This window comes from Arthrobacter sp. TB 23, from assembly GCF_000294595.1.
Classification (GTDB): domain Bacteria; phylum Actinomycetota; class Actinomycetes; order Actinomycetales; family Micrococcaceae; genus Arthrobacter_D.
The window spans coordinates 89,298-141,017 of the sequence record NZ_ALPM01000021.1 but is presented as its reverse complement, the minus strand read 5'-3'; the positions used below and the strand labels follow the sequence as shown (position 1 = coordinate 141,017).

The following is a 51,720-nucleotide window of genomic DNA, read 5'->3' as shown; positions in this document are numbered from 1 at the left end:
CTCGGCTAGCCTGCCGATGGCATCCTCAAGGTCGTCCACGTTGGGCAGCGTGACCATTCTGAAATGGTCGGGATTGATCCAGTTGAAGGCGCGGCCGTGGGAGATCAGGATCTTCTGCTGCTTGAGCAGGTCGAGGGCGAACTGTTCGTCGTCCTTTATCGGATACATTTCGGGGTCCAGCCGTGGGAACAGGTACAACGCACCCTGCGCCAGTTCGCAACTCACGCCGGGGATCTCGTTCAACAGCTGATAGGCCTTATCGCGCTGCTGCTTCAGCCGTCCCCCGGGCAGGATGAGGTCATTGATGCTCTGGTGCCCGCCCAGCGCTGTCTGGATCGCGTGCTGGGCCGGAACATTGGCACAGAGTCTCATGTTGGCCAGCAGGTTGATCCCTTCAATGTAATCTGCAGCCCGATGCTTGGGCCCAGTAATCGCCATCCAGCCGCTTCGGAACCCGGCGATCCGGTATGCCTTCGAAAGACCGCTGTAGGTCAGGCACAGCACGTCGTCACCCGTGACGGTCGCCGCGTTGATGTGAACCGCATCGTCGTACAGGATCTTTTCGTAGATTTCATCGGCGAAGATGATGAGGTCGTGCTCGCGCGCCAACTTCACCATCCCCTCGATGATTGAGCGTGGGTAGACCGCCCCGGTGGGGTTGTTGGGGTTGATGAGTACTATTCCCTTGGTCCGGCTCGTGATCTTTGCTGCAAGATCCTCGAGATCGGGCCACCAATGGTTTTCCTCGTCGCAGAGGTAGTGCACGGCAGTGCCACCGGCCAGGGACACCGATGCGGTCCACAGTGGGTAGTCGGGGGTGGGCACGAGTACCTCGTCGCCGTTGTTCAGCAAGGCCTGCAACGACATGGTGATCAGTTCGCTGACACCGTTGCCCAGGTAGACGTCGTCGACGTCCATGTGGGTAAGGCCGCGACCCTGGTAGTACTGCACCACTGCCGTTCGTGCTGAAAAAATGCCGCGGGAGTCGCTGTAGCCCTGGGCTTTGGGGAGATGGCGGATCATGTCCACCAGGATGGCTTCCGGGGCTTCGAAACCAAACGGCGCTGGATTACCAATGTTCAGCTTCAGGATCCGGTGTCCTTCGGCCTCCATGAACTTGGCATGATCGAGCAGCGGCCCCCGGATGTCGTAGAGAACGTTCTGGAGCTTGTTTGACTGCTTGAATTCTGCCATTTACACAGGATGCCACAGCAGAGCGGTGGGATACGTGATTAGCACTCCGTAGCGCCTCTCGGCGCTGCCTTTCGTTACGGCTGACGGAACCTATTCCGATAGTCCTTGGCCTGGACCTCTTCCCTGGCGGCAGGCCGCTCAGATCTGCCTATACTGGTCCAGCCCTGAGGCTAACAACTCTCGACCCGCCCTCGACGCCGTAAGCCTCGAAGCTCTCCCGACGAGCGCGTTGGCCAGGCCTGATTCACCGGCGTACCAGGGAAGTGATTCGTGCAGTGGGCGCTAACCCGCTGGGTAAATCCGCACTGCTGCAGCATGTTCACTGATTGTCCTCACAGTAAATTCTCCATGCATAAGGCGACATCTACCAGCCCCACCCGGTCAAGGGTGGGCAGGTCGGAGAGGTTCACCCAGGCGGCCCGGTCGGTCGATCCATTAGCCTCATGGCGGAGCGATCCATCGATGGTGCGAGCTCGATAAACAATCCTGAGTGCGTGCATCGGCCTGTCAGAACCGTTGAGGCGGTCGGATGCTGCGATGTGGAGGCTGTCGACACCCAACAGGTGATCGAGCTCGGCCGTGTAGCCGGTCTCTTCATATATTTCGCGGACGGCAGCAGCCGGCGCGTCTTCGCCCAACTCCAAACCTCCGCCGGGAAGAGTCCAGCCAGCGGCCCCGGATTCGTTCCAATGCGCCAGAAGGATTTTGCCGTTGTCGATAATCAGCCCGTAAGCCCCAATCCTCGTATCCCATGCAGCACTCATGGCGGCAAGTCTAACCAGCGTGCGGTGTGAGTGGTCCTGCTCCCGGCAATGTATCGCTCGTCAGATGCTGGAACTTGACCCGCCGGGCAAAATGTTAACTACTTAACAGTATGGATCTCCGACAGTCGACCGTGTTCAAGCTGCACCGGGCAACAACACTGGTGACCCGGGTGTCCGACGAGTACCTCATCGCACGTCATGGCATCCACTACGCACCTTTCCTGGTCCTGTTGACCCTTCGCATCGCTGGCCCGTCTCCGCAGCGGGCAATAGCCCAGGGACTCGACGTGAGCAGGGCATCGGTCACTCAACGCGTCCACCAGCTCAGGGAGCAGGGCCTGGTCAGCGTGTCGATCAACGCCGCAGATCCGCGGGCGAACGTGGTCGACCTGACGCTCTCGGGTCGGCGGCTAACCGACGCCGCGTGGCACGGGCTCGAAGCGACGCTTAGCGCCGTCGACGACGGTGTGGACGACGGATTACTCCGACATCAGCTCGAAAAGCTGATTACTAACTGCACCACTGCCCTTTCAGTGGTCAACGCGACCGACCACAGGACTGAGTGATGTTCCCTTCCCCAATCATCGCGGCGCCCATGGCCGGCGGCGTATCGACCCCGGCCTTGGTGTCAGCTGTCGCGCGGGCCGGCGGCCTTGGCTTCCTCGCTGCGGGCTACAAATCAGTCACGGCTTTGCGCGCTGAGATTGCATCGGTCCGCTTGACCGGCCTGCCTTTCGGGGTGAACCTGTTCGTTCCCGGTGGTCCTGCGAAAAACCGGGAACCGCTGTTGGCCTACCGCGCGAAGCTGGCTTCCCTTGCTGACCGTTATGGCGTGGTACTGCCCGATCCCCAGTACGACGACGACGGCTGGGACTCCAAAGTCCGCACCCTGATGGACGAGCCAGTCCCCTTCGTAAGCCTGACTTTCGGGCTACCGGACCGGGCAATCATTGGCGCACTCCAGCAACGCGGCACCGTGGTCATCTCAACGGTGACATGCCAACGTGAGCTAGTCGTAGCCCAGGAGCACGGGGTCGACGCTGCTGTAGTCCAGCACAGTTCAGCGGGAGGCCACAGTGCTGTCTTCGATCCCAGCCATCCGGCCGAGAGGCCAACCACCGACATTGCAGCCCTGATTGCCTCGCTGATCCCGAACTCCACAGTCCCACTGATTGCAGCGGGGGGTCTCACCGGAGGACGGGACATCCGGCGGACGCTCGACACCGGGGCGACAGCCGTTCAGCTCGGAACACTGTTTGTGCGAACCCATGAAAGCGGTGCGCGCCAGATCCACAAAGACGCTCTCGCCTCCCTGGCATTTCCGGGGACTGCGGTGACCCAGGCATTCAGCGGAAGACCGGCAAGGGGGCTCGAGAATCAGTTCATGAGGGAACACCGCGATGCCCCGCTCGGATACCCGGAAGTGCATCATCTGACATCATCCCTGCGCGCGGCAGCCGCAGCTGCTGGCGATCCTGAGCTGCTGGCGTTGTGGGCCGGCACGGGGTACCGCGCCGCTCAGCCGATTGGGGCGACCGACCTGGTGGCACACCTAATAGCCGAGCTCGACCGCTAGGGTGGAACCCAACCGCAATCGTTCACGAGGAAGTGGCTTGCCCATGGCTGAAGACGCCGCACCTACCCTAGCCGCCCCCAACCGTGCGCGGGATACCCCGATGCTCGATCAGACAGACCAGCAGATCCTGAAGGAGCTGGTCGCCGACGCACGGATCACCAACGCGCAGCTCGCGGAGCGGATCGGGGTGGCGCCGTCGACGGCTCTCTTACGAACGAGACAACTCGTGGACCGCGGAGTGATCAGCGGGTATCACGCACAGCTCGATTTCGCGGCAATTGGCCGCGCCGTTCAGGCCATGGTCTCGGTCCAGCTCAAGGGTCATAATCGCGAGGAGATCGATCGGTTCACTGATCGGGTGCCGAATCTTCCGGAGGTAGTTTCCACCTTTCACGTCGCAGGATCGGTGGACTATTTGCTGCATCTGGCGGTGCCAAGCACGGAGGTCCTGCGGGACTGGGTACTGGACCATCTGACGACAGATCCGGTGGTAGGCCACACCGAGACGACCCTGGTGTTCAACCATTTACCGGGCAATACCGGGGTGTTGCCTTAGCCTCGACGACGGACGCTGCGGGGCCAGGTGCAGCTGGGCCCCTACAGCCGCAGGCCTGAGTGGTGCGCGGCCGCTAGATCCCGCCGTCGCTCGTCGTGAGCATGGATTGCTTCACTGTCGCGGGCCTGATCGAGTGCGAGTCGCTCGCCGATGGAGACCAGGCGGTGACCCACCAGGATGAGAAGGGCGTCGAAACCCGTGGGCCTGACGGACGGGGAATAGGTGGCAAAAGTGGTCATCACTGCTTCTTTTCTACGTCAAAGGTTCGGATGAAGCTGGCTTCCCCTGATGCTGTAGCGGAATGTCGAATTGTCCCTGCAGGATGGGGAAAGCGTTGAAGTGCAGCTGCACTGCGCGAGCGTCGGGATCGGTAGCGCCGCTGTCACGATATTTCGCCAGAAGGGCTCTGGCGTGGTTAAGCATCTCTTCAGTGATCTCGGCCAGCTGCCCGGCAGTCAGCCGGGCGTTCATGGTGGCGATAACCGACCCGTCAAACCAGTCCTGTGGGAGGTAGTCATAGCCTTGTTCCATGAAGTCCTGTAACAGAGCCGCCCGGTGATGCTCAATCTCACGGTTGAGTATTCGAGACGCGTGCAGGGCCGCAGGATCTTCGGCCAGATCACTGGAAAACAGGCTTAGCGCACCCGGTGGACGCTCCCACCAGCGCTCCCGGGCTGAGCCCTTACCCTCCACCTCTCGGACCAGTTGGTGCTTGGCGAGTTGGCGAAGGTGATAGCTGGTCGCACCACTCGATTCTCCAAGCCGGGCAGCAAGTGTGCTGGCGGTCTGGGGGCCGAGTTGAGATAGCTGCTCCAAAAGCTGGATTCTAAGCGGATGAGACAGCGCTTTGAGCCCGGCGAGATCCAGGGTGCGGTCGGCTGACTGGGCGTCGGATCCGTGGCGTGTACTCATAGACCCAAGATACAGTTACAAAACTTTCTTTGCAAGGGTTTCTTTGCATAGAAATCTTTGTAGTGGGGCCTCAGTAGCTGGGCGGTGAAAGCTACCCAGGGAGGTGGCCTCGAAGTGTGCTGCGCAGGCTTCGCATTGCCAGAGCAAAGCTTGCCAGAGCGATCAGTCCCGCGAAGCCCGCTACCGAACGGTCCAGTCCCCACGCTTGGGTGGCGGCACCAAGGCCGACCACCGGAAGGCTGCTTCCCAGGTAGGTGAGGACATAGAGGGTACTGATGATCTGGGCATGCTGGGATGGCTCCACCCGCAGGGACACCTCGTTGAACACCATCCGAAACGCCACCCCCTGTCCCGCCCCGGCAATAACACACGCCACAACCAAGAGCGGCACACTGTCGATAGACCCAGCCACAGGGATCAGTGCCACCCCCACCCCTAGTGCGGTCAGCCCGAGTCCGACGACATGCCTACCCCGCACCTTCATCAATTGGCTCAGCGCCGACGAGGCCAGGACCAGAGCTGCCAGGAGCCCGATCAGGGGCCGGGAGCTAGTGTCGGCGAGCGAGGCAAAGTACGTCGGCGCCAGGCTGAGGGTGAAACCGAAAACGGCAAAACTGAGGAATCCAACTGCTGATGCATTCCAGAAGGCCCTACCAGCGGCTTTCGACACAGCGGGACGACGCGGCTTCAGGGCACGGAGGGGCGACGCTGGGTCAGCCGTCCTGATGGCTGGCCGGGCCTTCAGGGTGAGCAGCGGAACCAGGAGCATCAGCAGGACCACAGAATAGATGGCGAACGGGGTCCTGCTGGGATCGGGCAGCAGGGATAGCAAGCCGCCGATGATTGGCCCGGCAGCAACTCCCCCGGCTGACGCCAGCAGCGTGAATCGTGAAGCCCAGTCTGGTCGGTGTGGCAATAGGTCCCGCAATGCAGCGGAACTGGCCCCGGTCGCCAGGGCGACCGCCGCACCCTGCAGGCAGCGCCCCAGAACCAGCATTGGAAGCGAGGTTGCTGCTCCGAATACCCCTGCCCCGGCAAAACCGATCAGGACGGCGAGCACCAGGGCCGCCCGCCGGCCAACATGGTCAGACCAATGGCCCACGAGCAGCAAGCCGACCACCAGCGACACCACATAGGCGGAGAAAGCCACTGTGACTTCGAGCGGCGAAATTCCAATCTTTGACTGCAGGAGTGGATAGATCGGCGTTGCCAGGTTGGCCCCGATAAGGAGGGTCGAGATGACCACCGCAGCCAGCACCAACCGACTTTTGACTGACGCGTCCCAGCCCCAGCGGACCTTGTCCGACGGCTTCATCCGCAGCTCGCTGAGAACACTCACTTCGACTCCATACAGTTAAACAAACAGCACATATCCCCCTTATTCTCCGGTTCTCAGGTGCAATCGGAGCATTTTGGATAGTAAACTTGAGCGTTATCACCAATTTTTGACAACGTTACTGACAGGAAGTGGGCGTCATGAGCAAATTGGACCTGGTCGACATCCGGCTCCTTCTGGAGCTGGTTCGGGATCCGCGGGCACAGATTGGCGAACTCAGCGATCAGCTGGGTGTTGCCCGCAACACAGCCCAGTCACGTATTCGACGGTTGCTCAGATCTGGGACTCTGCGATCCAGCGGTCGCGAACTGGATTTGGAAGCGCTCAACTACGATGTTGCGGCCTTCGTCACTATCGAGGTCTCCCACCGCGAGCTCGACGGCGTCATTGCTGGCCTTCGACGCCTCTATCAGGTACTGGAAGTCCATGAGATCTCGGGCCGTGGCGATATCTGGTGTCGTGTCACCGCAACCGACACGCATCACCTGCAATCTGCACTTCGATCGATCCTGCGGATCAAGGGAGTGATTCGCACCGAGACCGTCCTGGCCCTGCACGAACACATCCCGTACCGCACCGAACCGCTATTGCAGACCCTCGCCGAGGAGAACTGATTTTTCCCGGACTCTCATGTGGGTCTCATCTTGAGTGGTGATATTCAGGGATGAAGTCCCCACGGGCCCAGCAAGGCACCGCCGCCTTCGCCGATGGCACCGTCCCCCTCGTCGTCGCAGTCCGACACTGTGCAAATCCCCTCCCGGAACCTGTTGATACTGGAGCCAGGATCGGGAGGTACTTGGCTTCTGGTCGGTGGGGTCCTTTCGGGATCCTCAGCAGCTGGTTATATGACCACTGTGCACGGCGTTTGTGAGACGAGAAGGACTGATTATGAGACCTCTCACAATCAGTCAGCTTTCAAGCGTCAACGCTTCGTTGGCGAGGGTCTCCGCGATGGAGAGCCGCTTCAGTGCGTCGGCTCTCCAGGACGTCGGATCCGCGGTGGTCGCCCTGTGTTTGGCGCCGGCCACCAAAGTGAGCGCCACGCCTGCAGCACGGCCACGAAGCGCGGCCGGGTTCACTTCGCCGTCGAATACTGCCAGGAACCGGTTGAGAGCCGCGGGGACATGCTGGTAACGGCTGTCCAGGGCCGGTAAGACCGCAAGATGCCCGATGAAGCAGGCCAGGTCGTCCACCAGGTACCCGGGGCCCAGCGCGTCAACGTCCAATAGACCTGACACGTTGCCGCCCGAAACCAACAGATTCCCTTCATAGAAGTCGCCGTGCGACGGGACTTTGGGGCCGGCAGGGCTTGATGCAACGAGACTGTGCACCCGTTCGGCGAGTTCCGAGATTCGTGTCGCTTCGCCCGGTAGGACGGCGGTAGCTCCCTTGGCGTAGTCGCGGACCCGTGCCGACCAGGCTGGCCGCTCCGGCAGCTGCATCGCTTCGGCTGGCAGCCGGCGCAGCAACTCGACCAGGGTCTTCGGGCTCAGCGACTCCGCACCGTCGCGCATGAGTTGTTCAGCAAGCGGGGTGCCGGCAGCTGGGTGCATCGCCAGCACATCGGGTGCCGGAACGTCGATGAGTGACGGGGCGGGTATCGCCGCGGCCCTGAGCATTTGATGACGTGCGGCGAGTTGGGCTGCTTGACCGGCCCGGAGAACCTTCAGATAACGCCGCTGGCCGGCCAGGTCTGCGGTGAGGACTGCCCGTCTGAGGGGACGGTAGCTGACCGTCGCCAGCACCGGAACGCCCTCCGGTAACGACCCGGTTGATTGGCTGTCCAGGAACAACGCTTCGCCCACTTTTCGGGCATCGCACGCCCACGGCAGCCCGGGTAGCAGCGGATCGTTAGGGTGTAGCCACACCGTTAACGTGGTGTCGTCGGGTCCGCTGAGCTGCACCGTTGCGGGGATGTCGGCAGGTAGTGGCGCGGTGCTGACGCATAGAAAATCTGTGGTGAGTTCGCCGTTTTCGGCTTCCGCCTGCACCTGATATATTCCGGTTGCCCCGGCCCCGGGACGGTGGTGAACCTGTTCCAGTGACCAGTGAGTGGGTCGTCGTCCTAACGTCGCGAGTGCGAGACGAAGTGGCTCAGCCACGTCGTCTCCCTCAAGCAAACGCAGTTGGGCCGCCTCGGCCCCCTGCCTTGGGTGGGAAGAATCAGGCCCGACGACGCTGTAGGACGTCATCCAGGTTCATCCTGCCAGTGGTGGGGTTGGCGGTTGAGTTGCTTCCCGATGACGTGTCAGGACTGGCTACTGCGGGCGCAGCTGCTCCTTGTTTCAGGGTCGTTTTGGCCTGTGCCTTGGGAGCAGCAGGGAGCTCCAGTGGGGCTGGAGCCTGCCGCTGTGCCTTTGCGGCTGCAACATACATGGGCTTGGGCACCTCAACGGGCTGCCAGGGTGTTCCTGCGGATTCGGTAGTCGCCTCAGCGTCGGGTGAGACGGAACTGTGGGGATCAGCGCTGGCTGCTTCCGTAACGGTGGCACTGGCGGCGACGGCGAGGGCTGCCTGGCGCAGTTCGGTGGCAGTCAGGTTTGCGGTGCCGGTTGTGCCCGTCGTCGCCCCCTGCTCGTTAGGAGAGCTCTCTGCTGCGGGGCCCGTTGTTTCGGCGTCGAAGAGGTTGGTCTCCCGCCGCGGGGCGGGAACAGCCGGGGCGGCGAACGCTTGTGCCCGGGGAGGCAGGTCAGTCGTCCGGTGGGACATGGCGTCTGCGAATGCCGCCTCGAGCTTACGACGCCGATCGCGGACAGCGAGGACCCGGAGTCCTGCTACCGCAAGCAGGAACAGCACGAAGGCTCCAGCAGGTACCAGTGCTGGCACCAGGGAGAGGGCGGCGAGAGGTATGCAGACGACGGCCGCTAGAAGCGCTACAGCAGCGATGGCGGCAATGGAGCTGCGCCCGCGCCGGATGGTGAGCCGACCCTGGGGCGAGTAGGCCTTGGGGGCTGCTCCGCCGCCCATGGTGCCAGCGGCGTCGGTGGTGTGGCCGGACATTTCCATAATGCTCCCCTGAGAGACTTTGCTCTCGGCTGTTGCTGATGAAACTAGGGCGGAGGTGGCCACCGGCTCAACCAACAGGGCCGGGCGGCGGATACGAAGAACGTAGGGGGCAACCCAGATCAGCCAGAGGCCGACAATAGCGGCGAGCACCACCGAGCTGTTCATAGAGAAGTCCACGTCTAAAACCGTAGGTTGTTTACCCTGATCAGGTGAGTATTGCCGGCGGTGTGTCGTCCCCGGGTTGGTGAATTGCCGTGTCCCGGTGGCTACGGGCCACCTGGTTTTTCCAGCGTGCCAGTAGCCCGTCGGGGACCTCGTCGTGGGTCAGCGCGAAGCTGCGATGGTCGGCCCATTGACCGGCAATGTGCAGGTAACTCTCGCGCAGCCCTTCGTCCCGAAATCCCAGTTTTTCGACGACCCGTAGACTCGCCGAATTTTCCGGCCGGATGTTGATTTCCATCCGGTGGAGTCCCAGGCTCCGGAAGCAGTAGTCGGTCACCAGGGCAACTGCGGTGGGGGCGATGCCCTGGCCGGCGCGCTGCCGGTCCACCCAGTAGCCGAGAGTGGCGCTCATCGCCGACCCCCAAACGATCGTCGAAACCGTGAGTTGGCCGACAATGGCGGTCTCCCGGAGGTGAGAGCTGCGTTCAGTGATCAGAAAAGGTAACGCGGAGCCGCTCCGTGCCTGTTTCTTCAACGACCGGACCATCTCGGTGTAACTCGGCAGGTAGCCGCCCGGGGCGGGATTTGATGCCTCCCAAGGCGCCAACCAGTCAGCGTTGCGTTGCCTGACCGCTGACCATTCCCGCTTGTCTCGAAAACGAACGGGCCTGAGGACCAGATCGTCGGTCTCAAGGGTCACCGGCCAGGTGAATTGCCCGCTCACTGGGTACAGGCTAGCCGTTGAGGTTGTTGGTGAAGCTCTTCAACCAGTCCTGGAGGTCTGGGCCGAGATCCTCACGCTCCGACGCGAGGGTGACCACGGCCTTGATGTAGCTGAGCTTGTCTCCCGTGTCATACCGGCGTCCACGGAACACCACTCCGTATACGCCTGATCCTTCGCCGTCGGCTGAGGCAAGAGTCTGCAGCGCATCGGTCAGCTGGATTTCACCGCCGCGGCCGGGGCCGGTGGTTTCCAGAACGTCGAAGACCCGCGGGTGCAGGACATAGCGACCGATGACTGCCAGGTTCGATGGAGCTTCGTCAATCGCTGGCTTCTCCACCAGTTCGCTGACCCGAACATACTCTTCGCCGTCGATGGCTGAAATGTCGGCGCAGCCGTAGGCGCTGATCTGCTCAGGGTCAACCTCGATCAGCGCGATCACTGACCCCCCGGTCTTTTCCTGTACCTCAATCATGGTCTTGAGGAGAACATCCCGCTCGTCGATCAGGTCATCGCCGAGCAGGACGGCGAATGGCTCGTTGCCGACGTGAAGCTTCGCACGGAGCACTGCGTGTCCGAGACCCTTCGGGTCGCCTTGGCGGAGGTAGTGGATATCCCCGAGCTCCGATGGACGACGGACCGCGGCGAGCTTTTCGTGATCGCCCTTCGCCTCGAGGGTCTGCTCAATAAATGGCACCCGGTCGAAGTGGTCCTCCAGCGAACGCTTGTTGCGTCCGGTGATCATCAGAATGTCGGTCATACCGGCATGGACTGCTTCTTCGACCACATACTGGATCGCCGGCTTGTCGACTACCGGAAGCATTTCTTTGGGCATCGCCTTCGTGGCGGGAAGAAACCGCGTGCCAAGTCCCGCAGCGGGGATGACAGCCTTGTTCACTCGTGAGCTCATGACACCACCCTACATAACGTCAGTCCGCTTATAGCGACATTTGGCAGCGGGAGGCTAACAGTGGTCGGTTTCGGTAGTGTGTGCCGGTATGGGACACACTACGACGGCGGCGGAAAAGCAAAATGCCAGGCAGCTCTTTCGTTCCAGGCGCCGAGAAATGTCCAACGAAGAGCGTCTCCGCTCGGCTGCTGGTCTGGCTCAGCAGGTCCTACAACGGCTGCAGGCATCGTCAGGCCCCCACGGCGGTTTGATCGCCGCCTACCTATCAATGGACCCTGAACCAGGGACCGCGCGGCTCCTTGACGCGTTAACCCGCGACGGATACGACGTCGTCGTGCCGATCTGCGAGCCTGACTATCAGCTGTCCTGGTGCCAGTGGAGCGCCGACGCCGAACTGCGCCGCAGCCCTCGCGCGCCCCTGATGGAACCTGTAGGTGAACGCTTCAGCTTTTCCGAGCTACTGGACCGTCATGGCTCGCCCTCCCTCGTTTTGGTGCCGGGACTGGCGGTCGACCACACCGGCACCCGCCTGGGACAGGGCGGCGGCTACTACGATCGGTTCCTTGCCCAGGCACGGACGGTGGTGCCGGACCTCCCGGCGGCAGCATATCTCTATGAACACGAACTGTTACCGAAGCGGTCGCTTGCCAAGACCGAACTCGACATGCCGCTCAGCGGCGCGTTCACCCCCTCCGCGTTCCACCGGCTGAGCCCTGCAGTGTAGCGGTGTAGACTTAGCACTCGGGACCTTAGAGTGCCAGTCGAACCGACTTGGGTGACCGATCCCCAAGAACACAGCTTGTCCAGGAGGATTTTCTTGCCTACTTACGCATACGCCTGCAGAGACTGCGAACACGCTTTCGACATTCACCAGGCCTTCTCCGATAACTCCCTGACCGTCTGCCCTGAATGCGACGGATCGCTTCGGAAAAAGTTCAACAGCGTGGGGGTTGTCTTCAAGGGGTCCGGTTTCTACCGCAATGATTCCCGCGACAGCAAGAAGTCAGTCGACGTCGGTGCGAGCAATTCCGTCGCGTCCACCGGCTCGGTTTCTGAATCGTCGTCCAGCAGCTCCGAGAATAAACCCAGCACCACAGGCCCGGGCAAGGACGCCTCCCCGGCCCCCACCAAGTCAGCACCGGCGACAAAGACCACCGCGGCCGCCAGCTAGGGACACCGCTGAACACCGTCTGCCACAGTGGCCTTATCCACATAGCAGGCGAAGCGCCCCTCGTGCTCCCAAGGCGGTTCTAACGTTTGTGGATGGCCCTTGGCAAACATCCACCACGGCACCCCCAACGAGCCGGGGAGTCCTCGCACCGCGTCGGGCGGTTCGTGTTCCGAAACCGCAGGCTCCTGGCAGCAATGCTGTTCTGCCTGGCCACGGCAGTGGCCGTGGAGGCGTTGATCCCTCCCGAGCAGACCCGCGTCGGCGTTGTTGCGGCGGCGGCAGATCTCCCGGTGGGTACCGTTCTCACTGCCGCCCACCTGACCATTGTTGAACTGCCGGCCGAGGCGGTCATGTCCGCGTCCTTCGCCGACCCGAGCGAAGTAGTGGGTGAACAGCTCGCCACTCCCCTGCCGCACGGCTTCGTTCTCACCCCCACCGCCTTTGTCGGATCAGGGCTGCTCACCGGCGCACCCGCAGGCACCGTCGCGGTACCCTTACGCCCGTCGGACCCGTCAACGGTCCAGCTGCTGTCCCCCGGCCACTATGTGGAAGTGGTGCTCAGCACGGGGAATGGCTTCGATGTACCTGGTGACACAACCGTGCTGGCTCGGGGTTTGCCGGTGCTGTGGACCTCGGCTGCCCCCAGCAGCGGCCCATCGGGCGTCTGGCCGGGCAACTCTGAGAGCGAAGGGCTCGTGGTGGTTGCCGCAGCACCGGCAGACGCCGCAGCCCTGGCGGGCGCCTCCAGCACCGGCAACGTTCATCTGGTGCTGACCGGCGCACCACCCGGCTAGGACATCGAGTTAGACCATCGAGTTAGGGCACGGGCGAGGACATTGCGCTAGCGCACGGCGTCCTTGGTTCGGCTGCCAGGGCCGCCAGTCAGGACCGTCAGTCCCAGTGCGGGGGACGCTGGTCCTTCAACCACGCTTCATGGGACTCGTCGCGTTCACCCCATGAATCGGCCTCATCCTCTGCAGCGCGCTTGGGCAGGACACTGTCGTGGCTTGCCTGGCCTGTTCCGCTCATGCTCGTCCCGCTCTGTGAGTTTGAATGTCGTCCACTGGTCACCTCGGGCAACCCCAGATAGCGTCCAATCAGATCAGCGCATCCGTTCGGGTCGGTGAACACCTCGATGGTCCAGAGGGGCATGTACCGCCACCCCATCCGCTCAAGGAGTTGGGGGCGAAGCCTGCTTCGCTCCCGAACCGTCATGGTGCGGTACCTTTCGGTCCCATCGGATTCGATAGCGATCGGTGGCGCCTGCATGCCCGAACCTGACTCGTCGGACGGCTTACCTACTGTTCCCGGCCCCGCTGTGGCGACGATGTCAAGAACACCGTCATAGTGATCCAGCACGTGGGCACCACGGTCGCGAAGTCGATTGACCAGATCCGCGACCAGCGGATCTGGGTTCACCGGTGCTGCGGGCTCCCCTGACGGATCCGGGGTCTCTCCGGTCCCCTCCCCCAGCTCTCGCTCGAGCAGACCGAAGAAATCCAACGCTCCATTGTCGAGCCGGGTGGGGTCGAGGTCCGTTGGGAGGAAGCACGTAACAATGTGGAGTTGGTGACGCGCCCTGGTCATGGCTGTGACGAACCGACCGCGACCATCGGGGCCGGACAGCTGGCCGAAGTTATGCAGTGCCCTGCCGTGCGGGGTCCGCCCGAAGCCGAGGGAGAAGATCACGCAATCCCGGGTGAGGCCCGCGGCCCGCTCGACCGGGACCACTCGGAACGATTCCTTGCCCGGGGCGAAGAAGTCAGCCGCCCAGGGCAGCTCTGCCATCCGCTGTCTAATCGCCTGGCCTACCCGCCCTGCGTGCCGGGCGCTAGCGGTTACCACTGCCAGCGAACTGCTGGGACGGCGTCGGATGTGTTCGAAGACCAGTTCCACGACACGGCTGACTTCGGCCGCAACGCTTTCCACACCAGCCTGATCGGCGCTCGGCATTCCGGTGCCGTCTGGTAGATAGTCGACGGTGAGGGCCCGGCCGGTACCCGAAACTTCCGAACCATGAGGTAGCCGGGAGAGCCGGCCGTCATAGAAGGTGTCGCTCAGATACCCGGTCAAGGCCTTGTCGACGCCGCGATAAACCACGCTCAGCGGACTGGTGGGGAAGATGCCAGAGAGTGCCGAGTAGGCGCTGGTGAGCTGGTCGGCTTCCTGAGGTGACTCGGCTCCAGCGCCGACGCTGAAGCTTTGGGGTCCACCGAGGCGGTCATCGCCGAAAGCGATGACCTGGGTTGCCCTCGCCAGAGCCGGAACGGCCGACTGCAGGGAGATTGATTCGGCATCCAGAACAATGACCGCGTCAAAGGTCTTGTCGGCTGGTAGCACCATCGGAAGCATGAGGGGACTCGCCGCCCAAACCGGCATGAGGGCGGTCACCAGGTCGTCATCCTGGGCGCTGAGCCCAGCGAGATCCAGGGTTCCTGTGCGGAGCAGTTCCCGGAGCTTCTCCGCTTCCGCGGGATGCGCCGCAAGCGCCGTCCGCCAGCGTTCAGCGAGGGCAAACCGGAGCCGTCCTGGACCTGAAGCGATGTGCGCATTGTCGGCCAGACGGTAGTCCGCTTCGAGCCGGCGCAGGCTCTCGCCGTCGGACATTGCCAGATAGTCGTCACCGCTGATCATGGCGTCGAGGGCAGACTGCCACCACGCCAGTTCCAGTTCGGATCCCACCTGACGCGCGCCTACTTCGCGCCGCGCCAGATCGTCGAGCAATTCGCCCAACCCACGTTCACGCATTTCGTCGAGCAGCAGGGTGCGCTCCGGCAGGGTTGCGAGGGTTTGTCTGTCCTTGGCGAGCTCGGCGAGGCGTTGGCCCAGCTCTTCCAGCGGCATAGCGGCCAGGTCAACATGGCCGGGGGTCGTGGCAAGTACTTTGGTGAGCTCGTCCAGTTCCCGGCGGATCTTGTGGTGGAAGTTGTTGATCTCGGCGAGACCCGTCGGCACAGAGGGGTGCCGTTCAGTCGTCGCGTACCGGGTCCAGAGCGTCCGCTGCTGCTGCACTTCCACCAGGGAAGTGTGCAGGTCGGCGATGTGTACACCGGGGCGAACATATTCCTTTGCCACCCTGCGAAGCCGCGATCGGGTCATCGAGCTCATCTCGATGGCGCGCTCGCGACGCCAGGACGATGAGGCCGTGGCGGTGATGAGGTCGGTGACCGGCCGGTCGAAGATATCTGGCGTGAATTTGTCGAGACTTGCCCGGACCGCTGCGAGGAGCTCCAATTGCTCTCCCCACTCGGTGAACGAACCGCCGAGACTGATCTGGGAATGATCGGCTACCCGCAGCACCTTTTCCCGAAGCAGCGGGATGTCGCGGGCCAGGTCGACGGCCAGCTCGTGTGCACGCTCAGTTTCCTTACGGTTCAGCAGCTTGGCGCCGTACCAGGGACTCTCGACGGCCGAGGCGCTGAAGCTGCCCAGTTCTGCTGCCCTGCGGAGCCGGCCAGCGAGCTCAACGCGGTCGGGGATGCTGTCCATCACGCTACGGAGCAGGCGAACCGTTGTTGCCGGCGAGGGATTCAACGAGGTCAATTCCGCCAGCGACTGCATTGCCTGGTAGGGCGAACAACCCCAGCGGCTTCGCACGTTGTGCAGAGACCTCACATGGTCCTGCAGCTGATGGCGGTGATCGACCAGAGTCTGGTGGAGTCCGTCCAGCTCGGGCCGCGTCGCCTTCTCGTTCCGCACGATCGCCCGGATCAGCTGGTCTTTGAGTTGCTGCTCGTTGATGTTGGCATTGAGCTGGAGGACCAGCGAGCCAAGATTCAGTGTGTCCAGTTCCTGGACCACTTCGTTGAGGGTACCGCGACGCTCAGCCACCACTAGGACGCTCTTGCCCTGCTCGGCAAGAGCCGCAACGGCGTTGAGCGCGGTCTGGGTCTGGCCTGATCCTGGGGGTGCCGACACCACCAATGACCGTCCCTGGATGATCTGGTCCAGGACCTGCTGCTGCGCAGAGTCGGCATCCCTGATCAGCAGTTCATCGGCTGGCAGACGTTCATCAATCGGTGTTGCCAGCTCAGGGGCGTCCGGTGCCGCAAGTGCGGGCTGTCCCTCCTTTGCCGCATCCACCAGGGCTGCAAGCACGGGATGGTCGGAGCGGATGGCCGGATCGTCGGCGACGTCAGCGAGATCGGCAAAGGTGGACACGAGGAGATGGTGCTCGATGGCCATCCCACGCACACCCTCGGTCAGTGCACGGAGCTTGTCCAGGACCGGCAACGGATCGAAGCGCGCTGTGCCGTAGGCCAGTTTGGCGACGGACTCGGGGTCGAACGACACCCCCTGTGCTGACCGCAGGTGGCGCACCAGCGCGGGGTTAAGCCGCGCATGCTCGGTGAGCTGGAGTTCGTAGTCGTCCTGGGACGCATGAACCGTCAGTGAAACAGAGGTCAACAGAACCGGCGCGGTCAGCGACTCGGACCGGCCGTCGTCGTCGACGCTGCGCCAGGCGGCGGTCCCGGCAGCGAGATAACCGACGTCGATACCGCGCTCGGTGCCCACCTCGTAGATCTTCGCCCGAAGGACCCGTGCCGCCTTCATCGCAGCCGCGTACTGACCCGGGTCCCGGAGGAGAGTGGACAGCCGGGTGCGACGGCCAGCAAGGAGCTGGGCGAGACCCGAGGGGTGGGCGTGCGTGAGATCGATGCTGTTGGCCGACGCAGGTGAGAAGTGCAGCAGGGTGTCGGCACCCGCGTGGGCGCCGAGCTGCTTGAGCCACGGCAGGAGGAAGTTCCCAGCGGAGTCCCCGGGATCCTGCACTGACACGGTGGTCTCCATTTCTGCGGTTATTTTCGACGATCTCGACCAGATGGGCATGCCTTCCAAGCTATCCGACAAGGGTGGTCACGGCGGGGCCGCAACACCGGGGACGGTCAAATACCCTTCCCAACCGGGGTCGGACTACTCCCACTCGATGGTGCCTGGCGGCTTGCTGGTGATATCTAGCACCACCCGGTTCACTCCCTCTACCTCATTGGTGATGCGGTTGGAGATCCGGGCGAGCAGGTCAAACGGCAGGCGGGACCAATCGGCGGTCATTGCATCTTCACTAGACACGGGCCTGAGTACGATCGGATGCCCATAGGTTCGACCGTCACCCTGCACTCCGACGCTCCGAACGTCGGCGAGCAGCACGACGGGCATCTGCCAGACCTCGTTGTCCAGTCCGGCCGCTGTCAGTTCCGCACGGGCGATGGCATCTGCCCGGCGCAGCAGGTCAAGCCGTTCCTGGGTTACGTCGCCGACAATCCTGATTCCCAGACCTGGGCCGGGGAACGGCTGTCGACCCACAATTTCGGCGGGCAGCCCAAGCTGCGCGCCGACCGCCCGGACCTCGTCCTTGAACAGGGCACGAAGGGGTTCGACGAGTTCAAACTGCAGGTCCTCGGGAAGACCCCCCACATTGTGGTGGCTCTTGATGTTCGCAGCACCTTCGCCGCCACCGGACTCAACGACGTCGGGGTAAAGGGTGCCCTGCACCAGGAAGCGGATCTTTTCACCGTGTGCCTGAGCCTCGGCGATGATCGCCCGCTCGGCTTCCTCGAAAGCGCGAATGAACTCGCGGCCGATGATCTTGCGCTTGGTTTCAGGATCGCTGACCCCAGCCAGTGCGTCCAGGAACCGCTTTTGTTCATTGGCTACGTAGAGGTTGACGCCGGTCGCAGCAACGAAGTCACGCTCGACCTGCTCTGCTTCCCCCTCGCGGAGCAGACCGTGATCCACGAATACGCAGGTCAGCTGGTCGCCCACTGCCCGCTGCACCAGGGCTGCGGCGACGGCGGAGTCAACCCCTCCGGAGAGCCCGCAGATGACGCGCGCGTCCCCCACCTGCTCGCGGATGCGGTCTACCTGCTCTTCAAGAATGTTGCCGGTGGTCCAGTTGGCGTCAAGCCGTGCGCCCTTGAACAGGAAGTTTTCCAGCACCTGCTGCCCGTGGTCCGAATGTTTCACTTCAGGGTGCCACTGCACGCCGTAGAGGCGCCGTTTTTCGTCGGCGAAGGCAGCAACCGGGGCACCAGCGGTGCTGGCCAGAACCTCGAATCCATCGGGTGCGGCCTGAACGCTATCGCCGTGGCTCATCCAGGCGTTCTGGTGCTCGGGGACACCGTCGAGCAACGATCCCCCGACGCCGGACGCTGCGACGTTGGTGGAGCCGTACTCCCGAAGCCCGGTCTTCGCGACCGTACCGCCCAGGGCTGAGGCCATGGCCTGGAAGCCGTAGCAGATTCCCAGGACGGGCACGCCTGCCGAGAACAGCTCGGGGTCAACCCGAGGTGCACCCTCGGCATAGACGCTCGAGGGACCGCCCGACAGGATGATCGCCACCGGGTTTTTGGCCAGCAGATCGGCTGTTTTGAGGGTGTGCGGCACCACCTCGGAGTAAACGTCCGCGTCACGGACCCGGCGGGCAATGAGCTGGGCATACTGGGCGCCGTAGTCCACCACCAGCACCGGCCGGTGGCTGGTTTCGGAGGTCTCCTCGAGGGGGGTGGCGGTGGCTTCGGCTTGGCCTGAAACTCCGGGTCCGGGTGCGGGAATAGTCACGCATCAACAATAGTCGCCATGGGCACCCGACCGCACATTGCGACGGCCCGATATCGCTAGTACCGAGACGCTGCCTCGGGGTGGGCGGCGAGCTCCTGCTCTACCTGACGGTGGATCCGGCGTTCAACAATGAAGGACAGCAACGGCACAACCCCACCCAGGGCCATCACCAGGAACTGTTTGAACGGCCAGCGCATCATCTGCCACAACCGGAAATCAGCGATCAGGTACACCACGTACATCCAGCCATGCACGATCAGCACAGTGGTGGAAAAGTTGAACCCTTCGGCGGAATCCGAGAACTCCTTGTCAGTCAGGGACAGCAGCCCCTCGGGTCCGCCGATCATGATGTGGGATTGCATGCCGTAGGCGGCAATCATCTCCACGACCACCAGCAGCAGCATGATCCCGGTGGCGTAGGCCAGCACCTTGTAGAACTTCACGGCGGAGAGAATCTGGGCGTGGGTGCCGCCGAACCGTCGCTTGGTTTTCTTAGCGGTACCAGCTCTGCCGTCGATGGATTTGTTGACGTCTGGCGTGCTCACTGTCGTACCTCATTCGTAGTTGTTTCACGCTCGGACGGGGCGACTTCTTCCGCCTCGTCATCTTCTGCTTCTTCGAGGGTGCGCCGGTAATCATCAGCCACCAGGCGCCACCAGAGGAAGAAGGCGAACCCGGCAAAGACAAACCATTCCACGGCGTAGAAGATGTTCAGCCAGTTCAGCGGGGTCTCCTGCGGCTGGGGACCGACTGTGACGACCTCCAGTGGATCCTCGGGTGCCTGCTGCGCTCCAGCCAGCGTGGTGCTTGTTGAGACGACGAAGCCGGAGTAGATGGCCCGGTCCCACCGGTTGGTGAGGTCGGCAGTCGCGAGGGTGGGAATCTGGCCAGCGACTGGTCGCTCGGCGACCGGGCCCTCAGCTGGAAGCAGCCGCCCGATCACGGAGCCTGGACCTACCAGCTCAGGCACCTCAATCGCCGCTGTGGCGTCGGCGATCCAACCGTGCACCACCGGAATTACTGTCTGCTCGTCGAAACCGGTCGCCGCCACCGTGGTCCCCTGATCGACCGCAAAGGCCGAGATCAACCAGAACCCCGCCCGGTCTTCCTGAAGCCGATCCTGCACCAACACCGTGGTGTCAGCGAGAAACTCGCCATCCATGGTGATCATCTGGTCCGCGACCGGCGCTGTCATGGGGACACCCGGGCTAAAAACGTCGGTTAGCGGTTGTACCTGCTCGGTGGCGCTCTCTGGGGGCGGCGCTTCACCGGACGAGTTGGAGAACTGCCATTGGCTCAAAAGCACAAAGACTCCCGCAATCACCATGGCGAGGATCAGTGAAAGGATCCAACGGGGTTTCAGCGCGGTTTTGAGCACACCTTAACGGTACTTCGTCACCGTGTAGAAAACCGAATGCACCCGAGAATTCCCAGCCGGTCAGCAGTGGGCAATTTAGTGATTGGGAAGTGTCTACCACTTGGGTGCGAAGGCGCTAGGATGGTTGATCGTGCGCTCGTATCCCTACCCTGACCCCGGCCCTCCGGACCTCCGCTCCCCTTCCCGCTATCTGCTCTGGCTCGCATCGAAGCAAAAAGCAACGCTTCTGGCCGGAGTAGTGTTCGGCACTGCCTGGATGGTCGCCCAGGCTGTGATGCCCTATGTGCTGGGCCGGGCCATCGATGAAGGCGTGGTGGCCGGCGACTTCGACCGGCTCCTGCTGTGGGTGGGCGTCCTGATCCTCCTGACCGTCGTGCAGGCAGTCGCAGGCACTCTCGAGCACCGCACGGCAATCAGCGGCTGGCTGCAGGCGGCCTTCCATTCGATCCGTTTGATCGGCTACAAGATCACCCGTACCGGGGATGCTTTGCCGCGGCGGCTCTCCACCGGTGAGGTGGTTTCAACTGCGGCCTCGGACGCCACCCGGTTGGGCGAGATTTACGCGGTATCGGCCCGGCTGGCTGGCTCCATCATGGCCTGGCTGGTGGTCTGTGTGCTCATTTCACAAACCTCCCTCCTGCTCGGTCTGATCGTCCTGATCGGTGTTCCTGCGTGCTGCGGCCTCCTGCTCTTCGTGGTCCGCCCCCTCCAGGCCCGTCAGCGTGAACAACGCGAAGCGTCCGGCAAGATGACCGCCGTCGGCGCCGATACGGTGGCCGGGCTCCGGGTGCTCAGGGGAATCGGCGGTGAGCACATTTTCGTGAACCGCTACCGTCAGCACTCCGCGAAAACCCGGGACTCTGGCATCCGTGTTGCGTACTCCCTGGCCGATCTCGAAGCTTCCCAGGTATTCATTGCCGGGGCCTTCAGCGTGCTGTTCACCTGGGTCGGCGCCAATCTGGCCCTCGCGGGCGAGATCGAGCCGGGACAGCTGGTGGCGCTCTACGGCTATTCGATCTTCCTCATGACTCCGATTCGCGCGGCTGCCGACAGCGTGGCCCGCTTCATCCGGGCACATGTTGGTGCCCGCAAGATCATCGCCGTTCTCGTCGTCGAACCCGACGTAACTGACAGGGACACCACTTCCCCAGCACCACCCCCCGGCGCTACGCTGCTCGACGCCAGCACCGGCGTGCTAATCCACCCCGGTCGGATGACCGCGGTGGTGTCGGTGGACACCGCCGCGTCAGCCGATCTGGCAACCCGGTTGGGCCGGTTTGAGGACGAGGTGCTCCACCTCGCCGAAGTCCGCTGGGGTGCCGAACCGTTACGCAACATCGCACTGCAGGACATCCGCCAGCGGATCGTGGTGAGCGAGGCGAACCCCCAGCTTTTCACCGGCTCCCTGCGCTCCGAATTGGATCCACAGGCGAGGCATGATGACACGCGCATCCTTGCCGCCCTGGACGCCTCCAGTGCACTGGACATCCTCGACGGAATCGACGACGGCCTGGACCACGAGGTGACCGAGCGCGGCAGGGGCTTTTCGGGTGGGCAGCGTCAGCGCCTGGTCCTCGCTCGCGCCCTGCTGACTGAGGCCGAGACGCTGGTGCTGATCGAACCGACCAGCGCCGTCGATGCCCATACCGAATCCAGGATCGCTGCCCGGCTGAAGGGCCTGCGGGGCGGCGCCGACCAGACCACGGTTGTGGTGACGGCCAGCCCGCTGATGCTCGGCGTCATGGACCACGTCATTTACCTTGAGGATGGCCGTGTGGCCGCTGAAGGAACGCACCTGGAACTGCTGACCAGCCAGCCCGCCTACCGAAACGTGGTAATCCGAAGTGAGTGAAACAACTGCCGCTCCCGACCCGACCGGGAAGCTTCCGGTTGCGGACCCGATCCAGGTTCGAGCCGAAGCCGCGCGGCTAATCAGGCACCACCGCGGCGGACTTTCCCGCGTCATTGCGCTTTATGTTGGGTCTGCCATCGCCGGACTGGTGGGACCAGTACTACTCGGTCGAGTGGTCGACGCCGTGGTCGAGGGAACCACTTCGGACTATATTGCGGTCATTTCGCTGGTCATGCTGGGGTTCCTGATTGTTCAGGCCCTCCTGCGACGACTGGCCGTCCGGGCCGGAATGGTGTTCGGGGAAACGGTTTTCGCCGAACTGCGCGAGGACTTCATGAAACAGGTCACCTCGCTGCCGTTGTCCACCGTGGAAAAGGCCGGAACCGGTGACCTCGTATCCCGCACCACCAACGACGTCGACGCCGTCTCCCACACTGTGCGGTTCGGTGTGCCCCAGGTGGTGGTGTCGATAGTGACCATCCTGCTGACCATCGGCGCAGCGGTGATCACCTCGCCGATCCTCGCACTGGCTCTATTGGTCGGCCTCCCCGTGCTGTATCCGGTGACCCGGTGGTACCTCAAGCGAAGCTCGGCTGGTTACCAGAAGGAACGGGAAACCTACGCCGTCGTGAACGGCTCGATCACCGAAACCATCGAGGGCGCCCGCACGGTGGACGCTCTTGGGCTGGGTGCGCTGCGCCGGGACCGCATCGATGGAGCGTTGACGGACAGCTACCGGGCCGAGCGGTACACCCTCTGGCTGCGCACTGTGCTTTTCCCGGCAGCCGACTTTGCCTTCTGGCTGCCGGTGGCGGGTGTACTGCTCTGGGGCGGCTGGCTCGCCTCCATCGACGTCGTTACCCCCGGCGTCGTCGCAACGGTTGCCTTGTTTGCCGTGCGGCTCATTGATCCGGTGGATCTCCTGATCATGTGGACCGACGAAATTCAGGTGGGTGCCGCATCGCTGGCGCGCATCGTAGGGATCAAGGAGGTTCGGCCGGATCGGCACGCCACCGATAATGAGCCGTTGAACGACGACATCCTCGTATCCAAGGCACGGTACGCCTACCGCCCCGGCCACGACGTCCTGCATGGTGTGGATCTGCAGTTGCGTCGGGGGGAACGGCTGGCAATGGTCGGGCCCTCAGGCGCTGGTAAGTCCACCCTGGGACGGTTGATTGCCGGGATTCACCCGCCCACCGCCGGTTCGGTCACCGTCGGAGACGTGCCCCTGGTTGATCGTCCCCTCGACGCGCTGCGCCGTGAGGTGGCACTGGTCACTCAGGAACACCATGTGTTTGTCGGATCCCTGGCGGACAACATCCGCCTCGGTAAGGACGATGCGACGCAGGCGCAACTCGAACAGGCCCTGGACGACGTCGGGGCGCTGGGTTGGGCACGCGCCCTACCGCTCGGACTCGAAACCGAAGTGGGTTCCGGCGCGCACGAGCTAACCCCAGCCCAGGCCCAGGAACTTGCACTCGCGCGGCTGGTCCTCGCCGACCCGCACACACTGGTCCTGGATGAGGCAACCTCATTGATCGATCCGCAGGCCGCCCGCGATCTGGAACGCTCGCTGAACGCGGTGCTGGAGGGGCGGACCGTGGTGGCCATTGCCCACCGCCTGCATACGGCTCACGACGCCGATCGGGTGGCCGTCGTGGAGAACGGCAACATCACCGAGCTCGGCTCGCACGATGAGCTGCTCGCCCTTGATGGTTCCTATGCGGCGTTGTGGAAGTCATGGCGGTCCGAATGACGACCGCCATGACAACGGGCTTCTCGCAGACGGCTCAGTGGTCGAAGAACACCAGCGAGGAATTGATCAACTCGGCGATTACCTCGGTGTCGTGGGCACGCCTGAGTGATTCCCTGAAGTTCTCCTTGAACAGGGACCGCGCCAGCGTGGCCAGCACCTCGAGGTGTTCCGAGAAGGACTGCGACGGCGTGGCGATCAGCAGGACCAGCGTCGCCGGCCCGTCCACTGCCCCGAAGTCGAGGCTGTGGCCGTATTTGGTGACGCCCACCGCGATACTGGTCTGGGTGACGTAGTCGCTGCGCGCGTGCGGCAGCCCTACCCCACCCGGCAGCCCGGTAGCCATCTGGTGTTCCCTCGAATTGACCTGCGCAAGGAATCCCTCGAGCTGCGAGATACGCCCCGCCTCGAACAGTTTGGTGGCAAGCTGTTCCGTCGCCGCTTCCTTGTCGGCGGCAACCATCTCCAGGATCACCAGATCAGGGGTGGTCAAAACGGCATCGGTGAATTCCAGGGATCGCTCGGTCATGGTAGACCTCTCGCGGGTTGCGTTGGGCAGGCGGCACGGCGTCCAGACCGCGGTCCTAGCTTAGCGGGACAATATCTTCGACTCCCATCCGGGCATTGTCTGCCAGGACGTCGTCGGGCTGCTCCTGACTCAGCCGCTCGGCTTCTACCCGGGCGAGGTAGTGTTTGACCTCGCGGTCGACCTGGGCGTCGCTCCAGTCGAGGAACGGCGCCATCAGCGACGCGACATCAGGAGCCGCCGACACGCCACGGTCCCAGGATTCAATGGAGATCCTGGTGCGGCGGGTGAGGACGTCGTCGACATGGCGCGCGTTCTCATGGGTTACCGCGTAGACCACTTCAGCTCCAAGATAGTCATCTGCCCCTGGCAACGGCTCGCCGAGGCTCCTGTCCTCGCGGATCAGCGCGAGAATGTCCTCCGCATGGCTCCCATAGCGCTGCAGGAGGTGTTCCACCCGTGCCACGTGGACACCCGACTGGTCAGCCATCCTGGCACGCTTGTTCCAGGCCGCCTTGTACCCTTCAGCGCCCAGCAGCGGGACGGTTTCGGTGCAGCTGGCGGGGACCCGCTCGTCCAGTGCCCGGGTCGCCTCATCCACCGCGTCCTTGGCCATCACCCGGTAGGTGGTCCACTTGCCCCCAGCGACGACCACGAGGCCCGGAACCGGGTGCGCGACCACGTGCTCCCGTGAAAGTTTCGCCGTGGAGTCACTTTCGCCAGCCAGGAGCGGCCGCAGCCCGGCGTACACACCCTCGACGTCTTCCCGGGTGAGCGGGCGGCGCAACACCTTATTGACATGCTCCAGGATATAGTCGATGTCCTTGGAGGACGCGGCCGGGTGCGCCTTATCCAGGTCCCAGTCGGTGTCGGTGGTTCCGATAATCCAGTGACGACCCCAGGGGATAACGAACAGGACGGACTTCTCGGTGCGCAGGATCAGTCCCACTGTGGACTGGAAGCGGTCCCGCGGAACGACGAGGTGGATGCCCTTTGAGGCCCTGACCTTCATCTGGCCGCGGTCGGTGACCATAGCCTGGGTTTCGTCGGTCCAGACGCCCGTGGCATTGATGACCTGCTTCGCGCGGATGTCGAACTGTTCGCCGGTTTCCTGGTCCTTGACGCGGGCTCCGACCACACGTTCACCCTCGCGGAGGAAATCTACTACCGTCACCCGGTTGGCGACTTTGGCCCCGTAGTGATCTGCGGTCCGCACCATGTTGACCACATACCGCGCGTCGTCCACCTGGGCGTCGTAATAGCGGATGGAGCCCACCATTGCGTCTTCTTTAAGGCTGGGGGCGGCCCGGAGGGTCCCGCGACGGGAAAGGTGCTTGTGCATGGGGACGCCCCGCGAGTTGCCTGAGGTCATGCCCATGGTGTCGTACAGCAAGATTCCGGCACCCACATAGGGGCGCTCGAAGAACCGCTTGGTGAGCGGGTAGAGGAACGGTACCGGTCGGACCAGGTGCGGTGCGATTCGCTGGATCAGCAGGCCGCGTTCTTTGAGGGCCTCCTGTACCAGCGCGAAGTCGAGCATTTCGAGGTACCGCAGACCACCGTGGATCAGCTTCGATGACCGTGAGGAAGTGCCTGATGCCCAGTCGCGGGCTTCAACCATCCCCACGTCCAGTCCGCGGGTCACGGCGTCGAGCGCCGATCCAGCGCCGACGACGCCGCCGCCTACGATCAGGATGTCCAACTCCCTACCGGACTCCGAGGTGGCTTTCAACGCTGCTAGCGCGTCTTCACGGTTCTTCGGGCTCAGTGCTCCTGATGACATGGCGGCGATCCTTCGTCGGGTTCGATACTACGTCCCCCAACCTTAGCAATCAGCCGTTGGAAATGTAGGGGGAAAGAACTACTTCCACCCGCTGGAACTCCTTGAGGTCCGAGTAGCCGGTGGTGGCCATCGCCCGGCGCAGGGCGCCAATCACATTGGAGGTTCCATCCGTGTGATGCGACGGCCCCCACAGCACCTCCTTGAGCGGACCCACCGTGCCAATCTTGACCCTGTCGCCGCGGGGTAGTTCGTCGTGGTGAGCCTCCTGGCCCCAGTGCCAGCCCTGTCCCGGCGCTTCCTCGGCGCGGGCCAGTGCCGAACCGAGCATGACCGCGTCGGCACCCATCGCGATGGCTTTGACGATGTCACCGCTGGCACCCATCCCGCCATCCGCGATCACGTGCACGTAGCGACCGCCTGATTCATCCATGTAATCCCGCCGTGCGGCTGCTACGTCCGAAATGGCCGAAGCCAGCGGTGAGTGGATGCCCAGGGCGCGTCGCGTCGTCGTCGTCGCACCCCCGCCAAACCCGACCAGCACGCCGGCAGCACCGGTGCGCATCAGGTGCAGCGCCGGGGTGTAACCGGCGGCTCCTCCGACGATGACCGGGACGTCGAGCTCATAAATGAACTGTTTGAGGTTCAGGGGTCGGTCGTCCTTGGAGACGTGCTCGGCGGAGACCGTGGTGCCACGGATCACGAAGATATCGACCCCGGCGGCGAGGACGGTCTTGTAGAACTGCTGGGTGCGTTGGGGTGTCAGAGAGCCGGCCACCGTGACCCCGGCCTCGCGCATTTCGGCGAGCCTGCTGGTGATCAGGCCCTCCTGGATTGGCGCGTTGTAAATTTCCTGCATCCGGCGGGTGGCCGCCGGACTGAAATTCTCGGTGCTCAGGTTCGCGATCTCGTCCAGCATGGGCTGGGGATCCTCATAGCGGGTCCACAAACCCTCAAGGTTGAGCACGCCAAGACCGCCCAGCCGCCCCATGGCAATGGCGGTCTCCGGCGACATCACGGAATCCATCGGTGCGGCGATGACTGGCATTTCGAACTGGTAGGCGTCGATCTGCCATTGCACGGACACGTCATGGGGGTCACGGGTGCGGCGGGACGGAACCACCGCTACGTCATCGAGGGAGTACGCCCTGCGTCCGCGCTTGCCTCGGCCAATTTCAATCTCGTTAGTCACCTGACAAGGTTATCCCAGGGCGACACGCAAGGACTCCGCGGCGGGTTTCCCGGCATTCAGCCGGCCTTTCGCCCTGAATTAGGGGGCTCCACCCACCAGATCCCACCAGAAGGTGATAAGCCTACTTTCTTTTCGCCCCACAAGAGGGCTAGGGTGGATGGCATCCCCGACATCGCATCCCGGACATGGGAGCCTACCTGGTACCGGTCCTCCGATCTCACTAGTGAAGGAATTGTCGACATGCAGGAGCTGGAGCAATGGCCCACCGGGAGGCTATTAACCACCGCGGCGCGACTGGTCGACCATGCCTGGAACGCGGGGCTGGTTGACCTCGGACTCACCCATGCCGGGTACACCGCGCTGCGGGTGTTGCAGGATTACGGCCCGATCAATCAGACCAAGCTGGCTCAGCTGATTCGTGTACAGAATCAGACCATGGGTAAAACCATCGAGAAGCTGCAGGTGAATGGCTACGTCAATCGCGTCCGGGGCGAAGTGGACCAGCGAATCCAGATGGTTTCAGTTTCCGACGCCGGTAGGAGCGCGTTGGTCAGTGCACTCCAGATCGAACAGAACCTCATCGCCGGTGGCGGGCTGCTCTCCGACACCCTCAGGGCGGAGCTGCGCAACCTGATCGAAGAATTGGGTGCAGGACGCAACGGTGGCGCTCAGGCCGCAGGCTAATATTTCGCAGCCCTTTCGACGTAGACTGCCGTGTGCAGGGATTATCCGAGCACATTCTTCGAAAGGCAGAGGCTTATGGGCGACAAAAGTAGGCTTTCACCGGAGCAGCCCTTCCCGGCGGACCTGGCTCCCCTGGAGGATAGCCAGGTTGAAATTCTGAACAGCAAAATCCACCGTCAGCTGGACACCGAATACACCACGGATCACGAGCCGGATCCGGAAACCGAGTCCCGCTACGAGGAGCTCAGGGCCGAACTTGACTACCGAGCCGCGGACCATCAGCTGCCCGTGGACGGACGAGACGCGTTTGCCACCTCGGCTCAGGAGCCGAAGGACAAGACCTCGGCTTAGGGCTTGCCGATCAGGTTTCAGTAACGGTGTTCGGGTCAAGCCCAAGCTGGCTCTCAAACATCCTGAAATACCGGCCACGGAGATTCACGAGTTCATCGTGGGTTCCCGACTCCGCGATCTGCCCATCCTCCAGCATGTAAATGATGTCGGCTTTCTCGATGGTCGCCAGCCGGTGGCTGATGGCAATGATCGTGTGTTCCCGGTCGGCAAAGAGCCGGCCGAAGATGCGGTGTTCGGCAAGCGCGTCGATCGCCGAGGTGGGCTCGTCCATCACGATAAACGGGGCACCGCGGTAGAAGTTGCGGGCCATCGCCAGTCGCTGCCATTGCCCGCCGGACAGCCCACTCCCCTTCCGTCCACGGGGGTCTTCCATCCAGTTGCTGACATGGCTTTCGAACCCGTTCGGGAGGCGACTGATGAAGTCGCTGGCCTCGGCGTCGCGGGCGGCCCGCTCGATCCGTGTATCGTCCCGTGGCAATGACACATCCCCGAAGTAAATGTTGTTGGCCGCCGTTGCGAATTCGTACTTGAGGAAATCCTGCGACATCACCGCGAGATGCCGATGCCATGAGCTGATGTCCAGACCCCTCAGGTCCTGCCCATCCAGCAGCACCTTGCCCGACTCCGGCTGGTACAGCCCGGCCAGAACGCGGATCAGGGTCGACTTTCCCGCACCGTTTTCCCCGACAATGGCTATGTGCTGTCCCTTCCGGATGCTCAGGGAAATGCCCTTCAGCACCCGAACTGACCCACCGGTGTAGGTGTAGGAAATATTCTCCAACGTCACCTCAGCCGGGGCTTTGGCCAGCACCTCTCCACCGCCGACGGCCGTGGGGTATTTCATGAATTCCTCGTAGTCCTTGAGGTTCGCGAGGTCCTCATCGATTGAACTGAGTGAGGTGACCAGCGAATTGGCGGTCGTAAGGGCGCGGCTGACAATCTGCTGGATGTAGAGGAACTGTCCCACCGGCTGTGCCCGGGCAATGATTTGACCTACCACCCAGATCAGGGCCACCACTTCGGCGCCGTATTGAAGTGCATCGGCAGCCAGTTGTTTGGGAATGTACCGCTTCTGGAACTCCAGTCGGCGGAGTTCGTCGGCATCGCGGAGGCGGGACCGCAGGTCCATCAGGTAGCCCACGATGCCGTAGAGCCTCATCTCGGCAATATGTTGCGGCCGAATCAGGTTCGTTTCGATCAGCCGACGCTGCCGGCGTGAATCCACCTGGGTATTCCAGTGGGCCATTTGTTCGCGGGATAGCTTGAACTGTAGGTAGACGCTCGGGATGATCGCGATCAGTACGATCAGTGCGACCCACCAGCTGACCAGCAGGAGCGCGCCGATGGCCAGGACCACCGAGGCTAGCTGGGTGAAGATCGCAGCGATCCGGTCGAGAACGCGCGCATAGGAATCCGAGAACCGTTTGGCCCGGTCGTACAGGTCAACGGTGTCCTTGTCGTCGTACCGCCAGAACTCGAGCGCGAGAAACCGTTCGTACATCAGGTCACCCACCACCGCTCCCACCCTGAAGCTCATGACCTGCTGGATATACCGGTCCACGCTGGTGAAGGCGCCCCAAAACAATCCCAGGCCGGCGGTGATCAGCACATAGAGCACCGCCTGCTGGCCGGCGTCGGGATTCCCGGCGTAGGCCTCGGCAAGCGCGGTCGTGGTCAGCGCGGCGAAATAGGTGGTCACCAGCGGGAGGACAGCAGCGATCAGCGACCCCACGACCTTCATGACGACGGCGCCCGGTGACGCTCTGAAGCTCACTCTCAGGACCTGCCCGACGGCGCGCGCGTAGGGTCTCAGGGAAAGCCTCGGTCGAGGGACCCGGGGTGGGCGGAGCTCATCATCTGTCATGGATCCTCACCGTTCTGCCGGGACCCATGCACGCTGCTGACCCGCGCCCGGTGCGTTACTTGCTGCCGTAGTTCGGAGCCTCGACGGTCATTTGGATGTCGTGGGGGTGCGACTCCTTCAAGCCGGCGGAAGTGATACGGACAAACTTGCCCTTTGCCTTCAGCTCTCCGATGGTGCGGGCACCCGTGTAGAACATGGTCTGACGCAGTCCCCCGACCAGTTGGTAGGCGACGGACTCGAGCGGTCCGCGGTAGGCAACGCGGCCTTCGACGCCTTCGGGGATCAGCTTGTCGTCCCCTGTGACGTCGGCCTGGAAGTAGCGGTCCTTCGAGTAGGACGTATTCTTTCCGCGGGTCTGCATGGCGCCGAGGGAACCCATGCCACGGTAGGTCTTGTACTGCTTGCCGTTCACGAAGATCAGTTCGCCAGGGGCTTCGGCCGAGCCGGCCAGCAGCGAGCCGAGCATGACGGTGTCGGCGCCGGCGACCAGCGCCTTGCCGATGTCGCCCGAGTACTGGAGTCCGCCGTCGGCGATCACGGGCACCCCTGCCGGGATGGCAGCCTTGGCTGATTCATAGATGGCGGTCACCTGGGGTACGCCAACGCCCGCCACCACTCGAGTGGTGCAGATGGATCCGGGGCCTACCCCGACCTTGATACCGTCGGCGCCGGCGTCGATCAGCGCCTGGGCGCCGTCCCGTGTTGCTGCCTGGCCACCGATGATGTCGACGTGAGCCACTGATCGTTCGGCTTTGAGCCGGGCAATCATCTCGAGGACACCGGCACTGTGCCCGTTGGCGGTGTCAACGAACAGGGCGTCAACTCCGGCGTCCACGAGGGCCATGGCGCGATCCCAGCCATCACCGAAGAAGCCGATAGCGGCGCCGACGCGCAGCCGGCCTTCGTCGTCCTTCGTGGAGAGCGGATACTGCTCGGCTTTTGTAAAGTCCTTAACAGTTATCAGTCCTCGAAGGATGCCTTCTCCGTCGACGAGCGGAAGCTTTTCAATTTTGTTCTTGGCCAGCAGCCCGATCGCGTCCTCACCACTGATTCCGACCTGCCCGGTCACCAGCGGCATGGGAGTCATGACCGCGCGCACCAGGCGGTGTGGCCACTCATGTTCGGAGACGAATCGGGTATCACGATTGGTGACGATGCCGAGCAGATGCCCGGCGTCGTCGACGACGGGAAGACCCGACACCCGATAGTGGCCGCATAGTTCGTCCAGCTCAGCAAGGGTGGCATCGGGTCCGATGGTGACCGGATGAGCGATCATGCCGGACTCGCTGCGCTTGACCCGGTCCACCTGCTCCGCCTGGTCCTGGATCGACAGGTTCCGGTGGATCACGCCGAGGCCGCCCTGGCGGGCCATTGCCACGGCCATGCGTGCCTCGGTGACGGTGTCCATTGCCGAGGACAACAGCGGGGTTTGAACGGTGATGCGCTTGGAAACGCGCGAACTGGTGTCAGCCTCGGACGGGATCACATCGGTGAGGCCGGGCAGGAGCAGGACGTCGTCGTACGTCAGGCCAACGAATCCGAATGGGTCATGGGTTTCGTTGCGCTGGGACGGCTGGGTCACTGCGTCGCCTCTTTCTCAGATGGTCTGTGGGTAGAAGCTGGCCGAGGGATATTCGAATTGCCAGACTCTCATCCTAAAACGATTGCCGGGTGCACCCTATTCCGGGAGCGTGCGATTCGACACAGCCCGGATCGATCAGGAATGGAGCAGAGCATCAATCTGGTGGGTTATCACTCGGTAGTAGGAGCTGGAGTGGATAGGGAGAACTGCCCACCAGATGGCAGCACCCCCGGTCCGAGGACCGGGGGTGCTGTCAGGTCTGTCTAGCCCTTGAGGGGACTAGTGGCTGTGACCTTCTTCGTCGTCGCTCTCTGGCTTCTCGACCACAAGTGTTTCGGTGGTGAGAATCAGGGCCGCGATCGAGGCCGCGTTCCGGAGTGCTGAACGGGTCACCTTGACGGGGTCGATGATGCCGGCGTCGATGAGGTTCTCGTAGTCACCGGTGACAGCGTTGAAGCCGTGTCCGGGCTCGAGTTCCTCGACGCGGTGCACCACAACGTAGCCTTCGTGGCCAGCGTTCTCAGCGATCCAGCGCAGTGGCTGGGCCAAGGCGCGTCGCACCAGGTTGATTGCGGTTGCGGCGTCGCCTTCGAGGGCGAGTACCGAGGCGTCAGTGTCCAGCGCCTTCGAGGCGTGGATCAGTGCGGCGCCGCCGCCGGCAACAATGCCCTCATCGAGAGCTGCACGTGTCGCTGACACGGCGTCCTCAATGCGGTGCTTCTTTTCCTTGAGCTCAACCTCGGTGGCTGCGCCAACCTTGATGACTCCGATGCCGCCGGCCAGCTTGGCCAGGCGTTCCTGAAGCTTCTCGCGGTCCCAATCAGAATCGGTGCGCTCAACCTCGGCACGGATCTGGGCTACGCGGTCCGCAACATCGGACTCGCTGCCGATGCCGTCAACGATCGTGGTGGTGTCCTTGGTAACGGTGATCCGGCGAGCGGAACCCAGCACCTCAAGGCCTACCTGGTCCAGCTTGAGGCCGAGGTCCGGTGAAACAACCTGGGCACCGGTCAGCGTGGCGATGTCCTGCAGCATTGCCTTGCGACGGTCGCCGAAGCCTGGCGCCTTGACGGCAACCACGTTCAGGGTGCCGCGGATCTTGTTGACTACCAGGGTGGACAACGCTTCGCCGTCAATATCCTCAGCAATGATGAAGAGGGGCTTGCCGGCCTGCAGCGCCTTCTCCAGCAGCGGCAGGAATTCCTGCAGCGAGGAGATTTTGCCGGAGTTGATCAGGATCAGTGCGTCTTCGAGCACTGCTTCCTGGCGTTCGGCGTCGGTGATGAAGTAGGGGCTGAGGAAGCCCTTGTCGAACTGCATGCCCTCGGTGAGCACGAGTTCGGTCTGGGTGCTGGAGGACTCCTCGATGGTGATAACGCCATCCTTGCCGACCTTCTCGAAGGCTTCAGCGATGAGCTCGCCGACCTCTGAGCTCTGGGCGGAGATGGAGGCGACGCTGGCGGTCTGCTGACCGACAACTTCGCGGGCATTCTCGAGCAGGCGGGCAGCAACGGCCTCGATGGAGACCTCAATGCCACGCTTCAGCTGCGATGGGGCAGCGCCGGCTGCGACATTCCGCAGGCCTTCGGTGACCAGTGCCTGTGCCAGCACCGTCGCGGTGGTGGTGCCGTCACCGGCGATGTCGTTGGTCTTGGTGGCCACTTCCTTGGCGAACTGAGCACCAAGGTTCTCGAACGGATCGTCCAGTTCGATTTCGCGGGCGATGGTCACGCCGTCGTTGGTGATGGTGGGGGCGCCCCACTTCTTGTCCAGCACGACGTTGCGGCCGCGGGGGCCGAGCGTCACCTTGACGGTGTCAGCCAACTTGTTGACTCCCGCTTCCAGTGCGCGGCGTGCAGCGTCGTCAAACTTCAACTGCTTTGCCATGATGTGTTCCTCTTCCATTGTGCAAATACTGCTTGTGAAAAACCTGGTGGTTCTTGGTACGTATTCACGCACCGACGAGAGAACCCCGGCCTGTGTGGCCGGGGTTCTCTCGAGTGAAAACTACTTAACGACGATCGCCAGAACGTCGCGGGCTGAGAGTACGAGGTACTCTGCGCCGGCGTGCTTGACTTCGGTTCCGCCGTACTTCGAGTAGATGACAATGTCGCCTTCGGCTACATCTACAGGCACGCGGTTTCCGTTATCGTCAACGCGGCCTGGGCCTACTGCAACAACTTCGCCCTCCTGGGGCTTTTCCTTGGCAGTATCCGGGATTACCAGACCCGAGGCAGTGGTCTGCTCGGCTTCCAGTGGGCGGACAACAATACGATCCTCAAGAGGCTTAATAGAGACCGGCACGCGGACCTCTCCTTCGCTTGGGTGACAAATGGAATTAAGGCCTTCGGATGGCGCTGACCGTCGTCGCGGTGCCGGCTCACGCTTCCCTGAAGGAGTTAGCACCCTCATGGTGAGAGTGCCAAGTCTGACTTTATGCATTGGTTAGCACTCGGTCAAGGCGAGTGCCAGATTGCGCTGCCAGCGCAGCCCGGTTTCCGACCGGTTTATCCCAGGGATTCGTTTCCAGGGGTGCAGCGGCCAGGCCAGCGACTACTGCAGCGAAGGCCGCCACGTGGACCCACTGGTTGAGCCCCCGCCGCAGCAGCAAGCCCCCGACCACAGCGAGTCCGGGCTGCCACTGAGCAACTGTGCTGCATCCGTGCTCCGACCGCGCTTCGACGCCGTTAGACTCCGCCCAGTAGACTGGGGAACTGGCCAGCAATGGCATTCCCACCACTTTCGAAAGCAGTTTCGTGACCCAGCAGGTACAGGCCTCCACCCAGCGCCACACTGGCATCGCCCAGGAGGCGTCCCGCCGTCGTACATTCGCCGTCATTTCTCACCCCGATGCCGGCAAATCGACCCTGACCGAAGCCTTGGCCCTTCACGCCCGCGTGATCGGCACGGCCGGTGCCACCAACGGCAAGGAGAACCGCCGGGAGACTGTATCCGACTGGATGCAGATGGAGAAGGACCGCGGCATTTCCATCAGCTCCACGGCGCTGCAGTTCTCCTACCGGGACACGGTCATCAACCTGCTGGACACCCCCGGCCACTCGGACTTCTCTGAGGACACGTACCGGGTGCTGGCCGCAGTGGACTGCGCGGTCATGCTGATCGACGCGGCAAAGGGCCTTGAGACCCAGACCATGAAGCTGTTCGAGGTCTGTCGGCAACGCAACATTCCCATCATCACGGTGATCAACAAATGGGACCGACCCGGGCTGGATGCTTTGGCACTCATGGACGAAATCACCGAGCGCACCGGGCTGATTCCGATGCCGCTGACCTGGGCCGTGGGTTTCGCCGGCGACTTCCGCGGCGTGTGGGACCTCAAGCGTGACGAGTTTGTTCGTTTCACCCGCAAGAACGCCGGTGCTTCCCTTGCCGTCGAAGAGCACCTGAGCCCAGCCGAAGCCTTGGCACAGGAGGGCGACGCCTGGACGGACGCCCTCGACGAAGCGTCGCTGGTCATCGAGTCGAACCAGCCGTTCGATCTGGAAAGCTTCCACGCCGGTACGGGCACCCCGGTGTTGTTCTCGTCAGCAGTTCTGAACTTTGGCGTCCAGCACATCCTGGACGCCCTGGTCGACCTGGCACCAGCCGCCGGTCCCCGCAAGGACGTCGACGGCAACCCCCGTCCGGTCGATGCTCCTTTCTCGGGATTTGTCTTCAAGGTCCAGGCCGGCATGAACCGCGCGCACCGCGACCACGTCGCATTCATCAGGGTCTGCTCCGGCGTGTTTGAACGCGGCATGGTGGTCACCCACGCCAACTCCGGCAAGACCTTCGCCACCAAGTACGCCCAGCAGCTCTTCGGCCGTGAACGAGAGGTGATTGACGAGGCCTGGCCGGGCGACGTCGTCGGGCTCGTCAATGCATCGGCGCTGCGGATGGGCGACAGCCTCTATATCGAGGAGCCGGTGGAGTTTCCGCCGATTCCCCTGTTCAGCCCCGAGCACTTCCGGGTGGCCAGATCCAAGGATGCCGGCCGCTTCAAGCAGTTCCGGCGCGGGATTGAACAGCTGGGCCATGAGGGAATCATTCAGGTGCTGCGCTCGGATCTTCGTGGCGATCAGGCACCGGTGCTGGCCGCCGTCGGGCCGATGCAGTTCGAGGTGGTGGCCGACCGGATGGAGCACGATTTCGGCGCACCGATGCGAATGGAGCCGCTCCCCTATTCGCTGGCCCGGCTCACCACCCACGACGCGCAGGCAGCCCTCAGCGCTATCCGTGGCACAGAGGTGCTGGTCCGGTCCGACGGCGAGTATCTGGCCCTGTTCAACGACATCTGGGCGCTGCGTCGGGTCGAGAAGAATTCCCCCGAGATATCGCTGAGCACCATCGGCACCGATGCCGGGGACGCCCGAGGCTACTGAGATGGCCTCCGACGCCGCGACTGACCTGATCGCGCCGCTCCTGACCCCTGCGGGCTGGGAACTGTTGAACTCCCTGGCTCCGTACAACGAAGCCGACACGATGCGCCTGAGCACCTCGCTGCGCCGGGCAGGGCACGACCCGGTGGTCATCTCGGCCGCTCTGACCCAGTCCCGGTTGCGATCCAAGGCGGAAACGAAGTTTGGGCCGTTCGCAGCCCGCATGCTGTTCACCGCCGCCGGTCTGGAACAGGCCACCCGCCTCGGTGTGGCTGCCCATCATGCTGAACGCTTTGTCACGGCTGGCCTCGAACGGGTCGCCGACCTGGGCTGCGGGATTGGTGCTGACGCGATCGCCCTGGCCAGCCTGGACCGCCGGGTCACTGCCGTGGAGATCGACGAGACGACCGCCGCCGCCGCAACCATGAACTTGATGCCCTGGCCCAATGCGACTGTGGTGGGTGGCGATGCGGAGTCGTTCGACCTCACCGGGTACGACGGCGTCTGGCTGGACCCCGCCCGCCGCACCACCAGCACCTCGGGCACCACCCGGATCTTTGACCCGGAGGCATTTTCCCCTCCCCTGTCCTTCGTCGAGCGGCTCGCCGACGAAGGGACCCCAGTCGGGGTGAAGCTAGGCCCGGGCATCCCCCACGAGGCGGTGCCCGCCGGGTGCGAGGCGCAGTGGGTGTCCGTCGATGGGGACGTCACCGAGGTGTCACTCTGGTTCAACTCCCTGAAGCGCCCCGACGTGCGCCGTTCCGCGCTGGTGATTAGCTCCCACGGTGCCGCGGAGCTCACCAGTGCAGCCGATTTCGACGACGGAACCCGCCCGCCGATCGGCGCCCCCGAAGGGTACCTGTACGAGCCGGACGGCGCGGTGATCCGCGCCGGGCTGGTGGCGGACGTCGCACGTCAACTGGATGGCCACCTGCTGGATCCGCGGATCGCGTACATCTGCGCCCCGAACCTGCAGGAAACTCCGTTCGCCCGCGCCTACAAGGTGTTGAGCGTGATGCCGTATAACGTCAAGGCCCTCCGGACGTGGGTCCGTGAGAACGGCATCGGCGTGCTGGACATCAAGAAACGCGGCACCTCGGTGACCCCCGAAGAACTTCGCAAGCAGCTCCTCGCCGGGTCGGGGAAGGCCCGTAAATCCGCCGGGAAAAAGAAGGCCACGCTGGTCCTCACCCGGATCGGTGAGGATCGGGTGGCGATCGTCGTCGAGCCCGTCACCGCCTGACGGCGTCAGCTGCTCCCGCGTAGCCACTCGCCGTCGTCGGCGTCGGCGTCGTCGTCGCCGGAAAGTGTCGGTGGCGGGTGGAAGAGTCTGCTCATGGAAGCAAAAACCCCACGGATAGATGTCATTCTGCGTTCGTTCCTGGCGGACGAAAGTGCGGGCCGCAGTCATGTCGTCGGCGCGCGGTACTACCGGGTGATGGCCCACCTGTGCCATTACCTTGAGTCAGTGGACGCTACGGTGCTGCTAGGGCCGGAATCCGGAATCATTCTCGCTGCCGAACGTGAGTTTCAACCGAACGGTGCCTTCCTGCGGCTGTTCGACGCCCACGATCTGATCTACTGCCTGCCGGGTTTTCTCGACAGCCGGTGGCTGATGACCAATCCCAGCGATGCGCGCACTCAGGTCAGTCTGACGGACCGGCTGCTGCGCTGGGTGCGGCGGCGCTATCGGGAAGACATATATTACTGCGCTGGCGGGATCCGCCAGTGTACCGAGGCAATCAGACAGGCCCGACGACGGCTGCGGGGGTAACGCCCGGCTGCCTAGGCCGATCCCCGCCACATCACTGACGTCTCCAGCACTTCCGCTGGGCTCGGCAACCCTCTGATCTGGGCCAGCACCAGTTCCGCCGCCCGTTTACCCAGCAGATCCGCCGGTTGCCTGACCGTTGACAGCTGTGGCCGGCACCGCAGCGCCCAGCTACTGTCGTCGAACCCGACAATCCCCACGTCCTCCGGGACCTGACGGCCACTTTCCTGCAGGGCCGTCATCGCCCCGGCGGCCACAGCATCGGATGCCGCGAAGACGCCGTCGAGGTCGGGGCGACGCCTGAGCAACTCCTGCATTCCCTCCAGCCCAAACCCATACGTGTACAGCGGGTACTCCACCACCAGCCCTGGATCAAACAAATCCCCCATCGCGGCCTTGAACCCGGCCAGCCGGTCCTGGCCGGAGTCACGGTCAAGCGCGCACGCGATCATGGCCACCCGGGTACGTCCAGTGCCCAACAGTCGGGCGGTGATGGCTTCGGCTGCCGCTGCGTTATCGATAGCAACATACGGAATATCCGGGATCCCCGGTGGGTGGCCGACGAAGGCCGCAGGCACACCGAGATTCTTGACCGCCAAGGCAATCGGATCGGACGCCCGCGCGGACACGATCACCGCGCCGTCCACCAAGCCACCCTGAAGATAGTCGGCAACCCTGCGGCTATCGCGTTCGGAGTCGATGATGAGCGACACCAGCTGGTAGTCCGCGGCTGACAATACCGCGTTGGCGCCCAGCAGAATCGACCCGATGTTGGGGTCTTCAAACAACAGCGAGTGAGGTTCGTGAATGATTAGTCCGATGGCCCCGGACTCCTGCCGGACCAGATTCCTGGCCACCGAGTTACGCACATATCCGACCCGCAGGATCGCTTCTTCCACGGCCAGTTTCGCATCCTCGGACACATAGCGTTCCCCGTTGACAACCCGCGACACCGTCCCACGGGACAGCCCGGCAGCCGACGCAACATCATTGATGGTTGCCCTGCGGATGCGCGTGCGCGTTGACTCCATACCTGTACCTTAGCCGAGCCGCTGCCTGCGGCCGTGGCCTGCCCCAGGCTCGCATCGCACCCGCGGCCAAATGATTTCGTTGACAAGCAAATGTGACGTGCCTTACTCTGGGAACGTTCACAGAAGACCTCGAAGGCGAGTTCATTAGCCCGATTCTGGGAGCGTTCACAGAACGCATCCGCTTCACCGGCCGCCCTCGAACTGAACGTCCACTATCGACGACGAGGAGCCGGGTTGAATTCGAGCACCACCACTGTCACAGATCTCTCCGGCAACGGAGACCTGGTCTACGGCTGCGACTACAACCCTGAGCAATGGGATCCCGCCGTGTGGCCCGAGGACATCCGGTTGATGAAGGAGGCGGGTGTCAACCTCGCGGCCATCAACATCTTCGGCTGGGCTGAGCTGGAACCCGCCGACGGCGTCGTGACGTTTGACCGGCTGGACGAGGTCATTGCGCTGTTGCATGCCAACGGTATTTCGGTGAACCTCGGGACCGGCACCTCCTCCCCTCCCCCCTGGCTGACCGCCCTGCACCCGGAAATCCTTCCGCAAATGGCCGACGGCACCCGGCGGTGGCCCGGCGGACGCCAGGCGTGGTGCCCCAGCTCCCCGATATTCCGCGAGCGCGCACTCCGGCTGGTGGAGCGGGTGGCGCAACGATACGGCAACCACCCCGCGGTCACCGTATGGCACGTCTCCAATGAACTGGGCTGCCACAACGCGCTGTGTTACTGCGACGTCTCAGCCGCCGCATTCCGCACCTGGCTGCACCACCGCTACACCACCGTTGACGAGCTCAACCGGGCCTGGGGCACCTCCTTCTGGAGCCAGCGCTACTCGGACTGGGCACAGATCCTCCCCCCGCGGGCCACCATTTCGGCTCTGAACCCCACCCAGGAACTCGATTTCCAACGCTTCAGTTCCGACGCACTGCTTGACTACTACCAGGCTGAAGCCGCAGTGATCCGGAACCACAGTTCCATCCCCATCACCACCAACTTCATGGTCGCCGCCCACATCCGTAACCAGGATTACTGGACCTGGGCCCCTGAGATGGACGTCATCGCCAACGACCATTACCTCGACCACCGGCTCGACGCGCCCCTGGTTGAACTGGCGTTCGCCGCCGACACCACCCGTGGACTCGCCCAGGGCAAGCCGTGGCTGCTGATGGAACATTCCACCGGCGCCGTGAACTGGCAACCCCGCAACATTGCCAAGGGGCCCGGGGAGATGGTCCGCAACTCACTCGGCCACCTGGCACGTGGCGCCGATGGCCTCTGCTTCTTCCAGTGGCGCGCGTCTCTGCAGGGCAGCGAGAAATTCCACTCCGCCATGCTCCCCCACGCCGGCACCGAGTCGCAGACCTGGCGCGACGTCGTCGGCCTCGGCGCAGCCCTCCGAAAGCTGCGCGAGCTGGGCGGAACCACGGTGCACGCCGAGGTGGCGCTCGTCTTCAGCTGGGAGGCATGGTGGGCCCACGACCAGGAGTCGCACCCGTCGGGTGACGTCAGCTACATCGGCCAGGTCCACGCTGCCTACACTGCGCTGTGGGAAGCCGGACTCACTGTCGACGTCGTCGCCCCCGGCGCTCCGCTCTCCCGCTACAAGCTGGTGGTGGTCCCGAACCTGTATCTGATCCGGGACGAGCATGCCGCGGTCATCAGGGATTTCGTCGACGACGGCGGGTCCGCCTTCATCAGCTTCTTCAGCGGAATCGTTGACGAGAACGAAAGAGTGCGCCCCGGCGGGTACCCCGGAGCTTTCAGGGACCTGCTGGGTATCCGCACGGAGGAGTTCTTCCCTCTCGATCCGGCGCATCCGCTCACCCTCGACAACGGGTCCCCCGCCTCTCTCTGGTCCGAAGCGCTCCAACTCACGAGAGCCGAAGCCATCCTGAGTTATGCCACCGGCACCCACGTGGGCACCCCAGCAGTGACCCGCAACCACTATGGGGCCGGTGAGGCCTGGTATGCCGCGACGGTACTGGACCGTGGCGTCTTGAAGGACCTGCTGCTGCGTGCCGCGGTGACCGCCGGCGTGACACTGCCCGAGGTGCAGTCAGGGCTCGAGTCGATCACGCGGCGCGGTAACGGCCATGAGTACGTTTTCCTGCTCAACCACACCACCGAGGACCGCAAACACCGGGTCAGCGGCCTGGAACTGTTGACTGACGAGGCCGTGTCCGGCGTCGTCGTCGTTCCCGCCGGCGCAGTGCGCGTGGTTCGTACCACCCCAGAAATCCCCGACGCCCACGGCCTGGCTCAGGGCCGAAAGGATGCAGGCCATGACAGTCACTAACCCTCCGGTCGGGGCGCCAAAGGCCCCTCCGGTCGTGAGGAAAAACCGTTCGTCGGGAGCGCAGCGCCGCGCCGTCGCCCTGTTCATCGCGCCGTTCGGGCTCCTGTTCCTCGCCTTCTACGCAATTCCGATCGTCTACGCGATTGTGCAGTCGCTGCTCACCGTCGAGCGCGAAGGGACATTCGGCGCACCCCGCCAGGTCTTCGGCGGCTTTGTGCAGTACGAGCAGGTCTTCCAGGACGGCGCGTTCTGGGCTTCGGTGGGCCGGGTGATGGTGTTCGGCGCTGTACAGGTGCCCATCATGCTGGGGCTGGCGCTCCTGTTCGCCCTGCTGCTGGATTCACCGCTGCTGAAGGGGAAAAAGTTCTTCCGCCTGGCGTTCTTCGCCCCCTACGCCGTCCCGGGAGTAATCGCCGCCATCATGTGGGGGTTCCTCTACTCGCCGTCGCTCTCACCGTTCGGCGCGGTGACATCGAACGTCGACTTCCTGTCGGCGAACCTCGTGCTCTGGGCCATAGCCAACATCGTGACCTGGGTGTATGTCGGGTACAACATGCTCATCATCTATGCGTCGCTGCTGGCGATCCCCACCGAAATCTACGAGGCCGCGAGGCTCGACGGGGCGAGCAACATCCAGATCGCGTGGCGCATCAAGATCCCCCTGGTGATCCCGGCGATCATCCTGACGGCGGTCTTTTCGATCATCGGCACCCTGCAGCTGCTCGCCGAACCGCAGACCCTGCGTAGCTTCAGCTCGGCGATCAACAGCACGTTCACGCCCAACCTCGCGGTCTACACCACCGCGTCGGTTCCAAACTACAATCTGGCCGCGGCGTTCTCGGTGGTCCTCGCACTCGCCACGTTCATCCTCTCCTTCGTCTTCCTGAAGTCGACCCAGCGGAAGGTTACCCAGTGACCGCAGCCCCAGCCACGGCCTCCAAACGCCCACGCGGTGGAGGACCCAGACCGCCCCGGGAAGACACCGCGCGTGGACCCCGCCAGAGCATCATGTCGCGCAGCGCCGCGATGCTCATCATGGGTGTTTTCACGCTCTACTTTCTGACCCCCATCTGGTGGCTCCTCACCACCTCAACGAAAACCGGTGGCGAAATCACGTCGACGGCGCCGCTGTGGTTCACGGCGAATTCGTTCGGAACCTTCTTCAACAACCTGGGACGGCTATTCACCTACAACGACGGACTGTTCGGCCGGTGGCTCCTGAACTCGGCCATCTACGCGGGGATCGGGGCCCTGCTCGGCACCGTCATTGCCGCGATGTGCGGGTACGCGCTCGCTAAATACGAGTTCAAGGGACGCGAGGCGATCTTCAACATCGTGCTCAGCGGTGTCCTTGTTCCCGCGACAGCGCTGGCTTTGCCGCTCTTCCTGATCTTCAGCCAGGCCAATCTGACAAACACCATGTGGGCGGTGTTCCTGCCGAGCCTGGTCAGCCCGTTTGGCGTCTACCTGGCCCGGATCTACGCGGCGGCCAGCGTCCCCGGGGAGTTGCTCGAGGCAGCGCGACTGGACGGATCGGGGGAGGTCCGGACCTTCTTCACGGTCTCCACCCGCCTGATGGCTCCCGCGCTGGTCACGATTTTCCTCTTCCAGTTCGTGGCGATCTGGAACAACTTCTTCCTTCCTCTCATCATGCTCCGCGATCAGGTACTCTTCCCGGTCACCCTGGGCCTCTACGCGTGGAACAGCCAGATCAGCCAGATCCCCGAACTGCGGTCCCTGGTGCTTGTCGGAGCTCTCGTCTCGATTGTCCCGCTGATCATCGCGTTCCTCGCACTACAACGCTTCTGGAGCAGCGGGCTCGGCGCCGGCGGCGTCAAATAGCACACAGATTTTCACAATCAGCACCACCTGGTGCAGGGACATCCGCTCCTGCACTGAACTACCACCGATAGGAAAAACAATGCGCGCGCATTACGGAAAAGTCACCGCGGCCTTTGCCATCTCTGCGCTGGCTCTCACCGGTTGTTCAGCCGGCGGGGACAGCTCGGGCGGAGGGGCCGAAGCGGCACCCTGCGAGGCCTCCGAGGGGCCAGTCGAGCTGAACTTCACCACCTGGGTTCCAGGGATGGACCAGGTAGTTGAACTGTGGAACGAGGAGAACCCGGACATCCAGGTCACCGTGCAGACCGGACCCAACGGCAACTCCGGTACCTACCAGAACTTCTTCAATCAGATTCAGGCTGGCAACGCACCCGACCTCGGCCAGATCGAGTACGACGCACTGCCGAACTTCCGTGTCCAGGACGGGCTGGAAAACATCGCCGAGTGCGCTGGCGTCACGGAGGCCGCCGACCAGTTCGTCGATTGGACGTGGGGACAGACGACCTTCGGCGAGGAGGGCTCGGTCTACGCCATCCCGCAGGACAGCGGCCCCATGGCCATGTACTACCGCGCCGATCTCTTCGAGGAGGCCGGCATCGAGGTTCCCACCACCTGGGAGGAATATGCCGTTGCCGCCGAGCAGATCAAGGCGGAGGGCGCCTACATCACCAACTTCCCCAAGACTGACGTCAACTGGTTCGCTGGCATGGTCTGGCAGAACGGCGGCCAGTGGTTCGCCAACGACGGCGAGAGCTGGGACGTTAATCTGACCGGGCCCGAGTCCGAGGAAGTTGCGACCTACTGGCAGGACCTGCTGTCGGAGGACCTCGTGTCCACCCTCCCGTCCTTCTCGGACGAGTGGAACGCATCGTTCAACGAGGGCCAGCAGTGGACCTGGGTTTCGGCCGTGTGGGGTGCAACCACCCTGTCCGACGGCGCACCCGACACAGCAGGCAAGTGGGCCGTTGCCCCCATGCCGCAGTGGGAAGCAGGCGGAGAAACTGCCGGCAACTGGGGTGGCTCCTCCACCGCTGTGCTGAAGGGCTCAGAGCACCCGGCCGAGGCAGCGCAGTTCGCCTTGTGGCTCAACACCGACCCTGAAGCCCTGGCCCTGGCCAACGAACTCGGCGGGCTGTACCCAGCAGCAAAGTCTGCGACCGAGCTTGAGGCCTTCGCTGGCGGCGTCGAATTCTACGACGGACAGCAGATCTATGATGTCTTCGCCGAAGCCTCAGCGAACGTTGACCCCAACTTCACCTGGGGCCCGACCATGACCCAGACCTACACTGACGTCTCCGACGGTTTCGGTGCAGCGATTGGCGGCTCCGGCACACTGCTGGATGCGCTCAGTGAAGGCCAGCAGCAGACCGTCGATGCACTGAAAGCGCAGTCCATCCCGGTCCAGGAATAGCAGTAGCCTCCCTACCCGGCCGTTAGCGCGGCGGCGTTGTGACGGACCCGGATTTGCATGAGTAGTTGATGCCGATCCGGGTCCGCTGTTCATTCACCGCAATGCACCCGTCCGGGTCAGTAACCCGCTGCGCCCGGTCACACACACCGCTGCCAGCTCGTCCTCCCGACCGGGTCACCGGTTAGCCGGTTAACAGCCGGTTAGCAGCCGGTTCCGGCGTCGTACCCGGCAGCGTCGACCGGAAGTTGTCCCGGCGCTGGAGCGGCCCCGGTCAGGACAGCGAGCACGGCGGCGAACGCGCCCGGCGTGTTTCCGTACCCAGCAATCTCCACGGGAGCGTCAACCGCTTCCAGCCACCAGGGGGCATCCAGCGCGACGGCCACGTCGGCCGGCGCTGCACCGGTCCCGCCAGCACCGACCAATGAAACTGTGGTGCCGCCGGGGCCCACGGTAACCCCCGCCGCCTCAGCAGCCTCGGTAAACCGTTGGGCGTCGGCTTCAGTACCACCGACGACCGAAGCCGTACCGTTCAAGAGGTCCCCGCCGCACTGGCCGGTGAGCACGGTGATTGCAGCGGCCGACGCCACACCGCTCGCCTCCGCCTGCTCCCCTGGTTCGGCCGGGTCGGCTTCGGCCGCCAACTCCGCCTGCCACAGCATCAGCGAGACCACACGGGTCGCGGCCTCGGCCAGGCGTTCGTCGGGGAGGCTGCCGTCGTCGACGGCGGCAACAATTGCCGCGTGTGCGGCGTACGGGTCGGTGGGCATCAGGAGCAGGTCCGCGCCGGCGGCTAGCGCACGGGGAGCCGACTGCCCGCCCGGGTATAACTCTTCAACGGCTGCCATGTTCAGGGCGTCGGTGACTATCACTCCGTCGAAACCGAGCCCGCGCAGCGCTGCATAGTTCGGCGCCGAGACCGACGACGGCACGCCCGGGTCCACGGCGTCAACGGCGATATGGCCCATCATCATCACCGGCGCTCCCGAGTCCGCCGCGGCTTTGAACGGCACCCAGTCGCGGGTCTCAAGCTCCTCAAGGGAGGCGGTCTGCACCGGCAACTCAAGATGTGAATCGGCGGGTACCGACCCGTGCCCGGGGAAGTGCTTCACGCTGGGCAGCACACCCGACTCCAGTATTCCGGTGACGGCTGCCGAACCAAGGTCGCCGACCAGGGCCGGGTCAGCCGAGTAGGCGCGGGCACCGATGGTGGGGTCACTGGCCCCGGTGGTGACATCCACTGACGGGGCGTGGTTCATGGTGAACCCAAGACCCGCGAGTTCGGAGTTCATGGCTGTCATTGAGGTTGCCACCAGCGCCGGATCCCCGGCGGCACCGTAGGTCATAGGAGTTGGCCAGCCGGTCAAGGGTGCGCCGAGGCGGGCAACCTGCCCGCCTTCCTGATCCACGGAGATGACGGCGGGCCAGGTCCGGCCGTCAGCAGCGACGGCTTCGGCCAGGCCGGACGTGACTGCTGCCATCGCGTCCGCATCGACTGTCCCGTCACCGGCCAGTGGAACGTTGTCTCCCATAATGATGCTGCCCGCGAGGTGCAGGTCGCGGATGGCCTGTTGCTGTCCGGTCGGATCGGTGCCAGCGTAGAAGCCCACCATCACCTGCCCCGCCCGCTCCTCGGTGCTCATCGCAGCGACGGCGGCAACGGCGTCGTCGTAATTCGCGGTGCTCGGGCCCCACGGCAACACGGGGTTGCTGGGTGCCGTCGGTTTCGGGGACGACGACGTGGGCGGACTCGCGGGGGAGGGCGACCCGGCGCCGTTGCCCGCGGGGGTGCACCCGGCCACGAGCAGGAGCGTGAGAACCGCTAATCCTGTCTGGCCTAAGCCCCGAGGACGTGGCGGAATCCCAGTGTTCGCCCGGCGGGCTGCGCGTTTCACTGTATCGATGCTACTCCTGCTCTAATATTGGGACAGTTCTCTTCCGCGGATGACGCGATACCGAGGCAGAATTTTCCAGCAGTCCGGTACCGGTCAGGAGCCAGCTACATGAAGATCGAATTTGCGCAATCAGCCCAGTCAACGCTCGGCGTGGAGTGGGAACTCGCCCTGGTGGACCGCTACAACGGCGATCTGGTCTCGGTTGCCAATCAGGTCCTGCGGGGAGTCGCGGCCAACCATCCCGAGTTGCAGGAGGATGAGGAGCACCCCCATATCAAGCAGGAGTTGCTGCTGAACACGGTGGAGCTGGTGACCGGCATCTGCCACACGGTGGCCGAGGCGAAAGCTGATCTTTCCCGCTCCCTGGCAGCGGTCCGCGAGGTCACCGACCCGATGGGCGTTGAGCTGTTCTCCGCCGGCTCGCACCCTTTCAGCGTGCCACGGTCCCAGCCGGTGACCGATAAGGAGCGCTACTTCAAACTGATCGATCGCACCCAGTGGTGGGGCCAGCAGATGGTCATCTACGGTGTCCACGTGCATGTGGGGCTGGACCGCCGGGACAAGGCGATGCCGATCCTGGACGGCCTGGTGAACTATGTGCCGCATTTCCAGGCGCTGTCGGCGTCGTCGCCGTTCTGGGGTGGCGATGATACGGGGTACGCGTCGCAGCGTGCCCTGATGTTCCAACAGCTACCCACCGCTGGATTGCCGTTCCAGTTCCCCTCCTGGACGGAGTACGAGTCCTATGTGCAGGACATGTTCACCACCGGGGTGATCGACTCCGTGAACGAGATCCGGTGGGATATTCGACCGGTCGCGAACCTGGGCACCATCGAAATGCGGGTCTGCGACGGACTCTCAACCCTCCAGGACGTGGGAGCAGTTGCTGCGCTGACCCAGTGCCTCGTCGACGAATTCTCCACCACCCTGGACAACGGCGGAACCATCCCCACCATGCCGCCCTGGCATGTGCAGGAGAACAAGTGGCGTGCCGCCCGCTATGGGATGGAAGCCATCATTATCCTGGACGCCCAGGGCAAGGAGCAGCTGGTCACCGAGCACCTCGTCGAGGTGCTGGAGCGGCTGCAGCCGGTCGCGAAGAAACTGGGCTGCGTCGAGGAGCTCGGTGATGTGGAGAAGATCCTGGCCCGCGGTGCTGGCTATCAGCGACAGCGTCGGGTCGCCGCCGAGCACGACGGCGACCTCAGCGCCGTCGTCCTCGACATGGTGGCCCAGCTTCGCGAATAGCCCCCACTCCGCTGCCCCCAAAACCCCGGATCAGTTGGTGGTGGTGGGGTCAGGCGAAGACGCTGGTCACCGGGAGCGAGGAATCGGTGGCGAAGCGCAATCCCGTGGGCTCCCCACCATTCATCACGATCTGCGCCCCGAGGGCCGCCACCATTGCACCGTTATCGGTGCACAGGGACAGCGGCGGCACCGTCAGGGTGATCCCGGCGGCCGCGCAACGCTGGGCGGTCAGCGTCCGCAACCGCGAGTTGGCGGCCACCCCGCCGCCGAGCAGCAGACTGGTGATCCCGTGTTCACGGCAGGCCAGCACGGCCTTGGAGGTGATCACGTCGACCACCGCCTCCTGGAAGGACGCCGCGATGTCGGCAACGGGGAGGTCGACGCCGTCTGCCTCGTATTGTTCCACGCAGCGGGCGACGGCGGTCTTCAGGCCGCTAAACGAAAAGTCGTACCGGTGTTCTCCGGGCTGTTCCGCCGTTCCGAGGTACTTGGGCTGGGTGAGCCCACGGGGAAACCGAATCGCCTTCGGGTTACCGTCGGCGGCGATCCGGTCTATTGCCGGGCCACCCGGGTATCCGAGCCCGAGAATGCGGGCCACCTTGTCATAGGCTTCACCGGCGGCGTCGTCGATGGTGGACCCGAGCAGCTCGACGTCGAAGGCCAGGTTGTTGACCCGCAGTATCTCCGTGTGACCACCCGACACCAGCAGGGCACCGAGATTCGGGGGGAGGCCGTCCGGGAACGCCGAATCCAGCACGCCCACACCCACGTGGGCCACCAGGTGGTTCACGGCGAATAGCGGTTTGCCGGTCGCGAGCGCCAGGGCTTTCGCCGCCGAAACACCCACCATCAGCGCACCCGACAGCCCGGGCCCCGATGTCACAGCGATAGCGTCGATTTCCGCCAGTGAGACGTCAGCCTCGGCGAGCGCCTGGCGCAGGGTGGGAACGAAGGCGTCAAGGTGCGCCCGGGAGGCGATCTCGGGGATCACTCCCCCAAACCGGACGTGTTCATCCATTGAGGAGGACACCGTATTGGTGAGCAGTTGCGTGCCACGGACCAGCCCGACGCCGGTCTCGTCGCAGGAGGATTCGATGCCGAGGACCAGCGGATTGTCACGGTTCACAGGATCAGCCTCATCACCCAGGCGTCGACGCCGTTGCGGTAGTATTTTCGCCGGGTATGAATATGCTCAAACCCGGTCAGCGTATAGAGTTTCTGCGCCCGGGGGTTGTCAGCCCGGACTTCCAGGAGCACTTCGGTGGCGCCGCGGTGTCGTGCCTCGGCCAGCAGCTCGTTCAGCATCGCGGTCCCGATTCCCTGCCCCTCATAACCGGGCAGCACGCCGATCGTCTGGATGTCGGCGGTCGCCGCCACACACATGACTCCCGCATAGCCGACCATGCGGCCCTCGATCTCGGCGACCAGGTAGCGGCGTGTTTCGGTCTGGGACACCTCATCCAGGAACATCTCCAGCGGCCAGGCGTCAGTAGGGAACAGTTCCAACTCCAGGCGTGCGACAGCCGGAACGTCCTGCAGCAGCAAATCGCGCAACGAGAAGCTCATCCGGTCGCCCGCTTCCGGGGGCCGGGGACCCGCGCATCGGACTCCCGCAGGTACAGCGGAGCGGTATCCAACAACGCCAGCCCAGCGGAGAGCCGCCGGGAGGCGGACCGCCCCAACGCCGCGGCCGAGGGGTGTAGTTCGGTAAAGCCTGCGACTCCTGCCAGGACGTGGGGGTAGAGGCCCGCGCCTTTGCCATAGGTCGGGAGGGTAGGGAGCGACGACGGCGCGCCCACGTGCGGCCCCTCCAGCAACCCGGGGACGCCGTCCTCGGCCCGGTACCGGGCCCAATAGACCTCTTTCCGCCGGGCATCCGTGGCGACCAGGAACTCGCCGGTCCCGGCATGCGCTGCAGCGTCCTCGGCGATGGAGTCGAGACTCATCACTCCGTGCAGCGGCACGTCCCAGACGTAGGCGAGAGTCCTGGCGGTAGCCAACCCGGCCCGCAGCCCGGTGAAAGGTCCCGGTCCAACGCCCACCACTATCGCCGTCAGATCCGTTCCGGTGATACCCGCTTCGGCCAGCAGATCGGCGACTGCGGGGGCGAGCACCTCCGCGTGGCTCCTCGTGTCTTCGGTCGCGAAAGCCCCGGTCACGACGCCGTCCAGCACCAGGGCTGCACTCGCCGCGGCGGAGGTATCGAGGGACAAAATCAGCATCCTGCCAGCCTAATCGAGGGAGCCGACGGCAGACGGCGTATTCGCCCAGCGCTGACCGTACCCCTCGATGAGGACCCGTCGAGGCTCGTCGTCGTCATCGGGGTCAGCGGAGGCGCCGGCCATCGCGGGCCGGTCAAGATGAATCTCGAGGTGGCTCTCGGCCAGATGCTCCACCCGCCCGGCTCCCCACTCGACGACTGTCACGCTGGTATCCATGGTCGATTCCAGGTCGAGGTCATCGATGTCAGCGGCGGATTCCAGCCGGTAGGCGTCGGCGTGTACGAGCGCCGGCCCGCTGGCCAGCGGTGGGTGCACGCGGACGAGGACGAAGGTGGGGGAAATGATCCCCGGCCGGACGCCAAGGCCAACGCCCAGCCCCTGGGTGAAGGTGGTCTTCCCGGCACCGAGTCCGCCGGTGAGGATCAGCAGGTCACCGGCCGCCAGGTCGCCGCCGAGCGCCGCGGCGAACCGCTGCAGTCCGGCGGCCGAGTGCACGGTGAAACTCCGGGACCACGCCGGTCCGCTGTGCCCGCTACTGGTCTGCATCGGCGCTCGTGTCGTTGAGGTAGGTGCGGGGGACGCGGCCACTGATCCGCGTCACTATCTCGTAGTTGATCGAGCCGCTGGCGTCAGCCCAAGCGTCGGCCGACGGTTCGTCGGCGCCGCCGCCAAACAGCACCGCCGGGTGGCCCAGCGGGCTTCGCCCGGTGCCGGCAATTCCGGTGGTCTGCAGGTCGATGACCAGCTGGTCCATGGCGATCCGGCCCACCACCGGGTACTGGCGCCCATCCACCAGCACCGGTGCACCGGTGGCGACCCGGGGGACGCCGTCGGCGTAGCCCACCGGGATCAGCGCTAGCGTTGTGGGTTGGGTGGTGCGGTAGCTGAGGCCGTAGGAGACCCCCTGCCCGGCGGGTACTTCCTTGCAGTTGGCCACCGAGGTGACGAATCGCATTGCGGGGCGCAGGCCCAGCCCCTGCGAACTCTGGCTGCGGAACGGTGAGAGCCCATAGATGCCGAGCCCCACCCGCACCAGGTCGAAGTGCGTGTCTGGGCGGGACAGTGCGCCGGGGGTGTTGGCGAGGTGGCGGAGTTCGACGTCGACGCCGGCGTCCTCGGCCACCGCAACCGCCGCACGGAAGCGGCGGACCTGGTCGTCCGTTTCGTGGCGGTCCGGTTCGTCGGCGACTGCCAGGTGGGAGAAGACCCCGACCACCCGGAGGAGCCCCGCCTCCTGCTGCTCCAGCGCCCGGCCGATCAGCTTGTCCCACAGTTCCGGTGGGCAGCCGTTGCGTCCCAGCCCGGTGTCGATTTTCAGCTGGATCCGCGCGGGCAGTTGCTGGCGCCGGGCCGCTGCCACTACGTGGTCGAGTTCCCATCCGGAGACACCAATGTCGATACCGTTTCTGATGGCCGCCCCGAAATCGGATTCGACGGTGTGCAGCCAGGCGAGGATGGGTGCTTCGATGCCTGCTTCACGCAGGTCCAGCGCCTCCGAGATGTGGGCGACGCCCAACCAGGCGGCACCGGATTCCAGGGCGGCACGAGCCACCTGCCGGGCGCCGTGCCCGTAGCCGTCGGCTTTCACTACCGCCATGACGCGGGCCGGGCTGACGACGTCGGCGATGTGCCTGACATTGTGACGCACTGCGTCCAGATCGACCTCGACCCGCCGTTCGGCTGCCGGGGGTTCAGCTAAGAAACTCACTGGTCCATTCTGTCATTCCTGCGCGGGGGCTCCCGCCGGGCGACCCCGCGCTCGATGAGGTTCACGCGTCGGATTGGCGGG

The 51,720-nt window shown here is 63.9% G+C and carries 47 protein-coding genes (1 of these 47 cut by a window edge); 19 read left to right on the top strand and 28 right to left on the bottom strand.

What is annotated here, in order from left to right:
• Both B384_RS0102660 and B384_RS0102655 read right to left on the bottom strand, forming a co-directional pair.
• Nucleotides 1-1,194, bottom strand: a 1,194-nt coding sequence (locus B384_RS0102660) for a pyridoxal phosphate-dependent aminotransferase (protein WP_019481600.1), incomplete at its 3' end; no start/stop codon positions are given.
• Nucleotides 1,195-1,526: 332 nt separating this feature from the next.
• Nucleotides 1,527-1,958, bottom strand: coding sequence for an NUDIX hydrolase (locus B384_RS0102655; RefSeq protein WP_019481599.1), 432 nt, complete (start codon nt 1,956-1,958; stop codon nt 1,527-1,529).
• 110 nt (nt 1,959-2,068) lie between these two features.
• Between B384_RS0102655 and B384_RS0102650 the strand changes: the two genes are divergently transcribed.
• From B384_RS0102650 to B384_RS0102640, 3 genes are read left to right on the top strand one after another with little or no spacing between them, the layout of a single operon-like run.
• Nucleotides 2,069-2,524, top strand: a complete 456-nt coding sequence (locus B384_RS0102650; RefSeq protein WP_035766240.1) for a MarR family winged helix-turn-helix transcriptional regulator — start codon at nt 2,069-2,071, stop codon at nt 2,522-2,524.
• On the top strand, nt 2,524-3,534 hold the full coding sequence (locus B384_RS0102645; protein ID WP_019481597.1) for an NAD(P)H-dependent flavin oxidoreductase: 1,011 nt from the start codon (nt 2,524-2,526) through the stop codon (nt 3,532-3,534). The genes B384_RS0102650 and B384_RS0102645 overlap by 1 nt, the downstream gene beginning before the upstream one ends.
• A gap of 43 nt (nt 3,535-3,577) precedes the next feature.
• Complete coding sequence (locus B384_RS0102640) at nt 3,578-4,090, top strand: Lrp/AsnC family transcriptional regulator (protein ID WP_019481596.1); 513 nt, start codon at nt 3,578-3,580, stop codon at nt 4,088-4,090.
• A gap of 41 nt (nt 4,091-4,131) precedes the next feature.
• Here the strand turns inward: B384_RS0102640 and B384_RS0102635 are convergent, their stop codons facing one another.
• The 3 genes from B384_RS0102635 to B384_RS0102625 form a co-directional block, all read right to left on the bottom strand.
• Nucleotides 4,132-4,329, bottom strand: coding sequence for a hypothetical protein (locus tag B384_RS0102635; RefSeq protein ID WP_019481595.1), 198 nt, complete (start codon nt 4,327-4,329; stop codon nt 4,132-4,134).
• Between the two features lie 13 nt (nt 4,330-4,342).
• The gene (locus B384_RS0102630; protein ID WP_019481594.1) at nt 4,343-5,002 is read right to left on the bottom strand and encodes an ArsR/SmtB family transcription factor; all 660 of its coding nucleotides are present in this window, start codon (nt 5,000-5,002) and stop codon (nt 4,343-4,345) included.
• 91 nt (nt 5,003-5,093) lie between these two features.
• Nucleotides 5,094-6,341 (bottom strand): MFS transporter, encoded by a 1,248-nt coding sequence (locus tag B384_RS0102625; RefSeq protein WP_019481593.1) that lies wholly within the window; start codon nt 6,339-6,341, stop codon nt 5,094-5,096.
• A 137-nt stretch (nt 6,342-6,478) separates the two neighbouring features.
• On the opposite strand from B384_RS0102625, the gene B384_RS0102620 reads away from it, so the two are divergent.
• Nucleotides 6,479-6,952, top strand: coding sequence for an Lrp/AsnC family transcriptional regulator (locus B384_RS0102620; protein WP_019481592.1), 474 nt, complete (start codon nt 6,479-6,481; stop codon nt 6,950-6,952).
• A gap of 294 nt (nt 6,953-7,246) precedes the next feature.
• On the opposite strand, the gene B384_RS0102615 is transcribed toward B384_RS0102620, so the two are convergent.
• The 4 genes from B384_RS0102615 to galU form a co-directional block, all read right to left on the bottom strand.
• Complete coding sequence (locus B384_RS0102615) at nt 7,247-8,440, bottom strand: phosphotransferase (protein WP_237715210.1); 1,194 nt, start codon at nt 8,438-8,440, stop codon at nt 7,247-7,249.
• A gap of 61 nt (nt 8,441-8,501) precedes the next feature.
• Nucleotides 8,502-9,521, bottom strand: coding sequence for a hypothetical protein (locus B384_RS0102610; protein WP_156808939.1), 1,020 nt, complete (start codon nt 9,519-9,521; stop codon nt 8,502-8,504).
• A 28-nt stretch (nt 9,522-9,549) separates the two neighbouring features.
• The gene (locus tag B384_RS0102605) at nt 9,550-10,230 is read right to left on the bottom strand and encodes a GNAT family N-acetyltransferase (protein WP_019481589.1); all 681 of its coding nucleotides are present in this window, start codon (nt 10,228-10,230) and stop codon (nt 9,550-9,552) included.
• Between the two features lie 10 nt (nt 10,231-10,240).
• The gene (galU, locus tag B384_RS0102600; protein WP_019481588.1) at nt 10,241-11,137 is read right to left on the bottom strand and encodes a UTP--glucose-1-phosphate uridylyltransferase GalU; all 897 of its coding nucleotides are present in this window, start codon (nt 11,135-11,137) and stop codon (nt 10,241-10,243) included.
• Between the two features lie 88 nt (nt 11,138-11,225).
• Between galU and B384_RS17495 the strand changes: the two genes are divergently transcribed.
• From B384_RS17495 to B384_RS17490, 3 genes are all read left to right on the top strand, one after another.
• Complete coding sequence (locus tag B384_RS17495; protein WP_083850807.1) at nt 11,226-11,861, top strand: 5-formyltetrahydrofolate cyclo-ligase; 636 nt, start codon at nt 11,226-11,228, stop codon at nt 11,859-11,861.
• Nucleotides 11,862-11,954: 93 nt separating this feature from the next.
• On the top strand, nt 11,955-12,308 hold the full coding sequence (locus B384_RS0102590; RefSeq protein ID WP_019481586.1) for an FmdB family zinc ribbon protein: 354 nt from the start codon (nt 11,955-11,957) through the stop codon (nt 12,306-12,308).
• Between the two features lie 92 nt (nt 12,309-12,400).
• Nucleotides 12,401-13,102 (top strand): RcpC/CpaB family pilus assembly protein, encoded by a 702-nt coding sequence (locus B384_RS17490; protein ID WP_019481585.1) that lies wholly within the window; start codon nt 12,401-12,403, stop codon nt 13,100-13,102.
• Nucleotides 13,103-13,199: 97 nt separating this feature from the next.
• Here B384_RS17490 and B384_RS0102580 read toward each other — a convergent pair whose 3' ends face one another.
• The 4 genes from B384_RS0102580 to B384_RS0102565 form a co-directional block, all read right to left on the bottom strand.
• Nucleotides 13,200-17,099 carry a DUF4011 domain-containing protein gene (locus B384_RS0102580; protein ID WP_019481584.1) on the bottom strand — a complete coding sequence of 1,300 codons (3,900 nt, stop codon included), beginning with the start codon at nt 17,097-17,099 and terminating at the stop codon, nt 13,200-13,202.
• Nucleotides 17,100-17,222: 123 nt separating this feature from the next.
• Nucleotides 17,223-18,773 carry a glutamine-hydrolyzing GMP synthase gene (gene guaA / locus B384_RS0102575; RefSeq protein WP_026040912.1) on the bottom strand — a complete coding sequence of 517 codons (1,551 nt, stop codon included), beginning with the start codon at nt 18,771-18,773 and terminating at the stop codon, nt 17,223-17,225.
• A gap of 149 nt (nt 18,774-18,922) precedes the next feature.
• On the bottom strand, nt 18,923-19,411 hold the full coding sequence (locus B384_RS0102570) for a DUF3817 domain-containing protein (protein ID WP_019481582.1): 489 nt from the start codon (nt 19,409-19,411) through the stop codon (nt 18,923-18,925).
• Nucleotides 19,408-20,244 (bottom strand): SURF1 family protein, encoded by an 837-nt coding sequence (locus B384_RS0102565; RefSeq protein WP_019481581.1) that lies wholly within the window; start codon nt 20,242-20,244, stop codon nt 19,408-19,410. The genes B384_RS0102570 and B384_RS0102565 overlap by 4 nt, the downstream gene beginning before the upstream one ends.
• Before the next feature lie 130 nt (nt 20,245-20,374).
• Here B384_RS0102565 and B384_RS0102560 point away from each other — a divergent pair, with 130 nt between their 5' ends.
• Both B384_RS0102560 and B384_RS0102555 read left to right on the top strand, forming a co-directional pair.
• Complete coding sequence (locus B384_RS0102560; protein WP_019481580.1) at nt 20,375-22,096, top strand: ABC transporter ATP-binding protein; 1,722 nt, start codon at nt 20,375-20,377, stop codon at nt 22,094-22,096.
• A complete protein-coding gene (locus B384_RS0102555) occupies nt 22,089-23,855 on the top strand; it encodes an ABC transporter ATP-binding protein (RefSeq protein ID WP_019481579.1) in 1,767 nt (588 codons plus the stop codon). The genes B384_RS0102560 and B384_RS0102555 overlap by 8 nt, the downstream gene beginning before the upstream one ends.
• Nucleotides 23,856-23,889: 34 nt before the next feature.
• Here B384_RS0102555 and B384_RS0102550 read toward each other — a convergent pair whose 3' ends face one another.
• From B384_RS0102550 to B384_RS0102540, 3 genes are read right to left on the bottom strand one after another with little or no spacing between them, the layout of a single operon-like run.
• Nucleotides 23,890-24,381 (bottom strand): PTS sugar transporter subunit IIA, encoded by a 492-nt coding sequence (locus B384_RS0102550; RefSeq protein ID WP_019481578.1) that lies wholly within the window; start codon nt 24,379-24,381, stop codon nt 23,890-23,892.
• A gap of 55 nt (nt 24,382-24,436) precedes the next feature.
• Nucleotides 24,437-26,161, bottom strand: coding sequence for a glycerol-3-phosphate dehydrogenase/oxidase (locus B384_RS0102545; RefSeq protein ID WP_019481577.1), 1,725 nt, complete (start codon nt 26,159-26,161; stop codon nt 24,437-24,439).
• 49 nt (nt 26,162-26,210) lie between these two features.
• The gene (locus B384_RS0102540; protein WP_019481576.1) at nt 26,211-27,350 is read right to left on the bottom strand and encodes a GuaB3 family IMP dehydrogenase-related protein; all 1,140 of its coding nucleotides are present in this window, start codon (nt 27,348-27,350) and stop codon (nt 26,211-26,213) included.
• A gap of 153 nt (nt 27,351-27,503) precedes the next feature.
• On the opposite strand from B384_RS0102540, the gene B384_RS0102535 reads away from it, so the two are divergent.
• Together B384_RS0102535 and B384_RS17485 are read left to right on the top strand one after the other, a co-directional pair.
• On the top strand, nt 27,504-28,034 hold the full coding sequence (locus tag B384_RS0102535; RefSeq protein WP_237715209.1) for a MarR family winged helix-turn-helix transcriptional regulator: 531 nt from the start codon (nt 27,504-27,506) through the stop codon (nt 28,032-28,034).
• A gap of 75 nt (nt 28,035-28,109) precedes the next feature.
• On the top strand, nt 28,110-28,385 hold the full coding sequence (locus tag B384_RS17485; protein WP_019481574.1) for a hypothetical protein: 276 nt from the start codon (nt 28,110-28,112) through the stop codon (nt 28,383-28,385).
• A 10-nt stretch (nt 28,386-28,395) separates the two neighbouring features.
• Here B384_RS17485 and B384_RS17480 read toward each other — a convergent pair whose 3' ends face one another.
• From B384_RS17480 to groES, 4 genes are all read right to left on the bottom strand, one after another.
• Nucleotides 28,396-30,249 (bottom strand): ABC transporter ATP-binding protein, encoded by a 1,854-nt coding sequence (locus tag B384_RS17480; RefSeq protein ID WP_035766237.1) that lies wholly within the window; start codon nt 30,247-30,249, stop codon nt 28,396-28,398.
• A gap of 55 nt (nt 30,250-30,304) precedes the next feature.
• Nucleotides 30,305-31,831, bottom strand: coding sequence for an IMP dehydrogenase (gene guaB, locus B384_RS0102520; RefSeq protein ID WP_019481572.1), 1,527 nt, complete (start codon nt 31,829-31,831; stop codon nt 30,305-30,307).
• 279 nt (nt 31,832-32,110) lie between these two features.
• Entirely contained in the window at nt 32,111-33,718 is a 1,608-nt protein-coding gene (gene groL, locus B384_RS0102515; protein ID WP_019481571.1) for a chaperonin GroEL, read from the bottom strand.
• Nucleotides 33,719-33,838: 120 nt separating this feature from the next.
• On the bottom strand, nt 33,839-34,135 hold the full coding sequence (gene groES, locus B384_RS0102510; protein WP_019481570.1) for a co-chaperone GroES: 297 nt from the start codon (nt 34,133-34,135) through the stop codon (nt 33,839-33,841).
• Nucleotides 34,136-34,587: 452 nt separating this feature from the next.
• On the opposite strand from groES, the gene B384_RS0102500 reads away from it, so the two are divergent.
• The 3 genes from B384_RS0102500 to B384_RS0102490 all read left to right on the top strand — a co-directional run bounded on the left by B384_RS0102500 (nt 34,588) and on the right by B384_RS0102490 (nt 37,984).
• A complete protein-coding gene (locus B384_RS0102500) occupies nt 34,588-36,213 on the top strand; it encodes a peptide chain release factor 3 (RefSeq protein WP_019481568.1) in 1,626 nt (541 codons plus the stop codon).
• A 1-nt stretch (nt 36,214) separates the two neighbouring features.
• On the top strand, nt 36,215-37,453 hold the full coding sequence (locus tag B384_RS0102495) for a class I SAM-dependent methyltransferase (protein WP_026040909.1): 1,239 nt from the start codon (nt 36,215-36,217) through the stop codon (nt 37,451-37,453).
• 93 nt (nt 37,454-37,546) lie between these two features.
• Complete coding sequence (locus tag B384_RS0102490; protein ID WP_019481566.1) at nt 37,547-37,984, top strand: hypothetical protein; 438 nt, start codon at nt 37,547-37,549, stop codon at nt 37,982-37,984.
• Nucleotides 37,985-37,995: 11 nt separating this feature from the next.
• On the opposite strand, the gene B384_RS0102485 is transcribed toward B384_RS0102490, so the two are convergent.
• Complete coding sequence (locus B384_RS0102485; protein ID WP_019481565.1) at nt 37,996-39,012, bottom strand: LacI family DNA-binding transcriptional regulator; 1,017 nt, start codon at nt 39,010-39,012, stop codon at nt 37,996-37,998.
• A 234-nt stretch (nt 39,013-39,246) separates the two neighbouring features.
• On the opposite strand from B384_RS0102485, the gene B384_RS0102480 reads away from it, so the two are divergent.
• The 4 genes from B384_RS0102480 to B384_RS0102465 all read left to right on the top strand — a co-directional run bounded on the left by B384_RS0102480 (nt 39,247) and on the right by B384_RS0102465 (nt 44,569).
• Complete coding sequence (locus B384_RS0102480; protein ID WP_019481564.1) at nt 39,247-41,316, top strand: beta-galactosidase; 2,070 nt, start codon at nt 39,247-39,249, stop codon at nt 41,314-41,316.
• Nucleotides 41,294-42,232, top strand: a complete 939-nt coding sequence (locus B384_RS0102475) for an ABC transporter permease subunit (protein ID WP_019481563.1) — start codon at nt 41,294-41,296, stop codon at nt 42,230-42,232. Before B384_RS0102480 ends, B384_RS0102475 begins: the two co-directional genes overlap by 23 nt.
• Nucleotides 42,233-42,324: 92 nt before the next feature.
• Complete coding sequence (locus B384_RS0102470; RefSeq protein ID WP_026040908.1) at nt 42,325-43,158, top strand: carbohydrate ABC transporter permease; 834 nt, start codon at nt 42,325-42,327, stop codon at nt 43,156-43,158.
• A 79-nt stretch (nt 43,159-43,237) separates the two neighbouring features.
• A complete protein-coding gene (locus B384_RS0102465) occupies nt 43,238-44,569 on the top strand; it encodes an ABC transporter substrate-binding protein (RefSeq protein WP_019481561.1) in 1,332 nt (443 codons plus the stop codon).
• A gap of 200 nt (nt 44,570-44,769) precedes the next feature.
• On the opposite strand, the gene B384_RS0102460 is transcribed toward B384_RS0102465, so the two are convergent.
• Entirely contained in the window at nt 44,770-46,368 is a 1,599-nt protein-coding gene (locus B384_RS0102460) for a glycoside hydrolase family 3 N-terminal domain-containing protein (RefSeq protein WP_237715208.1), read from the bottom strand.
• A gap of 201 nt (nt 46,369-46,569) precedes the next feature.
• On the opposite strand from B384_RS0102460, the gene B384_RS0102455 reads away from it, so the two are divergent.
• Nucleotides 46,570-47,709: a glutamate--cysteine ligase gene (locus B384_RS0102455; protein WP_019481559.1), complete on the top strand. Its 1,140-nt coding sequence runs from the start codon at nt 46,570-46,572 to the stop codon at nt 47,707-47,709.
• A gap of 49 nt (nt 47,710-47,758) precedes the next feature.
• Here B384_RS0102455 and tsaD read toward each other — a convergent pair whose 3' ends face one another.
• The 6 genes in view from tsaD to B384_RS17475 are tightly spaced (at most 9 nt apart) and all read right to left on the bottom strand, a layout consistent with a single transcriptional unit that may run on beyond the window.
• On the bottom strand, nt 47,759-48,835 hold the full coding sequence (gene tsaD / locus B384_RS0102450; RefSeq protein WP_019481558.1) for a tRNA (adenosine(37)-N6)-threonylcarbamoyltransferase complex transferase subunit TsaD: 1,077 nt from the start codon (nt 48,833-48,835) through the stop codon (nt 47,759-47,761).
• Nucleotides 48,832-49,275, bottom strand: a complete 444-nt coding sequence (gene rimI / locus B384_RS0102445; RefSeq protein WP_019481557.1) for a ribosomal protein S18-alanine N-acetyltransferase — start codon at nt 49,273-49,275, stop codon at nt 48,832-48,834. The genes tsaD and rimI overlap by 4 nt, the downstream gene beginning before the upstream one ends.
• Nucleotides 49,272-49,931 carry a tRNA (adenosine(37)-N6)-threonylcarbamoyltransferase complex dimerization subunit type 1 TsaB gene (tsaB, locus tag B384_RS0102440; protein WP_019481556.1) on the bottom strand — a complete coding sequence of 220 codons (660 nt, stop codon included), beginning with the start codon at nt 49,929-49,931 and terminating at the stop codon, nt 49,272-49,274. Before tsaB ends, rimI begins: the two co-directional genes overlap by 4 nt.
• A gap of 9 nt (nt 49,932-49,940) precedes the next feature.
• Nucleotides 49,941-50,477, bottom strand: coding sequence for a tRNA (adenosine(37)-N6)-threonylcarbamoyltransferase complex ATPase subunit type 1 TsaE (gene tsaE, locus B384_RS0102435; protein ID WP_035766234.1), 537 nt, complete (start codon nt 50,475-50,477; stop codon nt 49,941-49,943).
• Nucleotides 50,464-51,639, bottom strand: coding sequence for an alanine racemase (gene alr, locus B384_RS0102430; RefSeq protein WP_019481554.1), 1,176 nt, complete (start codon nt 51,637-51,639; stop codon nt 50,464-50,466). The genes tsaE and alr overlap by 14 nt, the downstream gene beginning before the upstream one ends.
• On the bottom strand, nt 51,636-51,720 hold the final stretch of the coding sequence (locus B384_RS17475) for a carbohydrate kinase family protein (protein ID WP_019481553.1). Its footprint extends 1,067 nt past the window's final position; 85 of the gene's 1,152 nt are visible here — the last part of the coding sequence; the start codon falls outside the window, past its right edge — the gene reads right to left on this strand; it ends in the stop codon at nt 51,636-51,638. Before B384_RS17475 ends, alr begins: the two co-directional genes overlap by 4 nt.

Excerpts from the sequence above, each read along its gene's own strand:
- B384_RS0102655 (WP_019481599.1), bottom strand. The coding sequence starts at position 1,958 with ATGAGTGCTGCATGGGATACGAGGATTGGGGCTTACGGGCTGATTATC.
- B384_RS0102650 (WP_035766240.1), top strand. The coding sequence starts at position 2,069 with ATGGATCTCCGACAGTCGACCGTGTTCAAGCTGCACCGGGCAACAACA.
- B384_RS0102645 (WP_019481597.1), top strand. The coding sequence starts at position 2,524 with ATGTTCCCTTCCCCAATCATCGCGGCGCCCATGGCCGGCGGCGTATCG.
- B384_RS0102640 (WP_019481596.1), top strand. The coding sequence starts at position 3,578 with ATGGCTGAAGACGCCGCACCTACCCTAGCCGCCCCCAACCGTGCGCGG.
- B384_RS0102635 (WP_019481595.1), bottom strand. The coding sequence starts at position 4,329 with ATGACCACTTTTGCCACCTATTCCCCGTCCGTCAGGCCCACGGGTTTC.
- B384_RS0102630 (WP_019481594.1), bottom strand. The coding sequence starts at position 5,002 with ATGAGTACACGCCACGGATCCGACGCCCAGTCAGCCGACCGCACCCTG.
- B384_RS0102620 (WP_019481592.1), top strand. The coding sequence starts at position 6,479 with ATGAGCAAATTGGACCTGGTCGACATCCGGCTCCTTCTGGAGCTGGTT.
- galU (WP_019481588.1), bottom strand. The coding sequence starts at position 11,137 with ATGAGCTCACGAGTGAACAAGGCTGTCATCCCCGCTGCGGGACTTGGC.
- B384_RS17495 (WP_083850807.1), top strand. The coding sequence starts at position 11,226 with ATGGGACACACTACGACGGCGGCGGAAAAGCAAAATGCCAGGCAGCTC.
- B384_RS17490 (WP_019481585.1), top strand. The coding sequence starts at position 12,401 with ATGGCCCTTGGCAAACATCCACCACGGCACCCCCAACGAGCCGGGGAG.
- B384_RS0102580 (WP_019481584.1), bottom strand. The coding sequence starts at position 17,099 with ATGGAGACCACCGTGTCAGTGCAGGATCCCGGGGACTCCGCTGGGAAC.
- B384_RS0102550 (WP_019481578.1), bottom strand. The coding sequence starts at position 24,381 with ATGACCGAGCGATCCCTGGAATTCACCGATGCCGTTTTGACCACCCCT.
- B384_RS0102545 (WP_019481577.1), bottom strand. The coding sequence starts at position 26,161 with ATGTCATCAGGAGCACTGAGCCCGAAGAACCGTGAAGACGCGCTAGCA.
- B384_RS17485 (WP_019481574.1), top strand. The coding sequence starts at position 28,110 with ATGGGCGACAAAAGTAGGCTTTCACCGGAGCAGCCCTTCCCGGCGGAC.
- B384_RS17480 (WP_035766237.1), bottom strand. The coding sequence starts at position 30,249 with ATGACAGATGATGAGCTCCGCCCACCCCGGGTCCCTCGACCGAGGCTT.
- groL (WP_019481571.1), bottom strand. The coding sequence starts at position 33,718 with ATGGCAAAGCAGTTGAAGTTTGACGACGCTGCACGCCGCGCACTGGAA.
- B384_RS0102495 (WP_026040909.1), top strand. The coding sequence starts at position 36,215 with ATGGCCTCCGACGCCGCGACTGACCTGATCGCGCCGCTCCTGACCCCT.
- B384_RS0102490 (WP_019481566.1), top strand. The coding sequence starts at position 37,547 with ATGGAAGCAAAAACCCCACGGATAGATGTCATTCTGCGTTCGTTCCTG.
- B384_RS0102485 (WP_019481565.1), bottom strand. The coding sequence starts at position 39,012 with ATGGAGTCAACGCGCACGCGCATCCGCAGGGCAACCATCAATGATGTT.
- B384_RS0102475 (WP_019481563.1), top strand. The coding sequence starts at position 41,294 with ATGCAGGCCATGACAGTCACTAACCCTCCGGTCGGGGCGCCAAAGGCC.
- B384_RS0102470 (WP_026040908.1), top strand. The coding sequence starts at position 42,325 with ATGTCGCGCAGCGCCGCGATGCTCATCATGGGTGTTTTCACGCTCTAC.
- B384_RS0102465 (WP_019481561.1), top strand. The coding sequence starts at position 43,238 with ATGCGCGCGCATTACGGAAAAGTCACCGCGGCCTTTGCCATCTCTGCG.
- B384_RS0102455 (WP_019481559.1), top strand. The coding sequence starts at position 46,570 with ATGAAGATCGAATTTGCGCAATCAGCCCAGTCAACGCTCGGCGTGGAG.
- rimI (WP_019481557.1), bottom strand. The coding sequence starts at position 49,275 with ATGAGCTTCTCGTTGCGCGATTTGCTGCTGCAGGACGTTCCGGCTGTC.
- tsaB (WP_019481556.1), bottom strand. The coding sequence starts at position 49,931 with ATGCTGATTTTGTCCCTCGATACCTCCGCCGCGGCGAGTGCAGCCCTG.
- tsaE (WP_035766234.1), bottom strand. The coding sequence starts at position 50,477 with ATGCAGACCAGTAGCGGGCACAGCGGACCGGCGTGGTCCCGGAGTTTC.